This window comes from Stenotrophomonas sp. Steno-Z10-HUANG, from assembly GCF_056393075.1.
The window spans coordinates 226,879-276,158 of the sequence record NZ_JBWJPA010000006.1; the positions used below are offsets into that span (position 1 = coordinate 226,879).

Annotated in this window: 44 protein-coding genes and 1 pseudogene (1 of these 45 running past the window's edge); 20 read left to right on the forward strand and 25 right to left on the reverse strand. The window is 68.9% G+C overall.

What is annotated here, in order from left to right:
• From AC06E6_RS10540 to AC06E6_RS10560, 5 genes are all read right to left on the reverse strand, one after another.
• Positions 1-819, reverse strand: partial view of a serine hydrolase domain-containing protein gene (locus AC06E6_RS10540; RefSeq protein WP_427852501.1) — the 5' portion only. Its footprint begins 738 nt before the window's first position; 819 of the gene's 1,557 nt are visible here — the first part of the coding sequence; its start codon is at positions 817-819; the stop codon falls past the left edge of the window.
• Positions 820-836: 17 nt separating this feature from the next.
• Positions 837-1,667: an N-acetylmuramoyl-L-alanine amidase gene (locus AC06E6_RS10545; protein WP_427852500.1), complete on the reverse strand. Its 831-nt coding sequence runs from the start codon at positions 1,665-1,667 to the stop codon at positions 837-839.
• A complete protein-coding gene (gene lysA, locus AC06E6_RS10550) occupies positions 1,664-2,944 on the reverse strand; it encodes a diaminopimelate decarboxylase (protein WP_427852499.1) in 1,281 nt (426 codons plus the stop codon). The genes AC06E6_RS10545 and lysA overlap by 4 nt, the downstream gene beginning before the upstream one ends.
• Positions 2,945-3,038: 94 nt before the next feature.
• Complete coding sequence (locus AC06E6_RS10555) at positions 3,039-6,056, reverse strand: TonB-dependent receptor (protein WP_427852498.1); 3,018 nt, start codon at positions 6,054-6,056, stop codon at positions 3,039-3,041.
• Positions 6,057-6,105: 49 nt separating this feature from the next.
• Positions 6,106-7,593: a transglutaminase-like domain-containing protein gene (locus AC06E6_RS10560; protein ID WP_427852497.1), complete on the reverse strand. Its 1,488-nt coding sequence runs from the start codon at positions 7,591-7,593 to the stop codon at positions 6,106-6,108.
• A 126-nt stretch (positions 7,594-7,719) separates the two neighbouring features.
• On the opposite strand from AC06E6_RS10560, the gene AC06E6_RS10565 reads away from it, so the two are divergent.
• The 7 genes from AC06E6_RS10565 to AC06E6_RS10595 all read left to right on the forward strand — a co-directional run bounded on the left by AC06E6_RS10565 (position 7,720) and on the right by AC06E6_RS10595 (position 15,515).
• Positions 7,720-9,168, forward strand: coding sequence for a C40 family peptidase (locus AC06E6_RS10565; protein ID WP_321989800.1), 1,449 nt, complete (start codon positions 7,720-7,722; stop codon positions 9,166-9,168).
• Complete coding sequence (locus tag AC06E6_RS10570; protein WP_104937795.1) at positions 9,165-10,262, forward strand: dipeptide epimerase; 1,098 nt, start codon at positions 9,165-9,167, stop codon at positions 10,260-10,262. The genes AC06E6_RS10565 and AC06E6_RS10570 overlap by 4 nt, the downstream gene beginning before the upstream one ends.
• Before the next feature lie 78 nt (positions 10,263-10,340).
• Positions 10,341-10,472, forward strand: coding sequence for a hypothetical protein (locus AC06E6_RS10575; protein WP_427852496.1), 132 nt, complete (start codon positions 10,341-10,343; stop codon positions 10,470-10,472).
• A gap of 685 nt (positions 10,473-11,157) precedes the next feature.
• Positions 11,158-12,012, forward strand: coding sequence for a MurR/RpiR family transcriptional regulator (locus AC06E6_RS10580; protein ID WP_161613979.1), 855 nt, complete (start codon positions 11,158-11,160; stop codon positions 12,010-12,012).
• Between the two features lie 17 nt (positions 12,013-12,029).
• The gene (locus tag AC06E6_RS10585) at positions 12,030-12,818 is read left to right on the forward strand and encodes a L,D-transpeptidase family protein (protein ID WP_478061246.1); all 789 of its coding nucleotides are present in this window, start codon (positions 12,030-12,032) and stop codon (positions 12,816-12,818) included.
• 182 nt (positions 12,819-13,000) lie between these two features.
• On the forward strand, positions 13,001-14,269 hold the full coding sequence (locus AC06E6_RS10590; RefSeq protein ID WP_478061248.1) for a dicarboxylate/amino acid:cation symporter: 1,269 nt from the start codon (positions 13,001-13,003) through the stop codon (positions 14,267-14,269).
• Positions 14,270-14,369: 100 nt separating this feature from the next.
• Positions 14,370-15,515, forward strand: a complete 1,146-nt coding sequence (locus AC06E6_RS10595) for a PQQ-dependent sugar dehydrogenase (RefSeq protein ID WP_240212817.1) — start codon at positions 14,370-14,372, stop codon at positions 15,513-15,515.
• A 59-nt stretch (positions 15,516-15,574) separates the two neighbouring features.
• On the opposite strand, the gene AC06E6_RS10600 is transcribed toward AC06E6_RS10595, so the two are convergent.
• From AC06E6_RS10600 to tsaD, 5 genes are all read right to left on the reverse strand, one after another.
• Positions 15,575-16,069 carry a CcdC protein domain-containing protein gene (locus AC06E6_RS10600; protein ID WP_104937789.1) on the reverse strand — a complete coding sequence of 165 codons (495 nt, stop codon included), beginning with the start codon at positions 16,067-16,069 and terminating at the stop codon, positions 15,575-15,577.
• Between the two features lie 99 nt (positions 16,070-16,168).
• A complete protein-coding gene (locus AC06E6_RS10605; protein ID WP_240212966.1) occupies positions 16,169-18,343 on the reverse strand; it encodes a glycoside hydrolase family 3 N-terminal domain-containing protein in 2,175 nt (724 codons plus the stop codon).
• A gap of 86 nt (positions 18,344-18,429) precedes the next feature.
• A complete protein-coding gene (locus AC06E6_RS10610) occupies positions 18,430-19,698 on the reverse strand; it encodes a mechanosensitive ion channel family protein (RefSeq protein WP_161613975.1) in 1,269 nt (422 codons plus the stop codon).
• A gap of 68 nt (positions 19,699-19,766) precedes the next feature.
• Complete coding sequence (gene folB / locus AC06E6_RS10615; RefSeq protein WP_104937787.1) at positions 19,767-20,120, reverse strand: dihydroneopterin aldolase; 354 nt, start codon at positions 20,118-20,120, stop codon at positions 19,767-19,769.
• 108 nt (positions 20,121-20,228) lie between these two features.
• Positions 20,229-21,254: a tRNA (adenosine(37)-N6)-threonylcarbamoyltransferase complex transferase subunit TsaD gene (tsaD, locus tag AC06E6_RS10620; protein WP_161613974.1), complete on the reverse strand. Its 1,026-nt coding sequence runs from the start codon at positions 21,252-21,254 to the stop codon at positions 20,229-20,231.
• Between the two features lie 186 nt (positions 21,255-21,440).
• On the opposite strand from tsaD, the gene rpsU reads away from it, so the two are divergent.
• The 6 genes from rpsU to AC06E6_RS10650 all read left to right on the forward strand — a co-directional run bounded on the left by rpsU (position 21,441) and on the right by AC06E6_RS10650 (position 26,526).
• Positions 21,441-21,656: a 30S ribosomal protein S21 gene (gene rpsU, locus AC06E6_RS10625; protein ID WP_002808376.1), complete on the forward strand. Its 216-nt coding sequence runs from the start codon at positions 21,441-21,443 to the stop codon at positions 21,654-21,656.
• Between the two features lie 135 nt (positions 21,657-21,791).
• Positions 21,792-22,238, forward strand: coding sequence for a GatB/YqeY domain-containing protein (locus AC06E6_RS10630; RefSeq protein ID WP_054661407.1), 447 nt, complete (start codon positions 21,792-21,794; stop codon positions 22,236-22,238).
• Positions 22,239-22,335: 97 nt separating this feature from the next.
• Complete coding sequence (locus AC06E6_RS10635) at positions 22,336-23,214, forward strand: YihY/virulence factor BrkB family protein (protein ID WP_104937784.1); 879 nt, start codon at positions 22,336-22,338, stop codon at positions 23,212-23,214.
• 57 nt (positions 23,215-23,271) lie between these two features.
• Positions 23,272-25,005 (forward strand): DNA primase, encoded by a 1,734-nt coding sequence (gene dnaG, locus AC06E6_RS10640; protein WP_240212816.1) that lies wholly within the window; start codon positions 23,272-23,274, stop codon positions 25,003-25,005.
• A gap of 20 nt (positions 25,006-25,025) precedes the next feature.
• Complete coding sequence (locus AC06E6_RS10645) at positions 25,026-25,523, forward strand: protein tyrosine phosphatase family protein (protein WP_104937782.1); 498 nt, start codon at positions 25,026-25,028, stop codon at positions 25,521-25,523.
• 31 nt (positions 25,524-25,554) lie between these two features.
• On the forward strand, positions 25,555-26,526 hold the full coding sequence (locus AC06E6_RS10650; RefSeq protein WP_240212815.1) for a bile acid:sodium symporter family protein: 972 nt from the start codon (positions 25,555-25,557) through the stop codon (positions 26,524-26,526).
• Positions 26,527-26,607: 81 nt separating this feature from the next.
• On the opposite strand, the gene cyoE is transcribed toward AC06E6_RS10650, so the two are convergent.
• The 4 genes from cyoE to AC06E6_RS10670 are packed head-to-tail and all read right to left on the reverse strand — an operon-like array spanning position 26,608 to position 29,993.
• Positions 26,608-27,501 (reverse strand): heme o synthase, encoded by an 894-nt coding sequence (cyoE, locus tag AC06E6_RS10655; protein WP_104937780.1) that lies wholly within the window; start codon positions 27,499-27,501, stop codon positions 26,608-26,610.
• 4 nt (positions 27,502-27,505) lie between these two features.
• Complete coding sequence (locus tag AC06E6_RS10660; protein WP_161613970.1) at positions 27,506-28,669, reverse strand: COX15/CtaA family protein; 1,164 nt, start codon at positions 28,667-28,669, stop codon at positions 27,506-27,508.
• Between the two features lie 10 nt (positions 28,670-28,679).
• Positions 28,680-29,255: a hypothetical protein gene (locus AC06E6_RS10665; RefSeq protein ID WP_409476185.1), complete on the reverse strand. Its 576-nt coding sequence runs from the start codon at positions 29,253-29,255 to the stop codon at positions 28,680-28,682.
• 27 nt (positions 29,256-29,282) lie between these two features.
• Positions 29,283-29,993, reverse strand: a complete 711-nt coding sequence (locus AC06E6_RS10670) for an SURF1 family protein (protein WP_240212814.1) — start codon at positions 29,991-29,993, stop codon at positions 29,283-29,285.
• Positions 29,994-30,050: 57 nt separating this feature from the next.
• Between AC06E6_RS10670 and AC06E6_RS10675 the strand changes: the two genes are divergently transcribed.
• Positions 30,051-30,269, forward strand: coding sequence for a twin transmembrane helix small protein (locus tag AC06E6_RS10675; protein ID WP_104937776.1), 219 nt, complete (start codon positions 30,051-30,053; stop codon positions 30,267-30,269).
• A gap of 82 nt (positions 30,270-30,351) precedes the next feature.
• Here AC06E6_RS10675 and AC06E6_RS10680 read toward each other — a convergent pair whose 3' ends face one another.
• The 6 genes from AC06E6_RS10680 to AC06E6_RS10705 form a co-directional block, all read right to left on the reverse strand.
• On the reverse strand, positions 30,352-31,227 hold the full coding sequence (locus tag AC06E6_RS10680; protein WP_161613968.1) for a cytochrome c oxidase subunit 3: 876 nt from the start codon (positions 31,225-31,227) through the stop codon (positions 30,352-30,354).
• Between the two features lie 21 nt (positions 31,228-31,248).
• The gene (locus AC06E6_RS10685; protein ID WP_161613967.1) at positions 31,249-31,836 is read right to left on the reverse strand and encodes a cytochrome c oxidase assembly protein; all 588 of its coding nucleotides are present in this window, start codon (positions 31,834-31,836) and stop codon (positions 31,249-31,251) included.
• A complete protein-coding gene (locus AC06E6_RS10690) occupies positions 31,833-31,967 on the reverse strand; it encodes a hypothetical protein (protein ID WP_256363883.1) in 135 nt (44 codons plus the stop codon). The genes AC06E6_RS10685 and AC06E6_RS10690 overlap by 4 nt, the downstream gene beginning before the upstream one ends.
• 11 nt (positions 31,968-31,978) lie before the next feature.
• Positions 31,979-33,589 carry a cytochrome c oxidase subunit I gene (ctaD, locus tag AC06E6_RS10695; RefSeq protein ID WP_104937773.1) on the reverse strand — a complete coding sequence of 537 codons (1,611 nt, stop codon included), beginning with the start codon at positions 33,587-33,589 and terminating at the stop codon, positions 31,979-31,981.
• A gap of 64 nt (positions 33,590-33,653) precedes the next feature.
• Entirely contained in the window at positions 33,654-34,592 is a 939-nt protein-coding gene (gene coxB, locus AC06E6_RS10700) for a cytochrome c oxidase subunit II (protein WP_240212813.1), read from the reverse strand.
• Between the two features lie 17 nt (positions 34,593-34,609).
• Positions 34,610-35,083, reverse strand: a complete 474-nt coding sequence (locus AC06E6_RS10705; RefSeq protein WP_293765329.1) for a DUF2244 domain-containing protein — start codon at positions 35,081-35,083, stop codon at positions 34,610-34,612.
• Positions 35,084-35,386: 303 nt separating this feature from the next.
• Between AC06E6_RS10705 and putA the strand changes: the two genes are divergently transcribed.
• Positions 35,387-38,593 carry a bifunctional proline dehydrogenase/L-glutamate gamma-semialdehyde dehydrogenase PutA gene (gene putA, locus AC06E6_RS10710; RefSeq protein ID WP_240212812.1) on the forward strand — a complete coding sequence of 1,069 codons (3,207 nt, stop codon included), beginning with the start codon at positions 35,387-35,389 and terminating at the stop codon, positions 38,591-38,593.
• A gap of 88 nt (positions 38,594-38,681) precedes the next feature.
• On the opposite strand, the gene AC06E6_RS10715 is transcribed toward putA, so the two are convergent.
• The 3 genes from AC06E6_RS10715 to AC06E6_RS10725 form a co-directional block, all read right to left on the reverse strand.
• On the reverse strand, positions 38,682-39,716 hold the full coding sequence (locus AC06E6_RS10715; RefSeq protein ID WP_478061258.1) for an AAA family ATPase: 1,035 nt from the start codon (positions 39,714-39,716) through the stop codon (positions 38,682-38,684).
• Between the two features lie 19 nt (positions 39,717-39,735).
• Positions 39,736-40,335: a nicotinamide riboside transporter PnuC gene (pnuC, locus tag AC06E6_RS10720; protein WP_240212810.1), complete on the reverse strand. Its 600-nt coding sequence runs from the start codon at positions 40,333-40,335 to the stop codon at positions 39,736-39,738.
• A 121-nt stretch (positions 40,336-40,456) separates the two neighbouring features.
• Complete coding sequence (locus AC06E6_RS10725; protein WP_104937768.1) at positions 40,457-41,836, reverse strand: outer membrane protein transport protein; 1,380 nt, start codon at positions 41,834-41,836, stop codon at positions 40,457-40,459.
• A gap of 213 nt (positions 41,837-42,049) precedes the next feature.
• Between AC06E6_RS10725 and AC06E6_RS10730 the strand changes: the two genes are divergently transcribed.
• Positions 42,050-42,742, forward strand: a complete 693-nt coding sequence (locus tag AC06E6_RS10730; protein WP_104937767.1) for a rhomboid family intramembrane serine protease — start codon at positions 42,050-42,052, stop codon at positions 42,740-42,742.
• 36 nt (positions 42,743-42,778) lie between these two features.
• The gene (locus tag AC06E6_RS10735; RefSeq protein ID WP_104937766.1) at positions 42,779-43,102 is read left to right on the forward strand and encodes a DUF1820 family protein; all 324 of its coding nucleotides are present in this window, start codon (positions 42,779-42,781) and stop codon (positions 43,100-43,102) included.
• A 148-nt stretch (positions 43,103-43,250) separates the two neighbouring features.
• Here AC06E6_RS10735 and AC06E6_RS10740 read toward each other — a convergent pair whose 3' ends face one another.
• Together AC06E6_RS10740 and AC06E6_RS10745 are read right to left on the reverse strand one after the other, a co-directional pair.
• The gene (locus AC06E6_RS10740) at positions 43,251-44,654 is read right to left on the reverse strand and encodes a S41 family peptidase (RefSeq protein WP_312347598.1); all 1,404 of its coding nucleotides are present in this window, start codon (positions 44,652-44,654) and stop codon (positions 43,251-43,253) included.
• A gap of 114 nt (positions 44,655-44,768) precedes the next feature.
• On the reverse strand, positions 44,769-46,043 hold the full coding sequence (locus AC06E6_RS10745) for a murein hydrolase activator EnvC family protein (RefSeq protein WP_478061262.1): 1,275 nt from the start codon (positions 46,041-46,043) through the stop codon (positions 44,769-44,771).
• 91 nt (positions 46,044-46,134) lie between these two features.
• Here AC06E6_RS10745 and AC06E6_RS10750 point away from each other — a divergent pair, with 91 nt between their 5' ends.
• The 3 genes and pseudogenes from AC06E6_RS10750 to AC06E6_RS10760 form a co-directional block, all read left to right on the forward strand.
• A complete protein-coding gene (locus tag AC06E6_RS10750) occupies positions 46,135-46,791 on the forward strand; it encodes a DUF4097 family beta strand repeat-containing protein (RefSeq protein WP_240212807.1) in 657 nt (218 codons plus the stop codon).
• A gap of 59 nt (positions 46,792-46,850) precedes the next feature.
• Positions 46,851-48,566, forward strand: coding sequence for a M28 family metallopeptidase (locus AC06E6_RS10755; RefSeq protein ID WP_240212806.1), 1,716 nt, complete (start codon positions 46,851-46,853; stop codon positions 48,564-48,566).
• A 29-nt stretch (positions 48,567-48,595) separates the two neighbouring features.
• Positions 48,596-48,766, forward strand: a pseudogene (locus tag AC06E6_RS10760) (beta-ketoacyl-ACP synthase I); the annotation flags it as partial.
• Positions 48,767-49,280 lie beyond the last annotated feature (514 nt).

The window sequence follows — 49,280 nt, forward strand, 5'->3', positions numbered from 1 at the left end:
CAGCGCCTGCATCCAGCGCAGCATGTCATCCAGGCTGCAGCGCACGCCGCCGGCGGCCATCGACGGGAAGTCGGCAGCGACGTCGCCATCGCGCCCCACCACCACGTTGCGCCCGTCCTGGCGGTAATGCGGCTGGGCGACATTGCCCGCCTTCGCCGGCGACCATTCGCCGACCTGGCAGCGGTCCATGCCCAGCGGCCCGAAGATCTCCTGCCGCACCAGTGCCGCGTATGGCTTGCCGGCGGCTGCTGCGGCCACCTCGCCGGCCACCACGTAGAGCAGGTTGTCGTAGGCGTAGTCGGCGCGGAAGCTGCCGGCCGGCTTGAGGTGCGCCAGCCCGGCGATGATGTCCTGGCGGCTGAAGTGGTTGGGCTCCGGCCACAGCATCAGGTCGCCGGCGCCCAGCCCCAGGCCGCTGTTGTGGATCAGCAGGTCGCGGACCTGCATGTTGCGCGTCACCCACGGGTCGTACATGCGGAACGCGGGCAGGTACCTGGTCACCGGATCGTCCCAGCGCAGGCGCCCGGCCTGCACCAGCCGCGCCAGCACCGCCGCGGTCATCGCCTTGGTGTTGGAGGCGATCTTGAACAGCGTGTCGCCATCGACGCGCCGTCCCTCGCCGGCGACCCGCTCGCCGCGGGTGGCGACGTGCACCACCTTGCCGTCCTCGATCACGCCCACGGCCAGGCCCGGCAGGCGGTAGTGCTCGAAGGCCTGCTGCACCGCCGCGTCGTAGAACGCGGCATCGGCATCGGCGGCGGGTACAGCGGCGTGGGCGATGCCCGGCAGCAGGGCGAGGCACAGCAGGATCGGTTTCATCGACGCGCTCCGTGCCGTTACGGCGTATCGGCCGTGGTCGACGCCGACGGCGCCCGGGCCTGCAGCAGCGACCGGCTCAGGCCGTAGAGGATGCGCCGGTCCTCGGCATCCAGCTCGGCGCCCTCGCTGCGCATGCCACGGAAGTGATGGCGGAAGGACTGCAGGGCGTTGGCGCGGTCGTCCAGCGGGTAGCCGATGGCGGCCATCGCCAGCCAGCCGTCGAACGCCGGCGGCGGATCGCCGGCGGCCGGGTCGGGCCAGATGCCGAAGCCGGCCTCGTGCAGGCGCTTCCAGGGGAACAGCGGGCCCGGGTCGATCTTGCGCCCGGGCGCCATGTCCTCGTGGCCGATGACCTGCTGGCGCGGGATCCCCAGGCGCCGGGTCACGTCGTCGAGCAGCACGATGAGCTTTTCGATCTGCACATCCGGATACGGGCTGTAACCGTCGTTGTCGATCTCGATGCCGATCGACGCCGAGTTGAGGTCGGTGATGGTGCCCCAGCGGCCGTCGCCGGCATGCCAGGCACGCTTGCGCTCGTCCACCAGCTGGTACAGCGTGCCGTCCTTGCCCAGCAGGTAGTGCGCGCTGACCGGGCCGTTGCTGTTGGCGGTCCGCAGCGTACGCAGGCTGCCCTCGGCGGTCTTGCCGGCGGTGTAGTGCAGCACCACCACCACCGGGCGCCGCGCGTCGAAGTTCGGCGAACGTTCCCACCTGGCCAGCGGATTGCGGTGCGCGCAGGCGCTCAGCAGCACGAGCAGCAGCAGCGCCACCAGCAGCCGCGGCAGCCCACGGGCCGGCCCACGTCCGCAGACCGGCGCCTGGGCAGCACGGGTTTTCCGATGGGTCATGTCCGCCTCCAGTCACTGGCCGGCTGTTCGCCGGACAGCATTTCATCCAGGCTCTGGCGGCGGCGCACCACCGCGTAGCGGTCGCCGTCCAGCAACACCTCGGCCGGCAGCGGCCGCGAGTTGTAGGTGGACCCCATCGATGCACCGTAGGCCCCGGCGCCGAGGATCGCCACCAGGTCGCCGGCCTCGCAGCGCGGCAACGCGCGCGCGGTGGCGAAGGTGTCGCCGGTCTCGCACACCGGTCCCACCACGTCATAGGTCGCGGCCTCGCGCCCGGCCGCGGCGCCCACCGGCACGATGTCATGCCAGGCGTCGTACAGGCTGGGGCGCAGCAGGTCGTTCATCGCCGCGTCCAGCACCAGGAACCGGCGTGCCTGGCCGTGCTTTTCCAGCAGCACGCGGGTCAGCACGATGCCGGCCTCGGCCACCAGCCAGCGCCCCGGCTCGACCAGGATGCGCCCGCCGAAGCCGGCCAGTGCCTGGCGGATGGCATCGGCATACGCGCGCGCATCCGGCGCCTGCTCGCCCTCGCGGTAGCGCACGCCCAGCCCGCCGCCGACGTCGATGCTGGCGATGGCGTGGCCGGCGCTCTCCAGTTCCTTCCAGAACGCGGCCATGCGCGCCAGCGCCTCGCGCACCGGGTCCAGGCTCAGCAGCTGCGAGCCGATGTGCATGTGCAGCCCGTCCAGGCGCACGTCGGGCCATTGCGCCTTCGCGTCGAACCACGCGCGCGCTTCGGCGATGGACACGCCGAACTTGTTCTCGGCCTTGCCGGTGGAAATCTTGGCGTGGGTCTTCGCGTCCACGTCTGGGTTGATCCGCACCGCCGCGACCGCGGTGACGCCACGCGCGGCGGCGATGCGCTGGATCGCGTCGAGTTCGGCGCGGGACTCGATGTTGAAGCGGCCGATGCCCACGTCCAGCGCCAGCGCGATCTCGGCGTCGGACTTGCCCACGCCGGAGAACACGATGTCGGCCGCGGCGATGCCGGCGCGCAGCGCGCGTTCGAGCTCGCCACCGGACACGATGTCCGCACCCGCGCCTTCCTCGGCCAGCAGGCGCAGCACCGCGCCGTTGCCGTTGGCCTTGACCGCGTAACGGATACCCGCGTCCAGCCCGGACAGCGCCTCGCGCAGCGCCCGTACCCGCTGGCGGATGGCCGGCGCGGCGTAGACATACAGCGGGGTGCCCTCGCGGGCCGCCAGCTCCACCAGATCGGCCTGCCGGAACGCCTCCGGCAGACCGCAGTGGTCATCTCGTGTGAATCCCTGATCCAAGGCATTGCTCCAAAAAAAGATGGCGGCCCCCATGCAAGGGCCGCCAGAGGAGGAACTCAGTACCGCAAATCCATCATGGTGCGCCGCGGCCCGGTCAGAAGTTCCAGGTCACGACCAGCTGCGCGTAGCGCGGGGACTGCCAGCGCGTGCCGGTGCCGAAGGTGTCGCGCATCACGCCGGGCTGCCCTTCATAGCGTGCCGCCACGTTGATCACTTCCTGGGTATTGAGCAGGTTGTAGATCGACAGATTGGCCTTCAGGTCAATGCCCTCGACCGGCAGCGTCCAGGTGACGGTCGCGCCCAGGTTGTAGGTCCACGGCATGCGCCCGAACGCACCGCGCCCGGAGTACTTGTACACGCGGTCCTGCCACGCGCCGGCGCACTTGTCCACGCACAGCCAGCCGGTACCACCGCCACTGCCGGTGCTGGTATAGCTGGCCACGGCGCGGTTCTCATCTGGCCAGGTCACGCCGAAAGCGGTGATCGGGCCACCGGACAGTGCCGTCAGGGTGCTGCCGAAGGACCACATCTCGTTCAGCTTGTAGGCCGCGCGGAGCTTGATCTGGTGACGATGATCGTTGAACAGATCGCCGTAGCGCTCGTTGTTGGCCGGATGATCCCAGTGCTGGACCATGCCGGTGTCGCCATAGTTGGTATCCGAGTTGACCGGACCCTCATGGTTGCCTTCGGACTTGGACCACAGGTACGAGGCATTGAACGCCCACTTGTCGTCCCATGCCCGGTCGATCTGGAACTCCATGGACTTGTAGGTACGCTTGGGCTTGGAGTAACCGATGATGCGGTTGCTGCCCACCGTCATGTAGCCTTCCTTGGAGGTGTCGATCGTCACCCAGCCGTCCTGCGCGCAACCCATGGCCTTGGTGCCCCACAGGGTGAGCTTGTCGCCCGGGTTGGCGATCGGCCAAAGGTTGCCATGGCGCACGCCGCACAACGCATTGATCAGCATGTCGTCCATCGCATTGGGCATGCGCCGGTAAGTGCCGGTGACGCCCCACGACCAGGCCTGGTTGATCATGCTCTGGAAGCCAAGGATCGCTTCATCCTGATAGACCGCATCCAGGTCGCGATCCACGCTCTGTCGCAGGTCCTGCACGACGATGTTCTGCGACTGGTCCACCGGGCCGATCTGCGCGCCGATGATCGGCGCCATGTACGGTGCGCCGGTGACCGGGTTGGTTTCCGGGCGCCAGCCATCCAGTGCGTAGTAGGTGTACTCGTCGAGCAGGCCGCCGGCGAAGTTGTAGCTGAGGATGCTGGGGATCGGCATGTAATAGCGGCCGAGGTTGCCGAACAGCTTGGTGCTGCCGTCGCCCTTCATGTCCCAGGAGAATCCAAGGCGCGGCGAGAACAGGTTGTCCTGCTTGGTGAAGGTGGTACCCACCGTGGTCATGTTCTCGAAGTTGTCCACGCGCACGCCGAGATTCAGCATCAGCGACGGCGTGACGTTCCAGTTGTCTTCCAGATAGAAGGCACTGGCCTTGATGTCGAACACGCCGCCGTCGGCGCGCTCGCGTGCACGCAGGATCGCGTTCACGCCCGCCGGAACGACCGAGCCGTTGTCGAGCAGGTTGCCCGGCTTGGTGCCATAGGCGGTGTAGTACTTGCGGGTCGGACCCGGATAGACCGTCTTGCGATCGGTGGTCATCAATTCGTGATCCCAGCCAAAGCGCAGCTGGTGGTCTCCGAGCATCCACTCGAAGTCCAGGCGCTTGGCGATGCGCTCGTCCTCATGATTGACGATGGTTCCGCCCGGGTGGCAACCCAGCACCGGGCTGCCCATGGCCCGGTAGACCGCGCCGTAGCTGGAGTTCTCGTAGGTCACGAAGTCGCACAGGGCATCCGCGGGGGACTTGTTGTAGCTGCTGCTGCGGTTGATGCCGTACATCGCCTTGGCAGTGAAGTTGTCGGCGAAATGTCCGGTATAGGTCACCGAGCCGCTGGTACCGCCGCTGGAAGCGCGGGATTGGCTGGGTTGGCCCGTGCCGCGCTTCGAGCTGGCGAAATCGTAGGTGTAGATCGCGGCGTCGCTGTCGCCCTCGTCTGAGAAGGCCATCGCCTCCAGCAGGTGATTGTCGGTGATGTTCCAGTCCAGCTTGGTACCCCAGAAGCCGTTGTCCGACGTGCTCTGGGTCCAGCTGTTGCCGGAAGAGCTGGTGCTGCCGGACTTGTTGTCGCGCTGCTCGTACATGGCGAACAGGAACAGCTTGTCCTTCACGATCGGGCCGGAGGCCCAAACGTTGGCCTTGGTGAAGCTGCGGGTGTTGTGGCTGGACAGGACGTTGACGCGGCCATCGGCGTAGTAATGATCCTCGGCCTTCGAGCGCCAGGCTGCCGGCTCGAACGTCATCGTCACGCCGCCCTTGAACTCGTTGCTTCCCGAGCGGCTGACCGCGTTGATCACGCCGCCGGTGGACCGGCCGAACTCGGCGGAGTAGCCGCCGGTCTTGATCTGGAACTGCTCGAAGAATGCGAACGGCGCCGCCGAGAAGCTCTGCCGCTTGTAGAAATCGGTGACATTGAGGCCATTGATGAAGACCGAGTTCTCGGCCACCGACGAACCGCCGAAGGAGATGCCGCCGAACGACGAGTTGCCGCCGATCACGCCCGGAGCAAGCAGGGCGACCGACGACAGGTCCTGGGCCACCGGCATGCGCGCAAGTTCTTCGCGGCTGATGTTGAACGAGGACTCGGTCGAGTACACGTCCACCCGGTTGACGATGCGCGAACCGACCACCTGCACCGAGTCCAGCGTCACCGGGCCGGTGTCGGTGCCACCCAGGTTGACGTTGGTGGTGCCGCCCAGCGAGACGTTGACCGCGACCGGCTCCTTGTCGGCCTGGCCGTCGCGCTTGACGGTCAGGCTGTAGTCGCCCACCGGCAGCTGGCTCAGGCGGTAGCTGCCGTCGCCACCGGCGGTGACCGTGCGGGTCAGCCCGGTGGCGGTGTTGGTGATGGTGATCTGGTCGCCGGCGTTGGCGCGGCCGGCGATGGCGCCGGTGGCACTCTGCGCCATGACGGTCGGTGCGAGCGCCCCGAGGCACGCACCCAGCGCGACGCTGAGCGCCGCCTTTTTCAGCATTTTCCTGTTCATCCCCTGCTCTCTCCTGCAGTGTTGTGTATTACAGCGGTGTCACGAAGCGTCAATCTTCCGGTGGCGGCAAGACCTGCCACTGGAAGTCGTAGTTCCATTGGTCGAAATAGAGATTGCCGCCCGCCCATTCGGCCTCGCCGCGCTGCGAGTCCACGGTTTCGGAGCGGAAGTGCTGCTTGGCCGGTACCAGCGCCTGCGCGTAGTCGTCGTTGAACGCGATGCGGTAGGCATCCAGCCCGCCGAAGTAAAAATCACGTACCGCCGGCACCGGGCTGTCGAGCGCGCCGGTGGTGACATCCATCGGCACCCAGCCATAGGGCGCCAGGTACAGCGCGCCCCAGTCGTGCAGGTTGCTGTAACCGGTGGTGTTGTCCGAGTACACCATGCCCGACTGCCAGCGCGCGGGTATGCCATTCAGGCGCAGCAGGCTCATCAACAACAGTGTCTGCTGCCCGCAGTCGGCGTGGGTAGCATGCAGCGCGTGGTCGCTGATGTTGCCGATGGTCGAGTACTCGCGCGCGCCCCCCCAGGGAATGCGGTCGACCGCGTCGAACAACCTGCGCGCGACGCGGTAGGGGTTGGTTTCACTGCCCACCACGCGCCGCGAGAACTCGCGCAGCGCCGGGGTGAACACGATGTGCGGCGCACGCTCGGCCAGGTACGGTGCCAGCGCCGGGTCGTCCGGCGTCGGCTGCACCTTGGCCGGGTCGATGGCGAAATGGCGCGCGTACACGGTGACCTCATAGCTCACCGAGAACGCGGTCGGCGTGCCGGCCACGGCCTTGCGTTCGAGGTAGGCGGTGCGCTGCAGCGTGGCTTCCGGCGCGACCTGCGCCCCGTCCGGCACGCTGCCCAGCAGGCGGATGTCCTGCTGCTGCCCGGGAATGGCCCGCGGGTACGGGATCCAGGCGCGGATTGTCTCGCCGGCCGGTACCGCATCGGCCTTGACCGTGAGCGACTGGGTGACCCGTACCCGCCGCGGCGCGGCGCTGCTGGTGGCATCGGCCTGCGCGCGCTCGAGCACCTCCAGGTGATGCGGCGTGACCACCTCGAACGGGCCCGGTGCCGGCGGCCTGATCGCCGGCGAGCGCCGTGCGGCCGCCGCGGCACTGACCCGGAACAGGTTGGACGGTGCGCGGTTGAACCAGCGGCGCTGGCCATCGATGTCCAGGTGCTCGATCAGCCCGGCCTCGTCCCAGGCACGGAACTCGTCCTCGCGCAGGTCGGGAATGATGCGGCGCACGGCGGCCATCGCGTGCTCGCGGTCCAGGCTGAAATCCAGTCGCATGCGGCGCATGCGCTCGCGCTGGAACAGGTAGGCGTCACGCTGGCTGGCGTCCAGTGCCGGCTGCTGCAGTGCAGCGTCAATCTGCGCCTGCGCACCGGCAAAATCACCGCGGTCCACGCGCGCGGCCAGCTGCCCGGGCGTGTCCACGGCGCCCACCGTGGCGGACACCAGGCACAGCAGCAGGCCTGCCATGAGCCGGTACCGGGCAGGCCTGAAAGCGACTGGGACTTGGCGCAACGCTGGATCCACGGCAACACTTCCACGGGTACGCGGGATAACGGTTGTGTAACACGCGTGCGACAACGGGTCAATAATTTATTCTTGATTTCAAGGAGGAAAGGAATAAGTATTCCAATGCACCCAGAGGGAGTCCTCATGACCGCCACCCCCGTCCATCCCCGCCGCCGGCGCCTCGCCTGGGCGTGCTGGTCCCTGTTGCTCGCCGCACCGCTGTGCGCGGCACCGGCCTTCGCGCTCGGCGCAGCCACCGCTTCGCCGCAGGACCATGCGGGCGTCATCGGCCTGCGCGAGGAATACCTGTCGGCCGCGCACTGGATCGCGCAGTTGTCCGATCCGGACCGGGTGATCCTCGACCGCGCCGGGATCGCGGCGCAGAACGCGCGCATGCGCCAGCTGGACGCGTCGATCCACGATCTGCGCGCACTGCCGGCGAACTTGACGCGCGAATTCGTGCGCGCGCAGATCGAGGCGATTTCACGCCCGCCGACCCGCACGCTGTACGACGTGCAGGGCAAGCCGGTCGACGCCGCGCAGCTGCGCGCGATCAGCGACAACCTGGCGCTGGACCGGATCGGCGAAACCCGCCCGCTGCAGTACGGCCTGGCCGTGCACCGCGCCGCGCTGCGCGCGTTCCCCACCGGGCTGCGCGTGTTCTCCAGCAGCGGCGACACCGACATCGACCGCTTCCAGGAATCGGCGCTGTTCCCCGGCGATGCCGTGGCGGTGCTGCATGAGAGCGCCGATGGCCAATGGCTGTTCGTCGCCAGCGAGCGCTATGTCGCATGGGTGGAAAAGCGCTTCGTCGGCATCGGCGACGCCGCCCAGGTGTTCGGCTACGGCGCCAGCGGCCCGTACCGGGTGATCACCGGCGCCACCGCCAGCACCACGTACACCCCGGAAGAACCGCGCGTCTCGCGCCTGCAGCTGGACATGGGCGTGCGCGTACCGGTGCTGGCCGACTGGCCCGCACAGCAACCGGTCAACGGCCAGCAGGGCCATGCCGCGCACGTCATCCAGCTGCCGGTGCGCGACGCCGACGGCCGCCTGGGCTTCGCTCCAGCGCTGTTGCCGCGTTCGCAGGACAGCAGCGACGACTACCTGGCGCTGACCCCGCGCAACCTGCTCACCCAGGCCTTCAAGTTCCTGGGCGAGCGCTACGGCTGGGGCCACTCCTACGACACCCGCGACTGCAGCGGCTTCGTCTCCGAGGTCTACCGCAGTTTCGGCGTGCTGCTGCCGCGCAATACCAGCGCGCAGGCGGTGAGCCCGGCGCTGGACCGCATCGCACTCGGCGAGAAGGACGGCAAGGCGCGGCGCGACGCCGCGGTGGACGCGCTGCAGGTCGGCGACCTGGTCTACATCCCCGGGCATGTGATGATGACCATCGGCCATGCCGACGGCATGGCCTGGATGATCCACGATACCTCCGGTGGCAGCTGGTTCGGTGCCGATGGCAAGCGGGTCCAGGCCCACCTCAATGGCGTCTCGGTGACGCCGCTGCAGCCGATGATGGCCAGCGATACCGCCAGCTACGTCGACCGCATCACCAACATCCAGCGCATCCGCCCGCATACCACCAAATGAAGATCACCGATATCGAACTGGGCATGCTGCGCGTGCCCCTGAAAACCCCGTTCAAGACCGCGCTGCGCACCGTCGAATCGGTCGAGGACATCGTGGTGCTGGTGCGCACCGATACCGGCCACACCGGCTACGGCGAGGCGCCGGCCACCGCGGTGATCACCGGCGACACCCATGGCTCGATCATCGAAGCCATCAACAACTTCATCAAGCCGCGCCTGATCGGCGAGGACATCGCCAACCTCAACCGCATCTGCGGGCTGGTGCAGTCCTCGCTGGAACGCAACACCAGCGCCAAGGCCGCGGTGGAGATCGCCATCTACGACCTGTGGGCGCAGCTGCACGGCGCGCCGCTGTACCAGATGCTCGGCGGCGGCGACCCGGTGATCACCACCGACATCACCATCAGCGTGGATTACATCGACAAGATGGTGGCCGACTCGCTGTCGGCGATCGAGCGCGGCTTCGAGTCGCTGAAGATCAAGGTCGGCAAGGACATCGGCCTGGACATCGAGCGGGTCAAGGCGATCCACGCCGCGGTCGAGGGCCGTGCCCTGCTGCGGCTGGACGCCAACCAGGGCTGGACCGCCAAGCAGGCGGTGTATGCCATGAGCGCGCTGGAAAACGCCGGTGTGGTGCTGGAGCTGCTGGAGCAGCCGGTCAAGGCAGCCGACATCGACGGCATGAAGTACGTCACCGAGCGGGTCAATACCCCGGTGATGGCCGACGAGAGCGTGTTCGGCCCGCACCAGGTGTTCGACCTGATCCAGCAGCGCGCGGCCGACATCATCAACATCAAGCTGATGAAGACCGGCGGCATCTCCAACGCGATCAAGGTCGCCGACATCGCCTCGCTGTACGGCATCCCGTGCATGATCGGTTGCATGCTCGAATCGAGCATCAGCGTGGCCGCGGCGGTGCACCTGGCGGTGGCCAAGTCGGGGGCGATCACCAAGGTGGACCTGGACGGGCCGTCGCTGAGCCTGTTCAACCCGGTCAATGGCGGGGTGATCTTCAACGAATCGGAGATCAGCATCACCGATGCGCCGGGGCTGGGCATCACCGAGGTGCGCGGGCTGGAGATGCTGAAGGCATGACCGGCATGGCGACGGCAACCGACCTTGTTGCTGTCGCACTCCCTCGCGGGTGGGCCGCATCGCAGGAAGCAGTGGGGAATGCTTCTGCCGTTGCTTCTGCCGTTGCTTCTGCCGTTGCTTCTGCCGTTGCTTCTGCCGTTGCTTCTGCCGTTGTCGTTGCCGTTGTCGTTGCCGTTGCCGTCGCCCGTGACTTTGCTCTTCGGCTTTTGATTTCCCCGGCCGTAGAGCGGGCCGAGCACCACAGCGGGCCGAGGGGCGAAGAGGCGCACGTGTCTGAGCGAAGCGAGTTGTGCGCCGTCCCCTTGGCACGCGAGGAGCGCAGGGGACCGGCGGGCGCAGCCCGACGGATCGCGTCCCGGCCCGTGTTTCTTTGGGCCACGTTTCTTTGCACGAGCAAAGAAAGGTGGCTCGCTCCCCGGAGGGGGGCGAAAGCCCTTGATCCTGCTTCAGCCGTTGCTTGGGTTTTTGCTCTGGAAAGAAGCAACAGCCAAAGCGCGAAGCAGCCAAGGCATGAAGCAGAGCTTTCGCCCCTGCTTCGCAGGAGCGAGTTACTTCTCTTTGCTCGTGCAAAGAGAAGTAACCAAGAGAAAGCACGCCCCTGCCTCTGCGCCCAGCCCGCTACGCGGGCCGGGTCCACTCCGCCGGCGGGATTTTTCGACGAGACATCCCTGTCTCGTAGAAAAACGACGTGCATCCCTGCACGCCGCCCTTCGGGTTTTCCCCGCCAGCTCCGTCGCTGCGGAAGGGGACCCGGAAGTCAAAAGCCAAAGGCAGCAGCAGAATCACAGGCAACAGCAGCCCTCCTTGGCCCATGAAACGTCCTGGGTGAGTCCAAAACCTTACAGCGTCCCCCAAATCCTTTTAGAGTCACCCCATCGCAGCCGACGGCCCACCCATGCCACCCCTGGTAAAAATCCGCTCCGAACGCGAACAGATGTCGGCGATCGAACGGCGTATCGCCGACTTCATCCTGGACAACGCGCACCTGCTGCGCGACTACTCGTCGCAGCAGCTGGCCAACGCGCTGGGCATCAGCCAGTCGAGCGTTGTCAAGTTCAGCCAGAAGCTCGGGTTCAAGGGCTACCCGGACCTGAAGTACTCGGTTGGCGCGGCGGTGGCCCTGGCCAGCAACGGCAACGGCAACGTCACCGAATGGCCGCCGGAGAACGATCCGCACGGGTACCTGCAGGTAGCCGAGGGCCTGCGCCGCAGCAAGGCCGCGGCCGAGGAGGAGACCCGCGTCGCCAATCCGCAGGAAGAGGTCGAAGCGGTGATCGCGCTGATCGACGCCGCGCCCAAGGTGTTCGTCTACGGCCTGGGTGACGACGGCCTGTATGCCCGCGAGTTTGCCATGCGCCTGGCGCTGCTGGGCATCCTCACCGTGCAGCATGCCGACCCGATCCTGATGACCGCCAACCTGTCGGCCGCACGCCCGGGCGATGTGCTGCTGGTGTTCTCCGAGTTCGGCAAGCTGCCGCAGCTGTGGCAGCTCTCGCGCCAGTTCCAGGAGATGGGCGGCAAGGTGGTGTCGATCACCCGCCACACCGCCAACCCGCTGCGCGCGCATGCCGATGCCTCGCTGGCGATCTGCGCGCAGGATCCGCAGCCGCCGGTGGCGCAGCTGCTGTACCGTTGTTCGTTGCAGTACCTGCTGGATTTCGTGTTCGTGCTGCTGTGCCATGCCAACTCCGACCGCCAGCGCCAGCTGGCGTTGAACCAGGAGCGCATCCAGCAGTTGATCGACAACTGATTGCCGGAGCCGTCGCCATGCCTTCCCTGTTCCGTTCCTTCGCCCGCTGCCTGCTGCCGTCGCTCGCGGCGATGGCCGTGGCCACTGCTGCCGGCGCCGCGACGCCCGCTGCGCCGGTGCACGATGCGCGCCAGCTGGTAGTGGTCACCACGCCATCGTGGGACAGCCCTGCCGGCCGCCTGCAGGCCTACGAACGCACCGCGCAGGGCTGGACGCCGCATGGCGCCGGATTCGAGGTGTCGCTGGGCCGTAACGGCAGTGCCTGGGGCCTTGGCCGGCACCCGGCGCAGGCGGACGGCCCGCAGAAGCGCGAGGGCGACGGCCGCAGCCCGGCCGGCGTGTTCGGCATCGGCGAGGCCTTCGGCTACGCGCCGCGGATCGACAGCGCGCTGCCCTACCAGCCGATGCTGGCCACCAGCTATTGCATGGACGTGCCCGATTCCCCGTTGTACAACCGCATCGTCGATGCCGAGGTAGTGGGCAGCGACGCGGTGGAGGGTTCCACCGAGCCGATGCGGCTGGACCTGCACAACCAGGGCGACCGCCGCTACCGCGAGGGCTTCGTGATCGAGCACAACCCGAAGGCCGAGCCCGGACGCGGCAGCTGCATCTTCGCCCACCTGTGGCGGCAGCACGGCGAGGCGACGGCCGGCTGCACCGCGATGGAACCGGAGCACATGTCCGCGCTGCTCGGCTGGCTGGACCCGGCCGCGCATCCGCTGTTCGTGCTGCTGCCCGAGGCCGAGTACCGGCGCCTGCAGCAACACTGGGGCCTGCCGCCGCCTGCGGCCAAGGCCGGTCATTGACCGGCGCCATGCCCGGGCGCTCCCGTATTCCCGCGGCAGGCGCTACCTGCCACGCCATGGATGGGCGAACCGGTCGCCTCAGGCATCGCCCTGAGGCATGAGGCGCGCCCGGCAGTAACGCATCGCTCGTGGCACGGGCTCGCCCCCTGCCCTGTTTCCCTCCTTCCGCAATCCGGCCCTCCATGACCCCAACGACTCGACGTTTCCGGCTCTCCGCTCCCGTCAAAGTGCTGATCTCGCTGCTGGTCGGCGCGGTGGTCGGGCTGTCACTGACCCACCACGACCCGGCGCTGGCACTGCAGGTCGCCGAGTTCGCCCGGCCCATCGGCCGGCTGTGGCTCAATGCGCTGCAGATGACGGTGGTGCCGCTGGTCACCGCGCTGGTGATCGTCGGCGTCAACACCGCCAGCAACGCCGCCGCCTCCGGGCGTACCGCGCGCAACGCGATCCTGGTGTTCATCGTGCTGCTGGTCGCCGCGGCCAGCTTCTCGGCGGTGGTGACCCCGGCGCTGCTGGGCCTGGTGCCGCACGACAGCGCCACCATGCAGACCTTCCGTGCCGCGCTGCACGCGCCGGAGACGCTGTCGAAGGCGCCGACCGCCGCGCAATGGATCTCGTCGCTGATTCCCAGCAACGTACTGGCGGTGGCGTCGGCCAACGCGATGCTGCCGCTGGTGGTGTTCGCGATGTTCTTCGGCTTCGCGCTGAGCCGGCAGGACGCCGAGCGCCGCGACCGCATCCTGGAGATCATCAAGATCATCGGCGACACCATGATCACCATCGTGCGCTGGGTGCTGTGGGCCGCGCCGCTGGGCGTGTTCGCGCTGGTGCTGGTGGTCTGCGCCGAGGTCGGGATGAGCGTGCTCGGCATCCTCGGCTACTACATCCTGCTGATGTGCGTGGTCTACATCCTGATCACGCTGCTGTTGTACGTGGTGGCGGTGCTGGCCGCGCGCGAGGGCCTGCGCCGCTTCGCCGCCGCGCTGGTGCCGGTGCAGGTCATCGCCGGCAGCACCCAATCGTCGCTGGCCTCGCTGCCGGCGATGATCGACAGCGCGCGCAACCGGCTGGGCTACCCCACCGCGCTGACCTCGCTGGTGCTGCCGATGGCGGTGTCGCTGTTCCGGGTCACCAGCCCGGCACAGTACATCGCCGTGGCCAGCTTCATCGCCTGGCTGTACGGCATCGACATCACGTTCTCGCAGTATGCGGTGGCGGTGCTGCTGGCCGCGGCGATCAGCATGGGCTCCACCGGGCTGCCGGGCCAGGCCAACTTCATGACCAACAACATGCCGGTCACGCAGAGCATGGGCCTGCCGGTGGAACCGCTGGGCGTGCTGCTGGCGGTGGATACGATCCCCGACGTGTTCTGCACCATCGGCAACACCACCGGCGACATGACCGCCACCTCGATCGTCGCCAGGCGCATGGCGCCGGCCGACGACGCCTGATCCGCGCGGCGGGCGCGCACGATCGTGCATGCCGGCGTGCCTCGCGCGCCGGCTTCGCATAAGGTGTGCGGTTCCACCGCTTGCCGCCCTGGAGTTCACCATGCCCCGCCCCCTGCTGCTCAGCCTGGCCCTTGCGCTTACGCCCGTCCTGTCCACCACCGCCTGTGCCGCGGACCCGGCCGCGCAGGCCGCGGTCAAGCCGGCGCAATGGCCGTTCACCGCCACCGAGGTGGCCCGCTTCGACAGTCCGTGGGCGATGGCGTTCCTGCCCGACCGCAGCCTGCTGGTCACCGAGAAGGCGGGCAGGCTGGTGCATTTCGACCCGGCCAGCGGCCGCCGCCATGAGATCGCCGGGGTGCCGCGGGTGGCGCATGCCGGCCAGGGGGGCTTCGGCGATGTCGCCCTGCACCCGCAGTTCGCCCGCAACGGGCTGGTCTACTACAGCTACGCCGAGCCCGGCGCGAACGACACCCGCGGCGCCGCGGTGGCGCGCGCGAAACTGGTGCTCGACGCGCAGGGCGGCGGCCGCCTGGTCGAGCCGCAGGTGATCTGGCGGCAGACGCCGAAGGTGAGCGGCAATGGCCACTACGGGCACCGCCTGCTGTTCGGGCCCGATGGCAAGCTGTGGATCAGTTCCAGCGAACGGCAGAAGTTCGACCCCGCGCAGGACATGGGCGGCAACCTCGGCAAGATCATCCGCCTCAACGACGACGGCAGCGTGCCAGCCGACAACCCGTTCGCCGCGCAGGGTTCGCCGGCCAACCAGGTGTGGTCGCTCGGCCACCGCAACGTCCTCGGGCTGGCGTTCGACGCGCGCGGGCGGTTGTGGGAAAACGAGATGGGCCCGAAGGGCGGCGACGAGCTCAACCTGATCCGGCGCGGCGGCAACTACGGCTACCCGCTGGTCTCCAACGGCGACCATTACGACGGCCGCGACATTCCCGACCACCACACCCGGCCGGAGTTCGTCGCGCCGAAGGTCAGCTGGACGCCGGTCATTTCCCCGTCCAGCCTGATCATCTACGACGGTGCGCAGTTCCCGCAGTGGCGCGGCAATGGCTTCATCGGCGGGCTCTCGTCGCAGTCGCTGGTGCGCATCGCCTTCGACGGCGACAGCGCGCGCGAGGCCGAACGCTTCGACATGGGCGCGCGCATCCGCGCGGTGACGCAGGGCCCCGATGGCGCGCTGTGGCTGCTGGAGGACGGCAGCAACGCGCGCCTGCTCAAGCTGACGCCGCGCACGTAGCCGCCGCTGTCGTACGCGGGAGGGCGTGCCGTTGACGCCCCTCGCGCAGCGGGCCTGCGCTACGGTTTGTAGCGCAGGCGCAGGTGCAGGCCGATGGCCTGCGTCAAGCCGTAGCAGACCAGGGCGGCAGCCAGGCCCAGGGTCAGCGGGCTGGCGTTGGCGGCGCCGGGCGCCATGCCCTGGCTGAAGGCGCCATCCTGCCAGCGCCAGGCCAGGCGCGCGACCAGCAGCAGCGACAGGGCGCCGCCGATCCACGGATTGGGCGTATAGCCGGGCCGGCCTTCGCGCGCGTCGAAGCGCGTGTGTTTCAGCGCAAACCATCCCAACGCGATGCCGGCCAGCGCGCCCACGGCCATGCCGGCGGCCACGTGCGGCACGAAGGCCGCCGCCAGCCCGAGCATCGCCGCCACCAGCGCCAGGATCACGATGCGCGCCAGGGTGCGGCGCGGCTGCCAGGGCTGCCAGCCGAAGTGGCGGCGGAGCCGGCGGTAGTACATCCAGCCGAAACCGGCAGTCATCAGCCACGGCAGGTAGGTGGGCATCGGTGCGGGCATGGCGGGTCTCCGTGGGCGCGGCGACAGCATCGCACGCCCGCTGCCCGCTTCAAGATGCCGGTCGTCATCCCGGCCCGACAGGCGGGGCGGGGCAGGCGGTCAGGGCGCCAGCAGTTCGAACCGCACCGGTTCGCCATCGGCCGACGACGCGCACACCCACAGGTCGAACAGGCCCGGCTCGGCGGTGAACACGCCTTCGCTGTTGGTGAAGGCCAGCTGCCCACGGTCGAGCCGGAACACCACGTCCTTCGCCTCGCCCGGCGCCAGCAGGGTCTTCTCGAACGCCTTGAGTTCGCGCACCGGGCGCACGCGGCTGGCGACGCGGTCGTGCACGTACAGCTGCACCACTTCCTCGGCGGCCACGGTGCCGGTGTTGGTGACGGTGGTGGTGACGACCAGCTCGCCGTCCCAGTCCAGCTGCGGCGCGCTCAGGCGCGGCGCGCCGTAGGCGAACGTGGTGTAGCCCAGGCCATGGCCGAAGGCGTACAGCGGCGCATTCGGGATCTCGCGCCAGCGCGCCTTGAACTCGGACATCTCCGGCAGCTCCGGGCGGCCCGTGCGCGGGTGGTTGTAGAAGTAGGGCTGCTGCCCGGAATGCTGCGGGAAACTCACCGGCAGCCGGCCCGACGGGCTGTAGGCACCGAACAGCACGTCGGCCACGGCGTGGCCGGTCTGGGTGCCGAGGAACCAGGTCACCGCGATGGCCCGGGCGTCGCGCACCGCGCCCTGCAGCGCCAGCGCGCGGCCGTTGCGCAGCAGCACCACGACCGGCGTGCCGGTCGCGGCGACCGCTTCGGCCAGTGCCTGTTGCACCGCCGGCAGCACGATCTCCACCCGCGACTGCGCCTCGCCGCTGTAGCGCTGCGGTTCGCCCAGCGCCAGCACCACCACGTCGGCGCGCCGCGCCGCGGCCACCGCCGCCTCGATGCCGCCTTCGACCGCGTCTTCCAGCGCGCAGCCGGGCACCACCTCCAGCAGCGCGTCGTCGTCCAGCGCCGCGCGCATGCCGGCTTCCAGCGTCACGTAGCGCGCCTTGTCGCCGAACAGGGTCCAGCAGCCTTCGATGTTGTCGCGGTCGCGGGCGAACGGCCCGATCAGCGCGATCCTCTGCCCGGCCCGGCGCAGCGGCAGCGCAGCGCCGTCGTTCTTCAGCAGCACGATCGAACGCCGCGCCGCGTCGCGCGCCAGCGCGTCATGCGCGGCGAGGTGCGAGGTATCGGCCTCGCGTGCCGGGTCCAGCGAGCGGTAAGGGTCGTCGAACAGGCCGATGGCCTCCTTCAGGCGCAGGATGCGGCGCACCGAAGCATCCAATGCCGCCATCGGCACCTGGCCGCTGCGCACCAGCCCCGGCAGGTGCGCGGCATAGAAGCCGCTCTGCATGCTCAGGTCGAGCCCGGCCAGGAAGGCCTTGGCGGTGGCGTCGGTTTCGTCGGCGGCGTAGCCGTGGGCGATCAGCTCCATGTCGGCGGTGTAATCGGACACCACCACGCCGTCGAACCCCCACTGCCCGCGCAGCAGGTCGGTCAGCAGCCAGCGGTTGGCGCTGGCCGGCACGCCGTTGATGTCGTTGAACGCGCTCATCAGCGCGCGCGCGCCGGCCGCCAGCGCGGCCTTGAACGGCGGCAGGTGCACGTCGTGCAGGGTCTGCGGCGAAATGTCCACCTGTGCGTACTCCATGCCGGCAGCCACCGCGCCATACCCGGCGAAGTGCTTGGGCGTGGCCAGCAGCGAATCGGCGGCGGCCAGGTCCGGGCCCTGGAAACCACGCACGCGCGCGGCGGCGAAGGCGCAGCCCAGCACCACGTCCTCGCCGGCCGATTCCGCGCCACGGCCCCAGCGCTGGTCGCGGGCGATGTCCACCGCCGGTGCGTAGGTCCAGTGGATGCCGGCGGCGGTGGCCTCGATGGCGGTGGCGCGCGCGGTGCGCTCGGCCAGCGCCGGTTCGAAGCTGGCGGCCTCGCCCAAGGGGATCGGGAACACCGTGCGCATGCCGTGGATCACGTCCGCGGCCAGCGCCACCGGGATGCCGAGCCGGCTCTCCTCCACCGCCACGCGCTGGATCTCGCGGCCCTGCGCGGCGCCGACGCCGTTGAACAGGCAGCCGACGCGGCCGGCACGCACCTGCTCCAGCACCTGCGCGGCGTTGCGCACGTTGGCCTCGGGATTCACGTCCGGCGCGAACGGGCGGACCATGTCGGCGAACACGCCCAGCTGGCCCACCTTTTCTTCTAGGGTCATGCGGGCGATGAGGGATTCGATGCGGTCTGCCACCAGCGGCGGTCCTTGTGGAAACGCTTTCAGAGCGCGGATTCTAGCCGTGTCGCCGTGAAGCCGGCGACGCCGGGCCAGGCCGCCGTACGCTAGCCCGTGGCCGGCCCGCCGCGCATCGCCATCAGCATGGCGTCGCTGGATTCCTGGAACACGCGCAGGCCGAACTCGGGCAGGATCGCCAGCAGGTGGTCGAACACATCGGACTGGATCGCCTCGTACTCGCCCCACGCGGTGGTGACGGTGAAGCAGTAGACCTCCAGCGGCAGGCCCTGCGGCCCCGGCGCCAGCTGCCGCACCAGCAGGGTCATGTCCTGGTGGATGCCCGGGTGGCTGCGCAGGTAGCGCTCGACATAGGCGCGGAAGGTGCCCAGGTTGGTCAGCCGCCGCGCGTTGACCTCTTCCGGGTGCGCCTGCGCCACCTGCGTGTTCCAGCGCTCCAGCTCGGCCTGCTTGCCCGCCAGGTAATCGTCGAGCAGGCCGAACCGCTGCAGCCGGTCCAGTGCCGCCGCGTCGAGGAACTGCACGCTGTGCTGGTCCAGGTACAGCGCGCGCTTGATCCGGCGCCCGCCCGCCTCCTGCATGCCGCGCCAGTTCTTGAACGATTCGGTGACCAGCTTCTTGGTCGGGATGGTGGTGATGGTCTTGTCGAAGTTCTGCACCGTCACCGTGTGCAGGGCGATGTCGATCACGTCGCCATCGGCGTTCTGGCTGGGCATCTCGATCCAGTCGCCGATGCGCACGCGACCGTCGCCGCTGATCTGCACGCTCGCCACCAGCGACAGGATGGTGTCCTGGAAGATCAGCATCAGCACCGCGGTGGCCGCGCCCAGTCCGGTGACCAGGTAGCGCAGGTCCACGCCGGCCAGGGTGGCGACGATGGACAGCCCGGCGATCACGAAGATCACGATCTTGGCTACCTGCAGGTAGCCCTTGATCGGCTTGTCGCGCGCGTCCGGGCGTCGCTCGTAGAGGTCGTTGGCCGCGTCCAGCGCATGCGATACCGCCAGCGCCACGGTCAGTACCGCCCACGCCTGGCAGGCGCCGACGACGAACGTCACCACGCCCGGCGGCAGGTCCGGCACCACCTTGATGCCGGCGGCGATCACCTGGCTGGGCACCACGTTGGAAAGGCGCGCGATCACCCGCATCAGGTGGCTGCCGCGCCCGGTCTCGGCGCCGGGCAGGCGGCTGAGCAGCCGGCGCAGGCCGCGCAGCAGGATGCGCTTGGTGACCCAGTTGGCCAGCCCCGCGGCCACCAGCAGGGCCAAGATCGTCAAGGCCAGGTAAGCCCCGGGATAGGGTTCCAGTGTGTCCTGCAACCGCTCGAGCCACTGTACCGCCACCACCGCATCCACCATCCGTCGTCTCCTGTGTGTTTCCGTGTACTTCGTTCCGCGCGCTTACCGGCCGGACGCCGGCAACGTGCTCAGCCCCGCTCGCGCTCGATGACCACGCCCACCGCGCGCGCGCCGCGCACCGCGCCCGGCTTGCTCAGCTTCAGCCGCAGCCAGCGCACGTCGAACTCGTCCAGCACGATGGCCGCGCAGCGCTCGGCCAGGGTTTCCACCAGGCCGAAATCGGATCCACGCACGTAGTCCTGCAGGCGCCGGCTGACCGCCTTGTAATTGAGGGTGTCGGCAATGTCGTCGGTCGCCGCCGGCCTGCGGTTGTCGAACCCCATCTCCAGGTCGAACACCAGGGTCTGGCGGATGCGCCGTTCCCAGTCATAGATGCCGATCAGGGCGTCGATCTCCAGCCCTTCGATGAATACCTTGTCCATTGCGTCCGTCGCGGTGAATGAACGGACATGGTAACGAGCCGCCGCTGAGCCTGCCGTTACGGCGCAGGAAGGGGCGCCCGGGCGCACGGCCCGGGACGCGGGGCGGGGTCACACCGGTGGCAGGGTCGCCATGTCCCAGCGCGGCACCACCTTCACCTCGGCCGGGCTGTGCTGGCCGGCCTGCAGGCGCAGCGCGCCGGCGAAGGCGATCATCGCGCCGTTGTCGGTGCACAGCGCCGGGCGCGGGAAGCACACGCGACCGCCGCGGCGCTGCGCCGTATCCTGCAGTTTGGCCCGCAGGCGCTTGTTGGCGCCGACCCCGCCGGCCACCACCAGCACGTCGCAGCCGGCCGCCTCCAGCGCGCGTTCGCACTTGATCGCCAGGGTATCGACCACCGCGTCCTCGAAGCCGCGGGCGATATCGGCGCGCGTCTGCTCGCTCTGGTCGCTGTCGCGCCAGGCCAGCAGCACCTGGGTCTTGAGCCCGGAGAAACTGAAGTCCAGCCCCGGCCGGTCGGTCATCGGCCGCGCGAACCTGAAGCGCCCCGGTGTGCCGATCTCGGCCAACCTGGCCAGTTGCGGCCCGCCGGGGTACGGCAGGCCCATCAGCTTGGCGGTCTTGTCGAAGGCTTCGCCGGCGGCGTCGTCCAGCGTCTCGCCGAGCAGGCGATAGCTGCCGATCGCGTCCACCGCGATCAGCTGGGTATGCCCGCCGGAGACCAGCAGCGCCACGAACGGCGGTTCCGGCGGGTCGTCCTCCATCAGCGGCGCCAGCAGGTGGCCTTCCATGTGGTGCACGCCGATGGCCGGCACGTCCAGCGCCCAGGCCAGCGAACGCGCCACCCCGGCGCCGACCAGCAGCGCGCCGACCAGCCCGGGGCCGGCGGTGTAGGCCACGCCGTCCAGTTCGGACACGGCGATGCCGGCCTCGTCCAGGGTCTGCCGGATCAGCGGCAGGGTCTTGCGCACGTGGTCGCGGCTGGCCAGCTCCGGCACCACGCCGCCGTACTCGGCATGCAGCGCGATCTGGCTGTAGACCGCATGGGCGCGCAGGGCGCCGACGCCGGACAGCGCGGTGTCGTACACCGCCACGCCGGTCTCGTCGCAGGAGGATTCGATGCCAAGGACTTTCATGCCGGTATTGTGAACCTGCCGACGCGTGTTTACGAACCGCCCGGGGTCCGTCTCGGCGGCCGGGACCGCGGCCACGCCCGCCCCCGCGCCGCGCCGTCCTGCCGGCCCACTTGCGCCCGGATTCAAAGCGGCTATAATGCGCGGCTCACCGGGCGTGACCCGGTCTCACTGTGTCCCGGAGATTCCATGCCCAGCGTCAAAGTCCGCGAGAACGAACCTTTCGAGTTTGCGCTCCGCCGCTTCAAGCGCACCTGCGAAAAGGCCGGCGTGCTGGCCGAGACCCGCAAGCGCGAGTTCTACGAAAAGCCGACCCAGGAACGCAAGCGCAAGGCTGCTGCTGCCGTGAAGCGCCAGCTGCGTCGTTCCTCGCGCGACGTCACCAAGCGTCAGCGCCTGTACTGATCGGACGCAACTCCTGAACGGGGGCTTCGGCCTTCCGTGACCGGAGTGGAAGCCGGCACGCGCGAGCGTAGCCGGCTTTTTGCGTTCCCGCGCCCCGTGCGCACCCCCGCATTCCGATCCCGCAAGAGGTGATCCATGAGCCTGAAACAGCAACTGACCGACGACATGAAGGCCGCCATGAAGGGCGGCGACAAGCACTCCCTGGGCGTGATCCGGCTGATCAATGCGGCGATCAAGCAGAAGGAAGTGGACGAGCGCATCGAGCTGGACGACGCCGCGGTGATCGCGGTGCTGGACAAGATGGTCAAGCAGCGCAAGGACTCGGTGACCCAGTACGAGGCCGCCAACCGCGAAGACCTGGCCAAGGTCGAGCGCGACGAGATCGTGGTGATCGAGCGCTACCTGCCGGCCAAGCTGGGCGAGGCCGAGATCCTGGCCGCGATCAACGCCGCGATCAGCGAAACCGGCGCCAGCAGCGCGGCCGACATCGGCAAGCTGATGGGCGTGCTCAAGCCGCTGCTGGCCGGCCAGGCCGACATGGGCCTGGTGTCGAAGCTGGTCAAGCAGGCGCTGGCCGGCTGAGTCCGGCGCACCCGGCCTGCCGCTGCCGCCAGCGGCGGGCCGCCGCGCGGCCGCCCATCACGGCGGCTACGCGGACGGGTATGCCATCCTGCGCGGCATGGCGCCCCTGTCACCGCACATGAAGCACCGCCTGGCGCGGTTGCAGCAGAGCCTGCCGGCCGCCCTGGTCCGCCGCTTCACCGAAGCGGACGTGATGACCCAGGCGGCCTCGCTGGCGTTCTATACCCTGCTTTCGCTGGCCCCCCTGCTGGTATTGCTGCTGTGGCTGACGGCCTCGCTCTACCCGCCCGCGCAGCAGGCACTGGTCGGCCAGATCGGCGCACTGGCCGGGCATAGCGTCGCCGAGGTCGCCGACACGGTGATCGCCAACGCCAGCGCGCAGCCCGACCTGGGCTCGCTGGCCGGCGCGTGGAGCCTGTTGCTGCTGTTCATCGGCGCCACCGTCGTGTTCGCCCAGCTGCAGGCCGCCCTGAACCGCATCTTCCGCGCCGACCTGCAGCGTTTCGACGGGATGCTGGGCTGGCTGAAGAAGCGCATCTTCTCGGCCGGGGTGGTGCTGGCCCTGGGCTTCCTGCTGATCGTGTCGATGGTCGCCACCACCGCGCTGCAGGTGGTGTTCGCGCACCTGCCGTCGCTGCTGCCGGCGGTGGGCTACGTGTCCACCCTGCTGCTCTACACCCTGGGCTTCGCGTTCCTCTACCACTACCTGCCCGACCGCCCGGTGGCGTGGCGCCAGGCCTTCGGCGGCGGCGCCATCACCGCGGTGCTGTTCACCCTGGGCCGCTACGGCATCGGCCTGTACATCGCCAACGCCGCGCCCGGCAGCGCCTATGGCTCGATGGGCACCCTGGTGATCATGCTGGTCTGGGTGTACTACGCCAGCGTGGTGTTCTTCGCCGGCGCCCTGGTCACCGCGGTCATCGACGAACGCGCGCATGCGCGCGCGGCCACGGCCATGCCCGGGCCGGGCGTCTAGTACACTTGCCGCACACCTTCGCCATGTACCGCCTGCCGCGGTGCTCCAGTCCCCCGCATGGCCCGAATCCCCGACGCGTTCATCGACGACCTGCTCGCCCGCTCCGATATCGTCGAAGTGGTGGGTTCGCGCGTGCCGCTCAAGCGCCAGGGCAAGGAATACGCGGCGCGCTGCCCGTTCCACGACGAGCGTTCGGCCTCGTTCACGGTGTCCCCGACCAAGCAGTTCTACCACTGCTTCGGCTGCGGCGCGCACGGCACCGCGATCAGCTTCCTGATGAACTACGACCGCCTCGAGTTCCTCGACGCGGTGGAGGAACTGGCCAAGCGCGCCGGCATGGAGGTGCCGCGCGACGCCCACCCGCGCAGCCCGCAGCAGCAGGATGACAGCCGCGACCAGTACTCCGCGCTCGACGCCGCCGCGCGCTTCTTCCAGAAGCAGCTGGAGGGCAGCGACAAGGCGCTGGCCTACCTCGATGGCCGCGGCGTGGACGCCGATACCCGCGCACGCTTTTGCATCGGTTATGCGCCGGACGGCTACAGCGCGCTGAAGGACGCACTGGGCAAGGACGAGCGGCGGATGAAGCTGCTCGACCGCGTCGGGCTGTTCTCCAAGAACGACCGCGGCCACGTGTATGACAAGTTCCGCGACCGGGTGATGTTCCCGATCTTCGACCGCCGCGGCCGGGTCATCGCCTTCGGCGGCCGGGTCATGCAGAAGGACGACGGCCCCAAGTACCTCAACTCGCCCGAGACCGCGCTGTTCCACAAGGGCCGCGAGTTGTACGGGTTGTGGCAGGTGCGCCAGGCCAACCAGAAGATCGAGCGGCTGATCGTGGTCGAGGGCTACATGGACGTGGTCAGCCTGTTCCAGTTCGGCGTCACCCAGGCAGTGGCGACGCTGGGTACCGCGACCACGCCCGACCATGCCGAGCTGCTGTTCCGCAATGCGCCGGACGTGTACTTCTGCTTCGACGGCGACGCCGCCGGCCGCCGCGCGGCGTGGCGCGCGCTGGAGTCGGTGCTGCCGCGGATGAAGGACGGGCGCCAGGCGTTCTTCCTGTTCCTGCCCGACGGCGAGGATCCGGACACCATCGTGCGCAAGGAAGGCGCCGACGCCTTCGACGCGCGCCTGAAACAGGCCACGCCGTTGTCGCAGTTCTTCTTCGACGAGCTCACCCGCGAGATCAACCTGGGCACGCTGGACGGCAAGGCGCGCCTGGCCGAGCGCGCCAGGCCGATGCTGGCGCAGATTCCCGACGGCGCCTTCGGCGACCTGATGAAGCAGGAGCTGCAGCGCCTGACCGGCATCGGCCGCGCGCCCGCCGGCGCCGGTGCGGCCGCCGCGCCCGTGCGCCGCGCGGCGGCCGCACCGGTGCAGAAGCGCAGCCTGGTGCGCGCGGCCATTGCCCTCCTGCTGCAGCAACCCTCGCTGGCGCTGAGCCTGGAAGGCCACCATGCCATCGCCGGCCTGCGCCTGCCCGGCATTGAACTGCTGCTGGAACTGCTGGAACTGGTGCAGCAGCGCCCGGACATCAGCACCGGCGCGCTGCTGGAGCATTTCGACGGCCGCGAGGAACAGGCCGCGCTGCATCGGCTGGCCGCCGTCGCCCTGCCCGGCGACGAAGCCAGCTGGACCCAGGAGCTGCACGACGCCATCGTGCAGCTGGAGAAGCAGCTGCTGCAGCAGCGGCTGGACGAGCTGCAGGCCAAGCAGCGCCAGCAGGGCCTGGACGAGACCGACAAGTTCGAACTGCGCGAGCTGCTCAAGGCGCGCGCGACGATGCGCTGAGGCGCGGACGGAGCGAAGCGATGCATAAACACCTGCCGAAACTGCTGTTCCTGCTGCTGGCCTGCGCCGGCGCCACCGCTGCCGCCGGGCAGGGACTGAAGCAGCCACGCCCGGGCCTGTTCACCGGCGGCCAGCCCAGCGCGCAGCAGCTGCGCGACGCCGCGCAAGCCGGCGTCACCAGTGTCATCGACCTGCGCATGCCGCACGAGGACCGCGGCTATGACGAGGCCGCCGCCGCCGAGGCGCTGGGCCTGCGCTACGTGCGCCTGCCCATCGACGGCGCCGGCGGCATCAGCGAGGCCAACGCGCGCACGCTGGACCGCCTGCTGCGGCAGGACCCCGGCAGCACGCTGCTGCACTGTGCCTCGGGCAACCGCGCCGGGGCGCTGCTGGCGCTGGCGCAGGCGCGCGTGCACGGCGCTTCCCCCGAAGCCGCGCTGCAGTTCGGCCGCGATGCCGGCCTGACGTCGCTGGAGCCGGCCGTGCGCGCGGCGCTGGAGCACCCCGCGCGGCCGTGACCGCGCCACACCGACAAGGACACCCCCGCCGATGACCCGCTGGTGGTCGCGCCTGCGACCGGACAACTTCACCCTCGCCCTGCTCGCCACCGTGGCCCTGGCCAGCGCGCTGCCGATGACCGGCGATGCCGCGCGCGGGCTGGACCGCTTCACCGACCTGGCCATCGCCGCCCTGTTCTTCCTGCATGGCGCACGCCTGCCACGCGAGTCCATCGTCGCCGGCATGCTGCACTGGCGCCTGCACCTGGTCATCCTGGCCTGCACGTTCGTGCTGTTCCCGCTGCTGGGGCTGGCGTTCAAGCCGCTCGCCGGATGGGCGCTGACGCCCGACCTCTACGTCGGCGTGCTGTTCCTGTGCGCGCTGCCGTCCACGGTGCAGTCGTCCATCGCGTTCACTTCGATGGCCGGCGGCAACATCCCGGCGGCGGTGTGCGCGGCCTCGCTGTCGAGCATCCTCGGGGTGTTCCTGACCCCGCTGCTGATGGGCCTGCTGGCCGGCAGCCAGGGCGGCATGGCCGATCCGCTGCACGCGGTCGGCGCGATCATGCTGCAGCTGCTGGTGCCGTTCGTCGCCGGGCACCTGCTGCGGCCGTGGATCGCGCGCTGGGTGGAGCGGCAGCGCGCGCTGCTGCGCTACACCGACCAGGGCACGGTGCTGCTGGTGGTCTATGGCGCGTTCGGCGAATCGGTGGTGGAAGGGCTGTGGCACAAGACCCCGGTGGGCTCGCTGCTCGCCGCCGCGGGGGTCGCGGTGGTGCTGCTGGCCATCGCCATGCCCGGCATCACCTGGCTGGCGCGGCGGCTGGGGTTCAGCCGCGAGGACGAGATTCCCATCGTGTTCTGCGGCTCCAAGAAGAGCCTGGCCACCGGCGTGCCGATCGCCAAGGTGCTGTTCGCCGGCGGCAGCCTCGGCGCGATCGTGCTGCCGATCATGATCTACCACCAGCTGCAGCTGATCGTCTGCGCGGTGGTGGCGCAGCGCTACGCGCGCCGCGTCCCGTAGCCGAGGGGCTTGCCCCGCAGGAGGCGTTCCCGGCGAAGCTTCGTGCGGGGCGAGCCCCGCACCTGCGGCGCGGGCCCGGCCTCAAAGCCAGGGCAGCAGCCAGTGGTCCACCAGCAGGAAGGCGAACAGCGCCATCAGGTAGACCACCGAGTAGCCGAACATCTGCATGTTGAACATTTCGTCCGGCGGATCCTGCATCTTCCACGCGTACCACAGGAACACCAGGTTCAGCACGGTAGCGCCGCCGAGATAGAACACCCCGCTCATGCCCAGCGCCACCGGCAGCAGGGTCACCACCACCAGCACCACCGAATAGAACAGGATCTGCCGGCGGGTGTGCGCCACGCCATGGGTGACCGGCAGCATCGGCACCGCGGCCTTGGCGTAGTCGGCGCGGCGGAAGATCGCCAGCGCCCAGAAATGCGGCGGCGTCCACACGAAGATGATCAGCACCAGCAGCGAGGCGTAGGCCCAGTCGGAGCCCCCCTGCATGCCGGTCACCGCCGCCCAGCCGAGCAGTGGCGGGGTCGCGCCGGCGAGGCCGCCGATGACGATGTTCTGCGACGTCGCCCGCTTCAGGTACACGGTGTAGACCACCGCGTAACCGATCAGCGAGGCGAAGGTCAGCACCGCGGTGATCACGTTCACCCACAGCACCAGGATGGTCATCGACAGCGCGGTCAGCGCACCGGCGAACACCAGCACCTGCCGCGGGGTCACCTTGCCCACCACCAGCGGCCGCCACGAGGTGCGCGCCATCTGTGCGTCGATGCGCGCATCCAGCAGCTGGTTGATCGCCGCGGCGGCGCCCGCCGAGAGCCAGATGCCGATGAAGGCCACCGCGCCGGTCAGCGCCTGCGCGGCGGTCGGCCAGCCGGGGATCGCCAGGAACATGCCCACCAGCGCGGTGAACACGATCAGGGCCACCACCTTGGGCTTGGTCAGGTCCCAGTAATCACGCAACGTCGTACTCATCGGCTCACTCCGGGGCACGCAGCCGCGCCAGCAGCGAGACCAGCACGAACAACAGGCACACGGCGCCGCCGTTGTGCATCACCGCCACTGCCAGCGGCAGCGCGAGCTTGACGTTGAGCACGCCCAGGGTGACCTGCAGCAGTACCAGCACGCCCAGCGCGCTGGCCCAGCCGCGCATGCCCGGCAGGCGGAACATGCGCACCGACAGCACCAGCAGGTACACGGCCACGACCACGGCCATCATCCGGTGCGCCATCTGGATGGCGATGCGCGAGGCGCCATCAAGCACGCCGCCTTCGTAGTCCACGCCGATGCCGCGCCACAGGGTGAAGCCTTCGGCGTAGTTCTGCGGCGGCCACCACTGGCTCACGCAGCGCGGGAAATTGTCCAGCGACGCACTGCCGCCGCCGCAGGCCAGCGCCGCGTAGTTGGCGCTGACCCAGCCGCCCAGCGCGATCTGCAGCACCAGCAGCGCCAACCCGGCGCGCAGCCACCAGCGCAGGCGCGGTGCCTGTACCAGGGTGATCGGCAGGTGCGTGGCCTTCCACGCCATCCATACCAGCAGGCTGAACATCAGCATGCCGCCGAGCAGGTGGCCCATGACCACGATGGGCTTGAGCAGCCAGGTCACCGTCCACATGCCCAGCAGCGCCTGGAAGATCACCACCGCCAGGGTCAGTACCGCCGCGCGCGACAGGTCGATGTTGGACCAGCGCAGCGCCGCCAGCAGCAGGATGGCCTCGCCGCCGATCGCCAGCACGCTGGAGGCGACATGTTCGCCGCGCATGTACAGGGGAATGGCCAGCGCCACCAGCGCCGAGGCGGTCACCACCTGGGCCACGCCCCGGCGGTGGCGGCGCGCGGCCAGCAGCGCCAGCGCCAGCACCTCGACGCCCAACAGGCCGGCCAGGAAGCGGTGCACCTGCTCGCGCCAGGCCTTGTGGCTTTCCAGCGGGCGGATCTCGCTGGCCACGTGCTGCGCGGCCTCCACCTGGGTCTGCGGCCAGGTGACGCGGCCGTAGCAGGTCGGCCAGTCCGGGCAGCTGAGCCCGGCATCGGACAGGCGCACGAACGAGCCGAACATGATCGTGCTCGCGGTCATGATCAGGGCGAACCACGCCAGGCGGTGGAAATTGCGGTACAGCGCCGGACGCGCGGGGGCATTCATCGGATGGAACTCACTTCAGTTTCAACAGCCTGGAAAGATCGGTGCGCAGGCCGCCCGGGTCGAAGCCGGGCGCATAACGCAGGACCACGAAGCCGTTGGGATCGATCACGTAAACCGGGATGCCGGCGGGGTCGTCCACCCCCGGCAGTTTCGCGCGGAACGCCGGCGAGGCCTGCAGCACCTTGAGCGCCGGCGAGGCCACCACCTGTTCCGGCGGCGTGCCCAGCCACAGTATCTCGACATTATCGGCGTTATGCCCGAACAGCCGCCATACGGTGTCCAGCTGCTGCGACAAAGTGACGCAGGCCGGCGCGCAATCGGCGGCCGGCGCCAGCACGATGCGCCAGTGGCGGGCGGCCGGGTTCCATGCATAGGCGCTGCCGTCGGCCAGCCGCAGCCGTTCCTGGCGCAGGTCCAGCGCCGGGTCGAACAGCTGCCCGTGGTTGCGGTTGACCTGCGGCATCCAGCCGGAGAAGCGCAGGATGCCCGCCAGCGCCATCGACCCGAAGAACAGGGCGAAGATGAGCAGCAGTACGCGGCGGCCGCGCTTGCGGATGACGAGTTGTTCCGGGGTCAGGGCATTCATGTGCGGCATTTTCCCATGGCTTGGCGTTCAGCGCCCGCGGCGGCGGACATGCAGCACGCCGGCGATCACCAGCACCGCCAGCGCCATGGCGAACCACTGCACCGCATAACCGAGATGGCGCGAAGGTGGCAGGGTATTGGGCAGCAGCTCCAGGTCGCGGGCGTAACCCAGTGGCATGGCCGGATCCAGCCGCAGCACCTGGCCCGGCAACGCAGCGGCCGGCAGCTGCAGCTGCGCGGCGACGGCGGGAATGTCCAGGCGCGTGGCCAACCACACCCGCGGCTGCGCGGTGGCCGCCAGCGCCGGCCCCAGCGCCAGGCCCGGTGACGGCGGCGGCGCCCACAGGCCCTGCACCTCGATCCGCCCCTGCAGCGGCACGATGGACGGCAACCGGCGGTCGCCCGGCAACGGCAGCCAGCCCAGGTCGACCAGCACCACATCACCTTCCGCGCGCGCGGCCTGGTACACCTTCAGCCCGGGGCGACCATCGCGCAGCTGGTTGTCCAGCAGCACCGTGGCGGGCAGGAACTCGAGCGTGTCGTGCACCCAGTGCAGCGTGGCCGGCGCGCGCATCGCCTGCGCCAGCGCCAGCCCGTGGCTGCGCTCCGGCGGCACCTGCGCCAGCAGCGCCTGCTTGTCGTGCATGCGCTGCAACTGCCACGCGCCGAGCGCGCTGAACAGCGCGGCCACCGCCAACGCCAGCAGCCAGCCCAGCAGCCCCGTGTGCTGTCGCGTCATGACAACGGCGCCGCGAGCGGGTGAGATAGCAACGCCTTCCCACTCCTAGAGCCGTGCATGAATGATTCGCTGAAGACACTGCTGGTGATCGCGTTCCTGATCGTCATCGTCTGGAATCTTGGCGCCGGGCTGTACTACCTGATGATCGACCGCGGCCAGACCAAACGCACGGTCAATGCCCTGACCCGGCGCATCGTGCTGTCGGTGGTGCTGATCCTGCTGGTGATCCTGGGCATCTACAGCGGCTGGATCAGGCCGCACGGCGTCGGCGGCTGACACCGGGCGCGTCCATGAAGTGAACCAGAGAGCGGTGCGCCGGGATCCCGTCCGATGCCCCGCTCCCTGTCTTTCCTGCCGCTTACAGCACGTAGACGAACAGGAACAGCATCAGCCACACCACGTCGACGAAGTGCCAGTACCACGCCGCGGCCTCGAAGCCGAAATGGTTGTCGCGGGTGAAGTGGCCCTTGGCCGAGCGCAGCCACATCACGATCAGCATGATCGTGCCCAGCGCCACGTGCGCACCATGGAACCCGGTGAGCATGAAGAAGGTCGAGCCATAGATGCCCGAGCCCAGGGTCAGGTTGAGCTCGCCGTAGGCATGCATGTATTCCTCGGCCTGGAAGAACAGGAACACGCAGCCCAGCAGCACGGTGGCGCCCAGCCAGATCAGCAGCTGCCGGCGGTTGCCGGCCTTGAGCGCGTGGTGGGCGATGGTCAGGGTCGCGCCGGAGCTCAGCAGGATCAGCGTATTGACCAGCGGCAGGCCCCACGCCGGGATGGTCTGGAACATACCGCCGATGCCGCCGGGGCCGTTGGTCGGCCAAGCCGCCGAATAGCCGTCCCAGAGGATTTCGTTGGTCGCCACGCCGTGGCCCTCGCCGCCCAGCCAGGGCAGGCCATAGACGCGGGTATAGAACAGCGCGCCGAAGAAGGCGCCGAAGAACATCACTTCCGAGAAGATGAACCAGACCATTCCCATGCGGAACGAGCCATCGACCTGGCGGTTGTAGTTGCCGCCGACCGACTCGCGGATGACGTCGCCGAACCACAGGAACAAGGTGAACACCAGCATCGCCAGGCCCACGAAGAAGGTCCAGCGGCCCCAGCTGGCGTCGTTGAGCCAGCTGGCCACTCCGACCATCAGCACCAGCATGGAAATCGAGCCGACGAAGGGCCAGCGACTCTGGCTCGGCACGAAGTAGACGTTGGCATCAGGCGTGTTATGGGCCATGGCTTGCTTCCGGATCCGTGGTCAGGGGGCCGCGTGCGACGAGCCGCCGGCCGAAGCCGGCGCCAGCTGCGCCGTCAGCGCGTCATTCTTGAAGAAGGTGTAGGACAGGGTGATCGTGCGGACGTCTGCGGGCAGGTCCGGATCGACGATGAAACGTACCGGCATCTCGCGCTGCTCGCCGGCCTGCAGGGTCTGCGCGGTGAAACAGAAGCACTCGGTCTTGTTGAAATAGCCCGACGCGCGGGCCGGTGCCACCGAGGGCACGGCGCTGCCGACCAGCGCGTGGTCGCTGTCGTTGCGGGCGAAGTACAGCGCCTCGTTCAGCTCGCCCGGCACCACGTCCATGGTCAGCTTTTCCGGATGGAAAGCCCACGGCAGCTTGGAATTGACCCCGCCGTCGAACTCCACCCGCACCAGGCGCCTGCCGGTGGCGGATGCGGACGCGGCGGCCTGGCTGGCGCCACGCTCAAGGCGCACGCCGAACACCTTCTCGCAGGCGATGCGGTACAGCGGCACCAGCGAGAAGGTCAGCACGAACACGCCCAGCGCCACGCCGAGCAGCCGGACGATGCCGGCATTGCGTTCGGGCCGGGGCGCGGGCGTGGTCAATGCGCGAGTACCCCGGACAGGATGAAGCCGGCGTAGATCAGTACCGCGATCACGCCCACCACCAGCGCCGTGCGCCGCGAACGGCGGCGGCGCAGGGCCAGCTCATCGGGTTGCCAGTCGGGACGGCTCATCGTCGCGCGCCTCAATGGGTCACGTCGTCGTGGGCCAGGTCACCCGGCCGGATCACCGGCGGCACGGTGAAGGTATGCGCCGGCGCCGGCGACGGCACGGTCCACTCCAGGCCCTTGGCGCTTTCCCAGGCGCGCGCTTCGGCGCGCTGGCCGCTGCGCAGCGACGACAGCAGGATGGCGGCCATCAGGAACGGGGTGACGAACATGCCGAACGCGCCGATCGAGCTGACCAGGTTCCAGTCGGCGAACACCGGGTTGTAGTCGGGGATGCGGCGCGGCATACCGGCCAGGCCGAGGAAGTGCTGCGGGAAGAACAGCAGATTGACGAACACCATCGTCCACCAGAAATGCACCTTGCCCCAGAACTCGTTGTACATGCGCCCGGTCCACTTCGGCCACCAGTAGTAGACCGCCGCGATCAGCGCCAGCACCGCGCCGGTGACCAGCACGTAGTGGAAGTGCGCCACCACGAAATAGGTGTCGTGGTACTGGAAGTCGGCCGGCACGATGGCCAGCATCAGGCCGGAGAAGCCGCCGATGCTGAACAGCACCACGAAGGCGATGGAGAACAGCATCGGGGTCTCGAACGTCAGCGCGCCCTTCCACATCGTGCTGACCCAGTTGAACACCTTCACGCCGGTCGGGATCGAGATCAGCATGGTGGCGAACATGAAGTAGATCTCGCCGCCCAGCGGCATGCCCACCGTGAACATGTGGTGCGCCCACACGATGAACGACAGGAATGCGATGGCCGCGGTGGCGTACACCATCGCCTGGTAGCCGAACAGCGGCTTGCGGCTGAAGGTGGGGATGATCTCGCTGATCACGCCGAACGCCGGCAGGATCATGATGTAGACCTCGGGATGCCCGAAGAACCAGAAGATGTGCTGGTACATCACCGGGTCGCCGCCGCCGGCGGCATTGAAGAAGCTGGTGCCGAAGAACTTGTCGGTCAGCAGCATGGTCACCGCGCCGGCCAGCACCGGCATCACCGCGATCAGCAGGAACGCGGTGATCAGCCAGGTCCAGCAGAAGATCGGCATCTTCAGCAGGTCGATGCCCGGGGCGCGCATGTTGAGCACGGTAGCGATGATGTTGATCGCGCCCATGATCGAACTGATGCCGGCCACGTGGATGGCGAACACGCTGAAGGCGACGTTGTAGCCGCCCTGCAGCGACAGCGGCGGGTACATGGTCCAGCCGCCGGCGGGCGCGCCGCCGGGCAGGAACAGGGTCAGCAGCAGCAGCGTGAACGCCACCGGCAGCAGCCAGAACGACCAGTTGTTCATGCGCGGCAGGGCCATGTCCGGCGCGCCGATCTGCAGCGGGATCATCCAGTTGGCCAGGCCCACGAAGGCCGGCATCACCCCGCCGAAGATCATCACCAGCGCGTGCACGGTGGTCATCTGGTTGAAGAATTCCGGCTTCATGTGCTGAAGCCCGGGCTCCATCAGCTCCCAGCGGATCAGCACCGACATGAAGGCGCCGATGATGAACATCAGGAAGCTGAAAAGCAGGTACAGCGTACCGATGTCCTTGTGGTTGGTCGAAAAGAACCAACGCTCGAAGAAGCCTTGCTGGTGGCCGTGATGGTCGGAGTGGCCCACTGCGGAGTTCGCCATTGCAGCTATACCTCGTTATCCAGTTTCCAGGCATCGCGCCGGCAGCGGCCGGCGCGCGGCGGTATCAGGCGCCGGGCGCCGCGGGCGCCGGCTCCGCGGCAGGCGCGGCCTCCAGCTGCGGGGCGTCGGTGGCGGGCGCCGGCTCGGCGGCCGGGGCGGGTTCGGCGGCCGGCGCAGGCGCGGGCTTGCGCGAGGCCAGCCACGCCTTGAACTCGTCCTTGGACACAGCCTTGACCACGATCGGCATGAACCCGTGGTCCTTGCCGCACAGTTCGGCGCACTGGCCGCGGTACACGCCTTCCTGCTCGATGTTGGTCCAGCGCTCGTTGATGAAGCCCGGCACGGCGTCCTGCTTCCAGCCCAGCGCCGGCACCCACCAGGCGTGGACCACGTCGTCGGAGGTGATGACGAAACGAACCTTGGTATCGACCGGCAGCACCAGCGGGTTGTCCACGTCCAGCAGGTAGTGCGGGTCGGACGCCAGGGTCGGCACCGCGCCGCTCTGGCGCACCTCGTCGGACTTGCGGTCAAGGCGGCTGGTGAACGCCACGTCCTCGCCCAGGTATTCGTACTTCCACATCCACTGATAGCCGGTGATCTTCACCGTCATCTCGGAATCGCGGGTGTCGTACATGGCGATCAGCTTGGCCGTGGCCGGCCATGCCATCACCACCAGGATGATGATCGGGATGACGGTCCAGATGATCTCGGCCTTGGTGTTGTGCGAGAACTGCGCCGCCACCGCGCCCTTGGACTTGCGGAACTTGACGATCGCATAGCCCATCGCGGCGAACACGATCAGGCCGATGACCGTGCATACCCACAGCGCCACCATGTGCGCGTCCCACGCCATGCGCGCGGTGTGGGTGACGCCCTTGCCCATGTTGAGCTGCCAGGGCTTGGGATCACCCGCCTGGGCCCATGCCATGGGTGCGGCCAGCGCCATTGCCGCCACCCCCAGACCCTGCCTGCACCACACTCCCCACCTGTTGCTTTGCTTCATTGCCTAGACCCTTGACGTCATCGGTTGCGGCCGTCACTGGCCGCGAGCAAGCCATCCAGCGTCGCCGCCAGTTCCCTGCGTTCGGCGGGCGCGAGGAGACTCCCCACTTCGACCCGCTTTCCGCTGGAGACCAGCACGACCCGTTCGTCCTCGATCACCAGGCGCACCCAATACGGGTGGGCGCGGAAGACCGGCGGACATCCGGCTGCGGGAATCACCTCCACGCAGTCCGGTCCTACCCGGATCTCTTCCCGGCGTTCGCCGCTGCGCCAGGACGCGCGCAGGGCAGCTCCCACCAGGAAGCAATGCAATAGCGCGAAGACCGGGGCGAAAACGTTTCCAGACAGCCAACCCAAGCCTGCGGAGAACGCCATCAACCCTGCCAGCGCGACGAACAACAGGACGAACTGCCGGGCACTGAGCGCCCGTGGGGGATGCAGCACCAGCTGCGCACGTGAGTCGCCTTCAACCCGCCGAAGCATCTCGATCATGTCGCAACCGCGTCCGTACCGCGGAAAACGGCTTCGATGGTAGCCCCGCCCAATCACCCCGGCAAGCTCTCATTCATCATTGTTGTGATTGCTGCACTGCACACTGGATCGGCCGCCGGCTGAAACGACATCGGCAGAAAATTTGCCGGATTCAGCACAAACAGAATCCGCCCCGCCTGTTTACCCGAATCGCCCACCCACCAATGGTTTTGCCGCCCCAGCGCGGCGCCGGCGAGGGCTGGGAAATTTGACGCGAGGGATTAAAATGGCCGAATCCCAACGTGTCCCGACGTGGTCATGCCCATGAATGCAACACCCTCCGCCCAGGCCGCCACGGCGCGGCCGCTGCTCTCGCCCGAACTGCCCCCGCCACCGGCCGCACTGCGCCAGGCCATCACCGATGCCTGGCTGAAAGACGAAACCACCCATGTGCGCGAGCTGCTGGAACAGGCCCGCCTGCCGGCCGACGAACAGGCACGGGTCCAGGCCACCGCCGCCGACCTGGTGCGCCGGGTGCGTGCCCGCGCCCGCAACCAGGGCGCGATCGAGGCGTTCATGCGCCAGTACGACCTGGGCAGCGAGGAGGGCGTGCTGCTGATGTGCGTGGCCGAGGCGCTGCTGCGCATCCCCGACCAGGAAACCGCCGACAAGCTGATCCGCGACAAGCTCGGCGAGGCCGACTGGAAGCGGCACATGGGCCAGTCCGATTCGGTGCTGGTCAATGCCTCGACCTGGGGCCTGATGCTGACCGGCCACCTGGTCGACCTGGCCGACGACACCAAGCGCGACGTGCACGGCGCCTTCAAGCGCCTGATAGGCCGCGTCGGCGAACCGGTGATCCGCCTGGCCGTGCGCCAGGCGATGAAGATCATGGGCCACCAGTTCGTCATGGGCCGCACCATCGACGAGGCGCTGGCGCGCTCGCACAAGGGCGACAACGGCAACTACCGCTATTCCTTCGACATGCTCGGCGAAGGCGCGCTGACCATGAAGGATGCGCTGCGCTACCTGGAAGACTACCGGCGCGCGATCCATGCCATCGGCACGGACAACCTGGCACGCGGCGGCAGCGCCGATGGCGACGTGACCCGTTCGCACGGCATCTCGATCAAGCTCTCGGCGCTGTACCCGCGTTACGAGCACGCCAAGCGCGAGCGGGTGCTGGCGGACCTGGTGCCGGGCGTGCTGGAGCTGGCGCAGCTGGCCAAGTCCTACGGCATCGGCTGCACCGTCGACGCCGAGGAGGCCGATCGCCTGGAGCTTTCGCTGGACATCATCGAACGGGTGGTCACCAATCCTTCGCTCAAGGGCTGGGAAGGCTTCGGCATCGTGGTGCAGGCCTACCAGAAGCGCACCCCGTACACGATCGACTACCTGGCCGACCTGGCCCGCCGCATCGGCCACCGCCTGCAGGTGCGGCTGGTCAAGGGCGCCTACTGGGACGCGGAGATCAAGCGCGCGCAGATCGATGGCCTGCCCGGCTACCCGGTGTTCACCCGCAAGCAGAACACCGACGTGTCCTACCTGGCCTGCGCCAGGCGGCTGTTCGGCCACAGCGACGTGCTGTACCCGATGTTCGCCACCCACAACGCGGCCACCATCGCCGCGGTGAAGCAGATCGCACAGGGCCGCACCTACGAGCACCAGAAGCTGCACGGCATGGGCGACGACCTGTACGCCGAAGTGATCCCGGCCAACCGCCTGGGCGTGCCCTGCCGCGTCTACGCGCCGGTCGGTTCGCACGAGGACCTGCTGCCCTACCTGGTGCGCCGCCTGCTCGAGAACGGCGCCAACTCCAGCTTCGTCAACCGCATCACCGACGAGGACGTGTCCATCGACGAGCTGATCCGCGATCCGGTCGAGGCCGTGTCCTCGTTCGCCTCCATCCCGCACCCCAAGATCCCGCTGCCGGTCGACCTGCTGCGCAGCCAGAACCACGACAGGAACAACTCCATGGGCATCAACCTCGCCAACGACAACGCACTGCGTGCCCTCGCCGGGCAGCTCAACGCCGCCGTCAAGCCGTGGCAGGCCGCCCCGCTGGTGCCCGGCGCCACGCCCGCCGGCGCCAGCGTCGCGGTGACCAACCCGGCCGACCACCGCGACGTGGTCGGCCACTGGCAGGCCGCCGACAGCGCCACCGTGCAGCAGGCGCTGGCCAACGCCGTCGCCGCACAGCCTGCCTGGAACCGCACGCCGGCCGCCAGCCGTGCCGCGATCCTCGAGCATGCCGCCGACCAGCTGGAAGCGCGCATCGCCGAGTTCATGGCGTTGTGCGTGAAGGAAGCCGGCAAGAGCCTGCCGGACAGCGTCGCCGAAGTGCGCGAGGCGGTGGATTTCCTGCGTTACTACGCCAAGCAGGCGCGCGAGCAGTTCGGTCACGCCGAAACGCTGCCGAGCCCCACCGGCGAGAGCAACGAGCTGCAGCTGCACGGCCGCGGCGTGTTCGTCTGCATCAGCCCGTGGAACTTCCCGCTGGCGATCTTCCTGGGCCAGGTCAGCGCCGCGCTGGCCGCCGGCAACAGCGTCATCGCCAAGCCGGCCGAGCAGACCAACCTGGTCGGTTACTACGCGGTCAAGCTGCTGCACGACGCCGGCGTGCCGGCCGAGGTGCTGCAGTTCCTGCCGGGCGACGGCGCCACCGTCGGCGCCGCGCTCACCGCCGACCCGCGCGTGGCCGGCGTGGCGTTCACCGGCTCGACCGAAACCGCCCGCGCCATCAACCGCGCGATGGCCGCGCGCGACGCCGCCATCGGCGTGCTGATCGCCGAGACCGGCGGCCAGAACGCCTTCATCGCCGACTCCTCGGCGCTGCCGGAGCAACTGGTCAAGGACGCGATCGGCTCGGCCTTCACCTCGGCCGGCCAGCGCTGCTCGGCGGCGCGCGTGCTGTTCGTGCAGGACGACATCGCCGACAAGGTGATGGGCATGCTGGCCGGTGCCATGGCCGAACTGAAGGTCGGCGACCCGGGCGAACTGTCCACCGACGTCGGCCCGGTGATCGACGCCGACGCGCTGCGGATCCTCGAGCAACACGCCGTGCGCATGGATGCCGAAGCCCGCCTGATCGCCACCGCGCCGCTGTCCGACGCCACTGCGCACGGCACCTTCTTCGCCCCGCGCGCCTACGAGCTGAAGGACCTGGGCCAGCTGCACCGGGAGATCTTCGGGCCGGTACTGCACGTGATCCGCTGGAAGGCCGACCAGCTCGACGCGGTGATCGACCAGATCAACGCCACCGGCTACGGCCTGACCCTGGGCGTGCACTCGCGCATCGACGAGACCGTCGAGCGCATCGCCTCGCGCGTCAACGTCGGCAACGTCTACGTCAACCGCAACCAGATCGGCGCGGTGGTCGGGGTGCAGCCGTTCGGCGGCCAGGGCCTGTCCGGCACCGGCCCGAAGGCCGGCGGCCCGCACTACCTGCTGCGCTTCGCCACCGAGAAGACGGTGACGGTCAACACCACTGCCGCCGGCGGCAACGCCTCGCTGCTGACCCTGGGCGACTGATTGCCGGCATGTCCCCGTGAACGAAAAACCCCGCGCAGGCGGGGTTTTTCGTGCTCTACCGGTCGCGCCGGGCCATGCCTGGCGACGATCATGCCGCCACGCTGAACCGGCTGTCCGCACGCTTGGCCAGCGCGTGCCGCACCGTCGCGATGCGCGCTTCCAGGTCGCCCTGCAGCAGCACGTACTGGGCACCCCGCGCCTGCAGCTCGTGCACGTACCACGCATGCTGCTGCGCGCGGAATGCCTCCCCCAACCGCGTGCCGTCCTGGTCGAACGGAATATCCGGCGCGCACAGGAACAGCAGGTCATATGGCCGCAGTGCAGCCTGCTGCAGTGCCTCCGGTGCCGCACCAAACATCCAACCGCTGTAGCCCAGCGTCACCCACGGCGTGGTATCGCAGAACAACCAGCGATACGCGCGCCGCGCGGCCTCGTCTTCGTGTTGTGGCTGTGTCATTGCGATGCGAAGCAGATCCTCCGGCTTCAGTTCTCCTCCCTGCCGCTCCCATAACGTGCGGCCATATTCCGGCACCCAGGCGGTCTGCATATGCTCGGCCATCATGCGCGCCAGCGTGGTCTTCCCGGTGGACTCGCCACCAATGAACGCCACGCGCTGCACGTAGGCCGCATATACCTCGGCGGAAAGGCTGTGCCGATGTGCATGTGGATCGGCACGCAGCTGCGTGCCGCTGGCCTGTCCGACATCACGCGTACGCTCCAGCCGTTCATGACGCACCGGCGCGTTGAAGCAGGCCGCCAGCGTGTCGGCAAAGCCATCGCCGTAGTCCTCGCCGGTGAATACCGCCTGCACCGGACCATCAAACAGGTGCTGGCACAGCCAGGCGGTAAACATGCGCTGCACCTGCTCGCTGTCGCTGTCCTGCGGCAACACGCGCGGCGGCAGCCCGTGTTCGGCACACAAGGCTGCCAGCCGCGCATCATCCAGTACCACCACCGTCGCCAGGGGGAAGCGCGCACGCAGCCAGCGCTCGCGACGCGCAGCGCTGTAGCCGGCAAAGCCCGGCTGCGACCAGCCGATCACCAGCAACTGCTGGCAGCGCGTGGAGGCAAAGTTGATCAGTCGTTCATGGCCGAGGTGCAGCGGGCAGAACTTGCCCACCACCAGGCCACGCTCGGCCCGCTCAGGCAGCGGCATGGGCCGCCTTTGCCTCATCGCGCATCAGATGCCGCCAATGGCGCAGCGCCACCAGCGCGTTGATCCAGAAGCCGACATACAGGATCGAGGTCAGGTGCAGGCCGCGGCTGTAATACAGCGGTACCGCGATGCTGTTCACCAGCAGCCACAGCCACCACGACTCCAGCTTGCGCCGCATCATCAGCAGCTGCGCGATCACGCTCAGCACCAGCACGGCAGAGTCGACATACGGTGCATAGGCGTTGGTCAGACGGGTCAGCATCCAGCCGTAGCCGAACGTGGCCAGCAGCGCCAGCGGTACCAGCCAGGCCCACGCGCGCGGTCGCAACGAGGTGATCGGCAGCGGCGCGCCGTGGTCGCCGCGCAGCCACTGCCACCAGCCCAGCACGCTGATCGCGACGAAGAAGAACTGCAGCACCATGTCCGCGTACAGGTGCGACCGCTGGAACACCAGCGCGAACAGCGCGCAACCGACAATGCCCAGCCACCATGTGTGTACGTTGTTGCGGCCGGCCAGCAGGATCGAACCGGCGACGGCGATGTTGGCGGCCAGCTCCAGCTGGAAGGCGGGGTCGGACAGGTTCATGCCGCATTGTCGCCCGTCGTGCGCCGCGGGGCGACGGTACGCGCGGCAATGCGCCGCCCACGAAAGCGAAGGGCCCCGCTTGCGCGGGGCCCTCCGGTCAGTCGTACCAGGCGTGCCCGGATCAGAACTTGTAGTTCATCGACGCGGCCAGGATGTCGCCACCGACCTTGTACTTGCCCTGCAGCACGTTGCCGGTGCTGCTGGTGGCGTTGATCGCCGGGTCGTTGGTGAACAGGTGGGTGTAGCCGAAGTTGAACTCGGTGTTCTCCTTCGGGGTCCAGCCCAGGCCGAACGACAGCCACTTGCGGGTCACGTCCGGCACGCGCACGTCGCGGTGGCCGTAGGTGGTCGGGGTCTCGTCATAGGCCACGCCGCCACGCAGGGTGATGGTGTCGGACAGCTTGTACTCGGTACCGATCGAACCGAAGGTGGTGTCCTTGTAGCCGAACACCAGCACGTTGTCCGGCTGGTTCGACGCGAAGTCCACGGTCACCTTGTCGAACGCGGTGGCCCAGGCGGTGCGCGACACGTCGCCCATCACCGTCCAGCGGTCGTTGACCTTGTGGGTCACGCTCAGGGTGGCCGAGGCCGGCAGGGTCACCGTGGCCTTGCCGCTGGTGTCGACGAACAGGCCCTTGGCCGCCAGGCCCAGCACCGCGTCGACCTTGCCCGGGACATCGAAGCGGGCCTTGCCGCCGGTGATCTTGTGCTCGACCTTGGAGCGATAGCTCAGCGCGATGTTGGTGTTCTCGGTCGGGCTGAAGGTACCGCCGATCACGTAGCCGACGGCATTGTTGTTGCCTTCGACGGTGGCGTAGCCATCGGCGCTGCCCGGCACCAGGCCCAGCGCGGCGCTGGCGCCCTTGCTGGAGCTGTAGGCCACGGCGCCGAAGTCCACGGCATTGGCCAGCTCGATGGTCAGGTGCTCGACGAACACGCTGGCGCCGAAGGACACGTACGGGTTGACGTCATAGGAGAACGCCGCGCCCAGGTCGACCGCCTTCAGGTCGGTCTTGGTGCCGTGGTAGCGGCCCACCCAGTCGCGGTCGTATTCGGTCTTGAAACCGAACGGCGCGGTCAGCGACAGACCGAAGTGCATGTTGTCGTTCTCGCCGAACGGCACGTGGAAGTACGCGGCCGGAACCGGGGCGATCATGCCGGCGTCACCGCCGTTGCCGCCGGAGATCGGGGTGCCCTTGCCAGCGCCGGTCGGGCCGGCGTTGCGGGCGCTGTAGACGTCTTCCATCTTGGCCGAGAAGCTGATCGCGCTCAGATCGGCCTGGAACTGGCGGCCGTCGAGCAGGCGCATCGAAGCCGGGTTGGTGGCGATCACCGAAGCATCGCCCCAGGCGGAGCTGGAACCGGCGAAGGCGCGGCCCAGGCCCTTGGCGCTGTTCTCCTTGAGCTGGAACGCGGCGGCGTCGGCGTGGCTGAAAGCCAGGGCACCGGCAATGCCGACGGCCAGGGCGGTGACGCGTGCGAGGGTGGAAGCGGTATGCATGTTGGAAGCTCTCTCCGTAGGCCAAAGGTGATTCGTTGTGCGCCTGCACCCGGTGCCGTCGAACGGCCCTGCGGTGCGCCGGATTCCCCTCCCGACATACGACGCCGTATGCAGTATCCATCAAGCTTGTTAACTAAACAATAACGCCCCCGCATTCATTTCCTTCGGCTCCATCACCCTGTCCGGCCCCGCACGGGGTAGGCTTCCGCGTCCATGTTCGTTTCCATTCCCTCCCGCGACAAACCCGGACTCCGCTGGGCGGTGCCGCTGCTGTTCGCGGCGATCTGGCTGGCCTTTCTCTGGTCGATCTCGCGGCCGGACGAGGCCCGGCGTTCGCTGTGGATGGACTGGGGCGCGCTGTCCACCGGCCTGGGCAATCCCCAGGACTGGTGGGCCGCACTGCGCGACGGCAGCGTGCTGCGCCTGTTCACCGCGCTGTTCCTGCACGCGGACTGGTCGCACCTGCTGGGCAACCTGGTGTTCCTGCTGATCTTCGGGCTGCCGGCCGAGCGGGTGCTGGGGCCGTGGCGGCTGTTGTTGCTGTTCCTGCTGGGCGGTGCCGCGGCCAACCTGGCGGCGCTGTACGCCATGGGATCGCCCGACCAGATCATCATCGGCGCCAGCGGCGCGGTATCGGCGCTGCTGGGGGCCTACCTGGCGCTGTTCCCCGGCGCGCGGCTGGGCGTGGTGCTGCCGCTGGGGCTGTTCCTGGAGTTCGTCCGCGCGCCCGCCTATCTGCTGATCGGCGTGTGGGCGGCATTGCAGATCGTCTTCGCCTACATCGGCCCCAGCTTCGGCATGGTGGCCTGGTCGGCGCACCTGTCCGGCTTCCTGTTCGGTATCGTCTACGGGCTGTACGTGCGCGCGGCCATCGCCCGGCGGCTGCGCAAGCGCCACGGGTTCTAGCAGCCGCCGGCTCCGCGCGCTCCCTATAATCGCGCCATGAGCAGCAAGCCCCTGTACAAGATCACGTTCCTCAACCACGGCAAGGTCTACGAGCTGTATGCCCGGCGCGTGGGCAGCAGCCACCTGTGGGGATTCAACGAAATCGCCGAGCTGGTGTTCGACCTGCACGACGGGCTGGTGGTCGATCCCACCGAAGAGCGCCTGCGTGAGGAGTTCGCCGACACCAAGGTGCTGCACCTGCCGATGCAGAGCATCGTGCGCATCGAGGAAGTGGAAAAGAAGGGCCAATCGGCCATCCGCGATGCGGCCACCGGCGAGAAGGTGGTCACCCCGTTCCCGATGCCCGCCAAGCCACGCTGAGCACCGGCTGCGGGATCATCGCCGCGGAATTGGCGGCACGCGTGCAGCACGCCCGGCCGCGCGCCGCTGCTGCCTTCCCATCGCCGGGCTTGCCGCGGCGCGCACCGGCGATTGACACGCAGGCCCCGCGGTACGCGGGGAGCGCGCGCTATTTGCCGCCGTCGGCCGCCTCCGGCCTGGCCGGCACGTTGACGCCCGCCGGCGCAGGCGCTGCCGGCGGCTTCGCCGGGACATCCGGCCGTGCCGCGGCCGCGGGCCGGGCAGCGAGCGAGCCCGGTCGCTTGAGCTCACGCAGGGCCGAGCGCACCGGCCCTTCGCCCGGCAACACGACGCCGGTGGCGACGCCGCTGGTCTCGTCGTCGCCACGCAGGTGGCCCGGCAGCTTGGCCTCGCTGAAATCGGCGATGGCAGCCGGCATGTCCTTGTCCGTGGTGCCCGGATCCGGGGTCAATTCCACGTCCGGTACGATGCCGGTGGCCTGGATCGAACGTCCGCTGGGCGTGTAGTAACGCGCGGTGGTGAGCTTTACCGAGTCGCCGTTGTCCAGCGGCAGCACGGTCTGCACCGAGCCCTTGCCGAACGTGCGGCTGCCGACGATGCGCGCACGCTGGTTGTCATGCAGCGCACCGGCCAGCACTTCCGAAGCACTCGCCGAACCGGCATCCACCAGCACTACCACCGGCGCGCCCTTCATCAGGTCGCCGGGCGTGGCCTCGAACCGGGCATCGCTGACCGAGATGCGGCCGCGCGTGCTGACGATCCCTCCCTTCTCCAGCAGATCGTCGGCAACCTGCACCGCCGCGGTGAGCAGGCCGCCCGGATTGCTGCGCAGGTCCAGCACCAGGCCCTTCAGCTTGCCGCCGGCCTGCGACTGCAGTTGCGCGAGGTGCTTCTGGAAGTCGGCGCCGGTATCGGCCTGGAAGGTGCTGATGCGCACATAGCCATAGCCCGGCTCGAGCATCCGGCTGCGCACGCTGGTGACGCGGATGGTCTCGCGGGTGACGGTCACGTCGAACGGCTTTTCCTCGCCGCGCTCGATGGTCAGCACGACCTTGCTGCCGGCGGGACCGCGCAGCGGTTCCATCGCCTCGAACGCACTGATCGGCTTGCCGTCGATGGCCACGATCAGGTCGCCGGCGCGCAACCCGGCCCGCGCGGCGGGCGTTTCGTCGATCGGCGACACCACCTTGAGCGCACCGTCCTGCTGCAACAGCTCGACGCCGATGCCCTCGTAGGCGCCCGTGGCCTGCTCATCGAAGGCCTGCGCGTCTTCCTTGTCGAAATAGGTGCTGTGCGGATCCAGGTCCAGCAGCAGGCCGCGCACCGCCGACTGCATCAGCTTCTTGTCGTCCACGGGGTCCACGTAGGCGGCGCGCACCGCGTTGTATACCGCGACGAAGCGGCGGATCTCGTCCAGCGGCACCCGCGAGGTGACCGACTCCTGGGCATCGGGGTCGTCCGCCTTGGGCGTCTTGTCCGGGGCGCCCTGCGCCAGGCCGACGGCCGGCGACAGTGCGAACAGCAGGGCAGCAGCAAGGCCGGCTACACGCATGAACCACTCCATGAAAACGGATGCGCACCATGCGCGTCGGACCGATTATGCGCGAACGCCGGTGGAATTCACGTTGAACGCGGCCGCCGCCGGGGGCGCCCGCTCAGCCGCCGCTCACTGGCGCTGCAGCCAGGTACCCGGGTCCACCGGCTGGCCGTTGCGGCGCAGCTCGAAGTAAAGCGCCGTCACGCCCTGGCCACCGGAGTTGCCGACCCGTGCCACCGCCTCGCCGCGGCGCACGCGCGCGCCCGAATCGCGCAGCAGGGTGTCGTTGTGGGCATACAGGCTCATGTAGCCATTGCCGTGGTCGACGATCAGGATCATGCCGTAGCCGGTCATCCAGTCGGAGAAGACCACCGTGCCGTCGGCGACTGCGGTCACCGTGGTGCCGGGCGGGGCACCGATCAACACCCCGCTGCTGGTGCGGCCATCCGGCAGGCGCCCGCCGTAGCGGGCCAGCAGGTTGCCGGACAACGGCCAGCCCAGCCCGCCGACCTTCGGTGCCGGCGCATTCGCGGTGACCCGCGGCGGCACCTTGCCGGGGGTGGGCCGCGCCGTCCCGGTGGCCGCCTGGCGCGACTGCTCGGCGGCGGCACGGCGCGCGGCCGCCTTGCGCTCGGCCTCGGCGCGTGCGGCCGCCGCGCGCAGGCTGGAGAGCAGCTGCTCGAGTGCCCGCGCGTCCTTGCCCAGCACCTTCTCCCGCTCGCTGCGGTCCTGGTAGCGCTGGTCCAGCTCGGCCGCCAGCTGCGCGCGCCTGCGCCGGTCCTCGGCCAGCGCGGCAGCCTGCTCGCGCTGCTGCGCGCGTGCCTGCTCCAGCTCGCGGCTGCGCGCCAGGATCTCCTGTTCGTTCGCTGAAAGCGCCTGGAGATCGCCGGCCAGCGAGGCGATGGTCCGCGCCCGCTCGCGCTGCAGGTAACGGTGGTAGGCCAGTTCGCGATTGGCGTCAGCCACGCGGTCCTGCGACAGCAGCAACTTCAGCGGGGCATGGTTGCCCAGCCGGTAGGCGCCGCGCAGCAGCGCGGCAAGCTGCTCGCGCTGCCGCGACAGGTTGGCTTCAAGCGTGGCGCGGCGTTGCTGCAGCCCGGCCAGTGCCTGCTGTTCGCGGCGCATCGCCGCCTCGGTGTCGGCCACCGCCCGGCCGCTGCGGGCCACCTTCTGGTCGGCCTCGCGCAGCCGCCGCGACGCCGCTTCCCGCTCGGCCTGCAGGCGCTGCCGCTCCTGGGCCACGTTCTTGAGTTCGCCGCGTACCTGCTGCAGCTTCTTTTCCGCATCGCGCGGGGTGTTCTGCGCCGGCGCGGACGGCACCAGCAGCGACAGCCCCAGCAGGCAGCCGGCGGCCCAGGCCAGCGGTGCCGGGAAGCGGGCGGGCGGGCGGCGGGAGGGTCGCAAGGGCATTCCAGTGACTTCAGGCAGATGCGGATTGTATCCAGCCATGGTGCCATCCCGGCTCGCCCACAGGAAATCCCGACGGAGACCCGCGATGAACCGATTCCTTCTTCTGCTGGCCCTGGGCCTGGCCAGCCCACTGGCGATGGCGTCCGACGACATCAGCAAGGTGAACGGAAGCATCCGTACCGACTCCGGCACCGCCTACCGCGACCTGGACACCGTCAATGGCAGCATCCACCTCGCCAAGGGCGTGCAGGCACGCAGCGTGGAAACCGTCAACGGCAGCATCAATGCCGACGACAACGTGCAGGCGCGCAGTCTGGAGACGGTGAACGGCGCGGTGCGTGCCGGACGCGGGCTGGTCCTCTCCGGCGACGTGGAAACCGTCAACGGTGGCATCTTCATCGACCAGGGCGGACGCATCGGCGGCGGCGTGGAAACCGTCAACGGTGGCATCGGCCTGGTCGGGACCGAGGTCGGGCGCAACATCGAAACGGTGAACGGCGACATCACCGTCGGCATCGGCTCGCATGTGAAGGGCGGCATCCGCGTGACCAAGCCGTCGTTCAGCCTGTCACTGACGCCCCCACGCAAGCCGCGGGTGATCATCGGCCCCAACGCGAAGGTCGACGGCCCGCTCAACTTCGAGCGCGAAGTGACGCTGTACGTGCACGACAGCGCCTCCATCGGCCCGGTCAGCGGCGCCACCGTGCGGCGCTTCGACAGCGAGGCCGCGCCGAAGGATTGAGCGCTTCGCGGCAGGCTTGCCTAGAATCGGGCTTCCCCTTTCATCCGGAGCCCGGTTCCATGCCCCGCAGATTCCTGTTGTGCCTCGCCGCGGGCGCGGCGCTGGCCGCGTGCCGGCAAGAGGCCACGCCGCCGCAGGCGCCGGTGCCCGCTCCCGCGCCGGGACATGCATTCTCCACCGGCATCAACGCCGCGGACTTCGCCGAACTGGTGAAGACGCTGGCATCGGATGCGTTCGAAGGACGCGCGCCAGGCAGCCGCGGCGAACAGCTGACCGTCGACTACATCCGCGACCAGATGCAGCGCATCGGCCTGCAACCGGGCAACGGCGACAGCTGGTTCCAGGAAGTGCCGATGACCGAGACCATCGCCGATCCCGCAACCGTGCTCACACTCGTGCATGGCGACGCCCGGCGCACGCTCGCCTTCGGCAGCGACATGGTGGTCGGCACCCGCAGCGGCCAGCCGGAAGTGCGGATCGACGCCAGCGACATGGTGTTCGTCGGCTACGGGGTGGATGCGCCGGAGCAGGACTGGAACGACTATGCCGGCCAGGACTGGAAGGGCAAGACCGTGGTGATGTTGGTCAATGACCCCGGCTTCCACGCGGGCAATGCGCGCCTGTTCGAGGGCAAGCGCATGACCTATTACGGGCGCTGGACCTACAAGTTCGAGGAAGCCGCGCGCAAGGGCGCCACCGCGGCGCTGATCGTGCATGACACCGCGGGCGCGGCATACGGCTGGGACGTGGTGCGCAGCTCCTGGGGGGGCGCGCAGTACGACCTGCCGGCTGCCGAAGACAAGGAGCCACGCCTGCAGGCGCAGGGCTGGCTGAGTGCGGAAGCGGCACGGCAGCTGTTCGCCGATGCCGGGCTCGACCTGGACAAGGCCTATCGCGATGCCGGCAGGCGCGGCTTCAAGCCGGTACCGCTGCGTACCACGCTGTCGCTGGACCTGAAGAGCAGCATCGCGGAGAAGAAGTCGCGCAATGTCGTGGGCGTCCTGCCCGGCAGCAGGCGCGCCGACGAGGCCGTGCTTTACATGGCGCATTGGGACCACCTGGGCAGGCAGGCGGACCAGGCACACGACGCGCAGGCCGGCGACGACATCTACAACGGTGCCGTGGACAACGCCACCGGCGTAGCCGGCATCCTCGAGATCGCCGACGCGATGGTCCACCAGCAGCCGGCGCCGGAGCGCTCGGTGGTGTTCCTTGCGGTGACGCTGGAGGAGTCCGGCCTGCTCGGCTCGCAGTATTACGTCAGCCATCCCACCTTCCCGCTGGACAAGATCGCCGGCGTGATCAACATCGACGCGATGTCGGTCAATGGCCGCGCCCGCGACATGACCGTCACCGGCTATGGCAGCTCGGAGCTCGAGGACATCCTCAAGCCCCTGGCGGCGGCGCAGAAGCGGACCCTGCACGCGGAGTCGGCGGTGCAGAGCGGCTTCTATTTCCGCTCGGATCATTTCAACTTCGCCAAGGCCGGCGTTCCGGCGCTCTACGCTGGCGGCGGGGTGGACCTTCTGGATGGCGGGGTCGAGGCCGGCAGGAAAGCCGCCGAAGCCTATGCCCGCGAGCGTTACCACAGTCCGCGCGACGAGTACGACGCTGCCAGCTGGAGGCTCGACGGCGCCCTGCAGGACCTCGAACTCCTGTACGGCGTCGGCCGCGAACTGGCGGGTGGCGACAGTTGGCCCAACTGGTACGAAGGCAACCCGTTCAAGGCCGACCGCGATCGCATGATGCAAGGCCGGCGCACGGCCAACGACTGATCCGCATCGGTCGTGCACCTGCACGGCCGGTGATGCGCAACGGTTTCATGGCCGGCTCAGCGAACATCACCACGCTGGACCCGCGCGCGGAGGGTTTTCCGATCCTGCGTTCGACGCAGGAAGCGCGGTTGCAGAGGGTGATGTCGAACCGTTTTGGTTTTGGGGGCACGAACGCGACGCTGGTGTTCGGGCGGGTGTGATCTTCGCGTTCTGGCGGCAATGATGGAAACAACGGCGCCTTTTGGCGCCGTTGTCGTATGTGCGGTGGGCGACGATCAGCTTGAGGCTGCACCTGCTCCACGCCCTGGCCTGGGCGGATCGGTTCCGGTGCAGCAGCCAGGCCCGCGCCTGCAGGGCAGCCATCGCAGCGCGCCCTCCTGCAGATTCGAGGACTCGCACGTAGCGCGTGAGCGAGAGGCAGGCATACAGCTGCTGGAGCGTGCGGTAACGACGAGGCGGTACGCATCACCGCACCCACCCTTGCCACGCGCAGGGCGGTTTACCGCCGGGCAACGCCCGCAGCAACGCTGACTTGAGGGGTGGAAAACGCCAACGGCGCCGTCAGGCGGCGTCACGCTTTACGACACCGGCGGCCCTAGGCGCCGTTGTTTCCCCTTCCGCCGCGGGCCCATGCGTTACCGGGTGGTTTTCCGAAGGTGGGTTTCACGGATTCCGGCGTGGCCGGGCCGGGCCGAAGGATTTTCGATTGAGCAA

Excerpts from the sequence above, each read along its gene's own strand:
- AC06E6_RS10670 (WP_240212814.1), bottom strand. The coding sequence starts at position 29,993 with ATGACGCGACAGCACACGGGGCTGCTGGGCTGGCTGCTGGCGTTGGCG.
- pnuC (WP_240212810.1), bottom strand. The coding sequence starts at position 40,335 with ATGAACCTGTCCGACCCCGCCTTCCAGCTGGAGCTGGCCGCCAACATC.
- AC06E6_RS10730 (WP_104937767.1), top strand. The coding sequence starts at position 42,050 with ATGTTCGTTTCCATTCCCTCCCGCGACAAACCCGGACTCCGCTGGGCG.
- AC06E6_RS10595 (WP_240212817.1), top strand. The coding sequence starts at position 14,370 with ATGCCCCGCCCCCTGCTGCTCAGCCTGGCCCTTGCGCTTACGCCCGTC.
- AC06E6_RS10555 (WP_427852498.1), bottom strand. The coding sequence starts at position 6,056 with ATGAACAGGAAAATGCTGAAAAAGGCGGCGCTCAGCGTCGCGCTGGGT.
- AC06E6_RS10585 (WP_478061246.1), top strand. The coding sequence starts at position 12,030 with ATGCCTTCCCTGTTCCGTTCCTTCGCCCGCTGCCTGCTGCCGTCGCTC.
- AC06E6_RS10675 (WP_104937776.1), top strand. The coding sequence starts at position 30,051 with ATGAATGATTCGCTGAAGACACTGCTGGTGATCGCGTTCCTGATCGTC.
- AC06E6_RS10545 (WP_427852500.1), bottom strand. The coding sequence starts at position 1,667 with ATGACCCATCGGAAAACCCGTGCTGCCCAGGCGCCGGTCTGCGGACGT.
- AC06E6_RS10680 (WP_161613968.1), bottom strand. The coding sequence starts at position 31,227 with ATGGCCCATAACACGCCTGATGCCAACGTCTACTTCGTGCCGAGCCAG.
- rpsU (WP_002808376.1), top strand. The coding sequence starts at position 21,441 with ATGCCCAGCGTCAAAGTCCGCGAGAACGAACCTTTCGAGTTTGCGCTC.
- AC06E6_RS10690 (WP_256363883.1), bottom strand. The coding sequence starts at position 31,967 with ATGAGCCGTCCCGACTGGCAACCCGATGAGCTGGCCCTGCGCCGCCGC.
- AC06E6_RS10630 (WP_054661407.1), top strand. The coding sequence starts at position 21,792 with ATGAGCCTGAAACAGCAACTGACCGACGACATGAAGGCCGCCATGAAG.
- AC06E6_RS10650 (WP_240212815.1), top strand. The coding sequence starts at position 25,555 with ATGACCCGCTGGTGGTCGCGCCTGCGACCGGACAACTTCACCCTCGCC.
- AC06E6_RS10580 (WP_161613979.1), top strand. The coding sequence starts at position 11,158 with ATGCCACCCCTGGTAAAAATCCGCTCCGAACGCGAACAGATGTCGGCG.
- AC06E6_RS10735 (WP_104937766.1), top strand. The coding sequence starts at position 42,779 with ATGAGCAGCAAGCCCCTGTACAAGATCACGTTCCTCAACCACGGCAAG.
- cyoE (WP_104937780.1), bottom strand. The coding sequence starts at position 27,501 with ATGAGTACGACGTTGCGTGATTACTGGGACCTGACCAAGCCCAAGGTG.
- ctaD (WP_104937773.1), bottom strand. The coding sequence starts at position 33,589 with ATGGCGAACTCCGCAGTGGGCCACTCCGACCATCACGGCCACCAGCAA.
- AC06E6_RS10725 (WP_104937768.1), bottom strand. The coding sequence starts at position 41,836 with ATGCATACCGCTTCCACCCTCGCACGCGTCACCGCCCTGGCCGTCGGC.
- AC06E6_RS10645 (WP_104937782.1), top strand. The coding sequence starts at position 25,026 with ATGCATAAACACCTGCCGAAACTGCTGTTCCTGCTGCTGGCCTGCGCC.
- AC06E6_RS10570 (WP_104937795.1), top strand. The coding sequence starts at position 9,165 with ATGAAGATCACCGATATCGAACTGGGCATGCTGCGCGTGCCCCTGAAA.
- AC06E6_RS10665 (WP_409476185.1), bottom strand. The coding sequence starts at position 29,255 with ATGAATGCCCTGACCCCGGAACAACTCGTCATCCGCAAGCGCGGCCGC.
- AC06E6_RS10755 (WP_240212806.1), top strand. The coding sequence starts at position 46,851 with ATGCCCCGCAGATTCCTGTTGTGCCTCGCCGCGGGCGCGGCGCTGGCC.
- folB (WP_104937787.1), bottom strand. The coding sequence starts at position 20,120 with ATGGACAAGGTATTCATCGAAGGGCTGGAGATCGACGCCCTGATCGGC.
- AC06E6_RS10565 (WP_321989800.1), top strand. The coding sequence starts at position 7,720 with ATGACCGCCACCCCCGTCCATCCCCGCCGCCGGCGCCTCGCCTGGGCG.
- AC06E6_RS10660 (WP_161613970.1), bottom strand. The coding sequence starts at position 28,669 with ATGAATGCCCCCGCGCGTCCGGCGCTGTACCGCAATTTCCACCGCCTG.
- AC06E6_RS10740 (WP_312347598.1), bottom strand. The coding sequence starts at position 44,654 with ATGCGTGTAGCCGGCCTTGCTGCTGCCCTGCTGTTCGCACTGTCGCCG.
- putA (WP_240212812.1), top strand. The coding sequence starts at position 35,387 with ATGAATGCAACACCCTCCGCCCAGGCCGCCACGGCGCGGCCGCTGCTC.
- coxB (WP_240212813.1), bottom strand. The coding sequence starts at position 34,592 with ATGAAGCAAAGCAACAGGTGGGGAGTGTGGTGCAGGCAGGGTCTGGGG.
- tsaD (WP_161613974.1), bottom strand. The coding sequence starts at position 21,254 with ATGAAAGTCCTTGGCATCGAATCCTCCTGCGACGAGACCGGCGTGGCG.
- dnaG (WP_240212816.1), top strand. The coding sequence starts at position 23,272 with ATGGCCCGAATCCCCGACGCGTTCATCGACGACCTGCTCGCCCGCTCC.
- AC06E6_RS10750 (WP_240212807.1), top strand. The coding sequence starts at position 46,135 with ATGAACCGATTCCTTCTTCTGCTGGCCCTGGGCCTGGCCAGCCCACTG.
- AC06E6_RS10600 (WP_104937789.1), bottom strand. The coding sequence starts at position 16,069 with ATGCCCGCACCGATGCCCACCTACCTGCCGTGGCTGATGACTGCCGGT.
- AC06E6_RS10610 (WP_161613975.1), bottom strand. The coding sequence starts at position 19,698 with ATGGTGGATGCGGTGGTGGCGGTACAGTGGCTCGAGCGGTTGCAGGAC.
- AC06E6_RS10590 (WP_478061248.1), top strand. The coding sequence starts at position 13,001 with ATGACCCCAACGACTCGACGTTTCCGGCTCTCCGCTCCCGTCAAAGTG.
- AC06E6_RS10635 (WP_104937784.1), top strand. The coding sequence starts at position 22,336 with ATGGCGCCCCTGTCACCGCACATGAAGCACCGCCTGGCGCGGTTGCAG.
- AC06E6_RS10575 (WP_427852496.1), top strand. The coding sequence starts at position 10,341 with ATGCTTCTGCCGTTGCTTCTGCCGTTGCTTCTGCCGTTGCTTCTGCCG.
- AC06E6_RS10705 (WP_293765329.1), bottom strand. The coding sequence starts at position 35,083 with ATGATCGAGATGCTTCGGCGGGTTGAAGGCGACTCACGTGCGCAGCTG.